The organism is Micromonospora pisi (assembly GCF_003633685.1).
Lineage (GTDB): Bacteria > Actinomycetota > Actinomycetes > Mycobacteriales > Micromonosporaceae > Micromonospora_G > Micromonospora_G pisi.
The window spans coordinates 3,394,819-3,452,211 of record NZ_RBKT01000001.1; the positions used below are offsets into that span (position 1 = coordinate 3,394,819).

56 protein-coding genes (2 of these 56 cut by a window edge) are annotated in these 57,393 nt (G+C 70.1%); 24 read left to right on the plus strand and 32 right to left on the minus strand.

Annotation, left to right across the window (positions count from 1 at the left end; genetic code table 11):
- Positions 1-2,683 carry the 3' portion of a S8 family serine peptidase gene (locus BDK92_RS14095; RefSeq protein WP_121157126.1) on the plus strand. 575 nt of this gene lie to the left of the window's left edge, so only the last 2,683 of its 3,258 coding nucleotides appear in the window; the start codon falls outside the window, past its left edge; the stop codon is at positions 2,681-2,683.
- Positions 2,684-2,761: 78 nt separating this feature from the next.
- Here the strand turns inward: BDK92_RS14095 and BDK92_RS14100 are convergent, their stop codons facing one another.
- Together BDK92_RS14100 and BDK92_RS14105 are read right to left on the minus strand one after the other, a co-directional pair.
- Positions 2,762-3,196 (minus strand): hypothetical protein, encoded by a 435-nt coding sequence (locus tag BDK92_RS14100; protein ID WP_121157127.1) that lies wholly within the window; start codon positions 3,194-3,196, stop codon positions 2,762-2,764.
- A gap of 125 nt (positions 3,197-3,321) precedes the next feature.
- Complete coding sequence (locus BDK92_RS14105; RefSeq protein ID WP_121157128.1) at positions 3,322-4,350, minus strand: 4-hydroxy-3-methylbut-2-enyl diphosphate reductase; 1,029 nt, start codon at positions 4,348-4,350, stop codon at positions 3,322-3,324.
- A 156-nt stretch (positions 4,351-4,506) separates the two neighbouring features.
- Here BDK92_RS14105 and xseA point away from each other — a divergent pair, with 156 nt between their 5' ends.
- On the plus strand, positions 4,507-5,727 hold the full coding sequence (xseA, locus tag BDK92_RS14110; RefSeq protein ID WP_121157129.1) for an exodeoxyribonuclease VII large subunit: 1,221 nt from the start codon (positions 4,507-4,509) through the stop codon (positions 5,725-5,727).
- A gap of 25 nt (positions 5,728-5,752) precedes the next feature.
- Positions 5,753-5,992: an exodeoxyribonuclease VII small subunit gene (locus BDK92_RS14115; RefSeq protein WP_121157130.1), complete on the plus strand. Its 240-nt coding sequence runs from the start codon at positions 5,753-5,755 to the stop codon at positions 5,990-5,992.
- 48 nt (positions 5,993-6,040) lie between these two features.
- Here BDK92_RS14115 and BDK92_RS14120 read toward each other — a convergent pair whose 3' ends face one another.
- Both BDK92_RS14120 and BDK92_RS14125 read right to left on the minus strand, forming a co-directional pair.
- Positions 6,041-6,838, minus strand: coding sequence for a hypothetical protein (locus tag BDK92_RS14120; RefSeq protein WP_121157131.1), 798 nt, complete (start codon positions 6,836-6,838; stop codon positions 6,041-6,043).
- 267 nt (positions 6,839-7,105) lie between these two features.
- Entirely contained in the window at positions 7,106-7,792 is a 687-nt protein-coding gene (locus BDK92_RS14125) for a DUF4245 domain-containing protein (protein ID WP_121157132.1), read from the minus strand.
- 158 nt (positions 7,793-7,950) lie between these two features.
- On the opposite strand from BDK92_RS14125, the gene glpX reads away from it, so the two are divergent.
- Positions 7,951-8,982 carry a class II fructose-bisphosphatase gene (gene glpX, locus BDK92_RS14130; RefSeq protein ID WP_121157133.1) on the plus strand — a complete coding sequence of 344 codons (1,032 nt, stop codon included), beginning with the start codon at positions 7,951-7,953 and terminating at the stop codon, positions 8,980-8,982.
- Positions 8,979-9,944 carry a DMT family transporter gene (locus BDK92_RS14135; RefSeq protein WP_121157134.1) on the plus strand — a complete coding sequence of 322 codons (966 nt, stop codon included), beginning with the start codon at positions 8,979-8,981 and terminating at the stop codon, positions 9,942-9,944. Before glpX ends, BDK92_RS14135 begins: the two co-directional genes overlap by 4 nt.
- 103 nt (positions 9,945-10,047) lie before the next feature.
- On the opposite strand, the gene BDK92_RS14140 is transcribed toward BDK92_RS14135, so the two are convergent.
- The 6 genes from BDK92_RS14140 to BDK92_RS14170 form a co-directional block, all read right to left on the minus strand.
- On the minus strand, positions 10,048-11,016 hold the full coding sequence (locus BDK92_RS14140) for an NAD(P)/FAD-dependent oxidoreductase (protein WP_121157135.1): 969 nt from the start codon (positions 11,014-11,016) through the stop codon (positions 10,048-10,050).
- Between the two features lie 135 nt (positions 11,017-11,151).
- Positions 11,152-11,802: a rhomboid family intramembrane serine protease gene (locus tag BDK92_RS14145; RefSeq protein WP_121157136.1), complete on the minus strand. Its 651-nt coding sequence runs from the start codon at positions 11,800-11,802 to the stop codon at positions 11,152-11,154.
- Positions 11,803-11,947: 145 nt separating this feature from the next.
- Complete coding sequence (locus tag BDK92_RS14150; RefSeq protein ID WP_121157137.1) at positions 11,948-12,622, minus strand: aggregation-promoting factor C-terminal-like domain-containing protein; 675 nt, start codon at positions 12,620-12,622, stop codon at positions 11,948-11,950.
- Positions 12,623-12,911: 289 nt separating this feature from the next.
- A complete protein-coding gene (gene phoH2, locus BDK92_RS14155) occupies positions 12,912-14,324 on the minus strand; it encodes an RNA 5'-3' helicase PhoH2 (protein ID WP_121157138.1) in 1,413 nt (470 codons plus the stop codon).
- A 480-nt stretch (positions 14,325-14,804) separates the two neighbouring features.
- Entirely contained in the window at positions 14,805-15,143 is a 339-nt protein-coding gene (locus tag BDK92_RS14165) for a hypothetical protein (RefSeq protein ID WP_121157140.1), read from the minus strand.
- 31 nt (positions 15,144-15,174) lie between these two features.
- Positions 15,175-15,519, minus strand: a complete 345-nt coding sequence (locus BDK92_RS14170; RefSeq protein WP_121157141.1) for a hypothetical protein — start codon at positions 15,517-15,519, stop codon at positions 15,175-15,177.
- A gap of 264 nt (positions 15,520-15,783) precedes the next feature.
- Between BDK92_RS14170 and BDK92_RS14175 the strand changes: the two genes are divergently transcribed.
- The 3 genes from BDK92_RS14175 (at position 15,784) to otsB (ending at position 17,629) form a co-directional block, all read left to right on the plus strand.
- Positions 15,784-16,224, plus strand: coding sequence for an XRE family transcriptional regulator (locus BDK92_RS14175; RefSeq protein WP_121157142.1), 441 nt, complete (start codon positions 15,784-15,786; stop codon positions 16,222-16,224).
- 161 nt (positions 16,225-16,385) lie between these two features.
- On the plus strand, positions 16,386-16,751 hold the full coding sequence (locus BDK92_RS14180; protein WP_121157143.1) for a hypothetical protein: 366 nt from the start codon (positions 16,386-16,388) through the stop codon (positions 16,749-16,751).
- Between the two features lie 53 nt (positions 16,752-16,804).
- Positions 16,805-17,629, plus strand: a complete 825-nt coding sequence (otsB, locus tag BDK92_RS14185; RefSeq protein WP_121157144.1) for a trehalose-phosphatase — start codon at positions 16,805-16,807, stop codon at positions 17,627-17,629.
- Between the two features lie 42 nt (positions 17,630-17,671).
- Here otsB and BDK92_RS14190 read toward each other — a convergent pair whose 3' ends face one another.
- From BDK92_RS14190 to BDK92_RS14205, 4 genes are all read right to left on the minus strand, one after another.
- Positions 17,672-18,811, minus strand: coding sequence for a peptidoglycan recognition protein family protein (locus BDK92_RS14190; protein WP_147457004.1), 1,140 nt, complete (start codon positions 18,809-18,811; stop codon positions 17,672-17,674).
- A 184-nt stretch (positions 18,812-18,995) separates the two neighbouring features.
- Positions 18,996-19,766, minus strand: a complete 771-nt coding sequence (locus BDK92_RS14195; protein ID WP_121157146.1) for an isoprenyl transferase — start codon at positions 19,764-19,766, stop codon at positions 18,996-18,998.
- An 18-nt stretch (positions 19,767-19,784) separates the two neighbouring features.
- Positions 19,785-20,942, minus strand: coding sequence for a geranylgeranyl reductase family protein (locus BDK92_RS14200; protein WP_246017030.1), 1,158 nt, complete (start codon positions 20,940-20,942; stop codon positions 19,785-19,787).
- A gap of 242 nt (positions 20,943-21,184) precedes the next feature.
- Entirely contained in the window at positions 21,185-23,026 is a 1,842-nt protein-coding gene (locus BDK92_RS14205) for a phosphoenolpyruvate carboxykinase (GTP) (protein ID WP_121157148.1), read from the minus strand.
- Positions 23,027-23,559: 533 nt separating this feature from the next.
- Between BDK92_RS14205 and BDK92_RS14210 the strand changes: the two genes are divergently transcribed.
- The 3 genes from BDK92_RS14210 to BDK92_RS14220 all read left to right on the plus strand — a co-directional run bounded on the left by BDK92_RS14210 (position 23,560) and on the right by BDK92_RS14220 (position 25,445).
- Positions 23,560-24,099 carry a GtrA family protein gene (locus BDK92_RS14210; RefSeq protein ID WP_121157149.1) on the plus strand — a complete coding sequence of 180 codons (540 nt, stop codon included), beginning with the start codon at positions 23,560-23,562 and terminating at the stop codon, positions 24,097-24,099.
- 70 nt (positions 24,100-24,169) lie between these two features.
- Complete coding sequence (locus BDK92_RS14215; protein WP_121157150.1) at positions 24,170-24,847, plus strand: GtrA family protein; 678 nt, start codon at positions 24,170-24,172, stop codon at positions 24,845-24,847.
- Between the two features lie 10 nt (positions 24,848-24,857).
- Positions 24,858-25,445: a MaoC/PaaZ C-terminal domain-containing protein gene (locus BDK92_RS14220; RefSeq protein ID WP_211349218.1), complete on the plus strand. Its 588-nt coding sequence runs from the start codon at positions 24,858-24,860 to the stop codon at positions 25,443-25,445.
- Here BDK92_RS14220 and BDK92_RS14225 read toward each other — a convergent pair.
- Both BDK92_RS14225 and BDK92_RS14230 read right to left on the minus strand, forming a co-directional pair.
- Positions 25,442-26,011 (minus strand): PH domain-containing protein, encoded by a 570-nt coding sequence (locus BDK92_RS14225; protein ID WP_121157151.1) that lies wholly within the window; start codon positions 26,009-26,011, stop codon positions 25,442-25,444. The genes BDK92_RS14220 and BDK92_RS14225 overlap by 4 nt on opposite strands.
- A 134-nt stretch (positions 26,012-26,145) precedes the next feature.
- A complete protein-coding gene (locus BDK92_RS14230; protein ID WP_121157152.1) occupies positions 26,146-27,039 on the minus strand; it encodes a biotin--[acetyl-CoA-carboxylase] ligase in 894 nt (297 codons plus the stop codon).
- 246 nt (positions 27,040-27,285) lie between these two features.
- Here BDK92_RS14230 and BDK92_RS14235 point away from each other — a divergent pair, with 246 nt between their 5' ends.
- Positions 27,286-28,875: an acyl-CoA carboxylase subunit beta gene (locus BDK92_RS14235; RefSeq protein ID WP_121157153.1), complete on the plus strand. Its 1,590-nt coding sequence runs from the start codon at positions 27,286-27,288 to the stop codon at positions 28,873-28,875.
- Positions 28,876-28,905: 30 nt separating this feature from the next.
- Here BDK92_RS14235 and BDK92_RS14240 read toward each other — a convergent pair whose 3' ends face one another.
- From BDK92_RS14240 to BDK92_RS14255, 4 genes are all read right to left on the minus strand, one after another.
- Positions 28,906-30,198: a hypothetical protein gene (locus tag BDK92_RS14240; RefSeq protein ID WP_147457005.1), complete on the minus strand. Its 1,293-nt coding sequence runs from the start codon at positions 30,196-30,198 to the stop codon at positions 28,906-28,908.
- Positions 30,191-30,694: a sigma factor-like helix-turn-helix DNA-binding protein gene (locus BDK92_RS14245; RefSeq protein WP_121157155.1), complete on the minus strand. Its 504-nt coding sequence runs from the start codon at positions 30,692-30,694 to the stop codon at positions 30,191-30,193. The genes BDK92_RS14240 and BDK92_RS14245 overlap by 8 nt, the downstream gene beginning before the upstream one ends.
- A gap of 117 nt (positions 30,695-30,811) precedes the next feature.
- On the minus strand, positions 30,812-31,786 hold the full coding sequence (locus tag BDK92_RS14250; RefSeq protein ID WP_121157156.1) for a ketopantoate reductase family protein: 975 nt from the start codon (positions 31,784-31,786) through the stop codon (positions 30,812-30,814).
- A 44-nt stretch (positions 31,787-31,830) separates the two neighbouring features.
- A complete protein-coding gene (locus tag BDK92_RS14255; protein ID WP_121157157.1) occupies positions 31,831-32,571 on the minus strand; it encodes a M50 family metallopeptidase in 741 nt (246 codons plus the stop codon).
- Positions 32,572-32,763: 192 nt separating this feature from the next.
- On the opposite strand from BDK92_RS14255, the gene BDK92_RS14260 reads away from it, so the two are divergent.
- Positions 32,764-33,408 carry an RlpA-like double-psi beta-barrel domain-containing protein gene (locus BDK92_RS14260; RefSeq protein WP_121157158.1) on the plus strand — a complete coding sequence of 215 codons (645 nt, stop codon included), beginning with the start codon at positions 32,764-32,766 and terminating at the stop codon, positions 33,406-33,408.
- Between the two features lie 130 nt (positions 33,409-33,538).
- Here BDK92_RS14260 and BDK92_RS14265 read toward each other — a convergent pair whose 3' ends face one another.
- Both BDK92_RS14265 and BDK92_RS14270 read right to left on the minus strand, forming a co-directional pair.
- Positions 33,539-33,766 carry a hypothetical protein gene (locus BDK92_RS14265; RefSeq protein ID WP_121157159.1) on the minus strand — a complete coding sequence of 76 codons (228 nt, stop codon included), beginning with the start codon at positions 33,764-33,766 and terminating at the stop codon, positions 33,539-33,541.
- A gap of 59 nt (positions 33,767-33,825) precedes the next feature.
- Positions 33,826-35,952 (minus strand): serine/threonine-protein kinase, encoded by a 2,127-nt coding sequence (locus BDK92_RS14270; protein ID WP_121157160.1) that lies wholly within the window; start codon positions 35,950-35,952, stop codon positions 33,826-33,828.
- Between the two features lie 193 nt (positions 35,953-36,145).
- On the opposite strand from BDK92_RS14270, the gene BDK92_RS14275 reads away from it, so the two are divergent.
- From BDK92_RS14275 to BDK92_RS14300, 6 genes are all read left to right on the plus strand, one after another.
- Positions 36,146-36,373 carry an acyl-CoA carboxylase subunit epsilon gene (locus tag BDK92_RS14275; RefSeq protein ID WP_121157161.1) on the plus strand — a complete coding sequence of 76 codons (228 nt, stop codon included), beginning with the start codon at positions 36,146-36,148 and terminating at the stop codon, positions 36,371-36,373.
- An 83-nt stretch (positions 36,374-36,456) separates the two neighbouring features.
- Positions 36,457-36,906: a hypothetical protein gene (locus tag BDK92_RS14280; protein WP_121157162.1), complete on the plus strand. Its 450-nt coding sequence runs from the start codon at positions 36,457-36,459 to the stop codon at positions 36,904-36,906.
- On the plus strand, positions 36,906-38,267 hold the full coding sequence (locus tag BDK92_RS14285; RefSeq protein WP_121157163.1) for a coiled-coil domain-containing protein: 1,362 nt from the start codon (positions 36,906-36,908) through the stop codon (positions 38,265-38,267). The genes BDK92_RS14280 and BDK92_RS14285 overlap by 1 nt, the downstream gene beginning before the upstream one ends.
- Positions 38,264-39,427, plus strand: a complete 1,164-nt coding sequence (locus BDK92_RS14290) for a S8 family serine peptidase (RefSeq protein ID WP_246017032.1) — start codon at positions 38,264-38,266, stop codon at positions 39,425-39,427. Before BDK92_RS14285 ends, BDK92_RS14290 begins: the two co-directional genes overlap by 4 nt.
- A 37-nt stretch (positions 39,428-39,464) precedes the next feature.
- A complete protein-coding gene (locus tag BDK92_RS14295) occupies positions 39,465-40,094 on the plus strand; it encodes a Maf family protein (RefSeq protein WP_121162117.1) in 630 nt (209 codons plus the stop codon).
- A gap of 49 nt (positions 40,095-40,143) precedes the next feature.
- Complete coding sequence (locus BDK92_RS14300; RefSeq protein ID WP_121157164.1) at positions 40,144-40,797, plus strand: O-methyltransferase; 654 nt, start codon at positions 40,144-40,146, stop codon at positions 40,795-40,797.
- 55 nt (positions 40,798-40,852) lie between these two features.
- On the opposite strand, the gene BDK92_RS14305 is transcribed toward BDK92_RS14300, so the two are convergent.
- From BDK92_RS14305 to BDK92_RS14320, 4 genes are all read right to left on the minus strand, one after another.
- The gene (locus BDK92_RS14305; RefSeq protein ID WP_121157165.1) at positions 40,853-42,052 is read right to left on the minus strand and encodes an MFS transporter; all 1,200 of its coding nucleotides are present in this window, start codon (positions 42,050-42,052) and stop codon (positions 40,853-40,855) included.
- A 66-nt stretch (positions 42,053-42,118) separates the two neighbouring features.
- A complete protein-coding gene (locus BDK92_RS14310; protein WP_121157166.1) occupies positions 42,119-42,874 on the minus strand; it encodes an ABC transporter permease in 756 nt (251 codons plus the stop codon).
- A gap of 26 nt (positions 42,875-42,900) precedes the next feature.
- On the minus strand, positions 42,901-43,860 hold the full coding sequence (locus BDK92_RS14315) for an ATP-binding cassette domain-containing protein (RefSeq protein ID WP_121157167.1): 960 nt from the start codon (positions 43,858-43,860) through the stop codon (positions 42,901-42,903).
- Positions 43,861-43,989: 129 nt separating this feature from the next.
- The gene (locus BDK92_RS14320; protein ID WP_121157168.1) at positions 43,990-44,619 is read right to left on the minus strand and encodes a PadR family transcriptional regulator; all 630 of its coding nucleotides are present in this window, start codon (positions 44,617-44,619) and stop codon (positions 43,990-43,992) included.
- 266 nt (positions 44,620-44,885) lie between these two features.
- Here BDK92_RS14320 and BDK92_RS14325 point away from each other — a divergent pair, with 266 nt between their 5' ends.
- Complete coding sequence (locus BDK92_RS14325; protein WP_121157169.1) at positions 44,886-46,646, plus strand: acetyl/propionyl/methylcrotonyl-CoA carboxylase subunit alpha; 1,761 nt, start codon at positions 44,886-44,888, stop codon at positions 46,644-46,646.
- A gap of 112 nt (positions 46,647-46,758) precedes the next feature.
- Positions 46,759-48,198, plus strand: a complete 1,440-nt coding sequence (locus BDK92_RS14330) for a GuaB1 family IMP dehydrogenase-related protein (protein WP_121157170.1) — start codon at positions 46,759-46,761, stop codon at positions 48,196-48,198.
- A 106-nt stretch (positions 48,199-48,304) separates the two neighbouring features.
- Here BDK92_RS14330 and BDK92_RS14335 read toward each other — a convergent pair whose 3' ends face one another.
- The 5 genes from BDK92_RS14335 to BDK92_RS14355 all read right to left on the minus strand — a co-directional run bounded on the left by BDK92_RS14335 (position 48,305) and on the right by BDK92_RS14355 (position 54,040).
- Entirely contained in the window at positions 48,305-48,883 is a 579-nt protein-coding gene (locus tag BDK92_RS14335) for a TetR/AcrR family transcriptional regulator (protein ID WP_121162119.1), read from the minus strand.
- Positions 48,884-49,035: 152 nt separating this feature from the next.
- On the minus strand, positions 49,036-50,259 hold the full coding sequence (gene thrS / locus BDK92_RS14340) for a threonine--tRNA ligase (protein ID WP_121157171.1): 1,224 nt from the start codon (positions 50,257-50,259) through the stop codon (positions 49,036-49,038).
- Between the two features lie 316 nt (positions 50,260-50,575).
- Positions 50,576-51,439: a transglutaminase family protein gene (locus BDK92_RS14345; protein ID WP_246017034.1), complete on the minus strand. Its 864-nt coding sequence runs from the start codon at positions 51,437-51,439 to the stop codon at positions 50,576-50,578.
- Between the two features lie 22 nt (positions 51,440-51,461).
- Positions 51,462-52,415: an alpha-E domain-containing protein gene (locus BDK92_RS14350; protein WP_121157172.1), complete on the minus strand. Its 954-nt coding sequence runs from the start codon at positions 52,413-52,415 to the stop codon at positions 51,462-51,464.
- Positions 52,409-54,040: a circularly permuted type 2 ATP-grasp protein gene (locus tag BDK92_RS14355; RefSeq protein WP_121157173.1), complete on the minus strand. Its 1,632-nt coding sequence runs from the start codon at positions 54,038-54,040 to the stop codon at positions 52,409-52,411. Before BDK92_RS14355 ends, BDK92_RS14350 begins: the two co-directional genes overlap by 7 nt.
- Positions 54,041-54,252: 212 nt before the next feature.
- On the opposite strand from BDK92_RS14355, the gene BDK92_RS14360 reads away from it, so the two are divergent.
- Both BDK92_RS14360 and BDK92_RS14365 read left to right on the plus strand, forming a co-directional pair.
- Positions 54,253-54,516 (plus strand): hypothetical protein, encoded by a 264-nt coding sequence (locus BDK92_RS14360; protein WP_121157174.1) that lies wholly within the window; start codon positions 54,253-54,255, stop codon positions 54,514-54,516.
- 340 nt (positions 54,517-54,856) lie between these two features.
- Complete coding sequence (locus tag BDK92_RS14365; protein ID WP_121162121.1) at positions 54,857-55,645, plus strand: DedA family protein; 789 nt, start codon at positions 54,857-54,859, stop codon at positions 55,643-55,645.
- Here BDK92_RS14365 and BDK92_RS14370 read toward each other — a convergent pair.
- Positions 55,602-57,005 (minus strand): NAD(P)H-quinone dehydrogenase, encoded by a 1,404-nt coding sequence (locus BDK92_RS14370; RefSeq protein ID WP_121157175.1) that lies wholly within the window; start codon positions 57,003-57,005, stop codon positions 55,602-55,604. The two genes, BDK92_RS14365 and BDK92_RS14370, sit on opposite strands and share 44 nt — an antisense overlap.
- A 106-nt stretch (positions 57,006-57,111) precedes the next feature.
- Here BDK92_RS14370 and BDK92_RS14375 point away from each other — a divergent pair, with 106 nt between their 5' ends.
- Positions 57,112-57,393 carry the 5' portion of a gamma-glutamylcyclotransferase gene (locus BDK92_RS14375; protein ID WP_121157176.1) on the plus strand. It continues 174 nt past the right edge of the window, so the window shows 282 of its 456 coding nt (coding positions 1-282); its start codon is at positions 57,112-57,114; the stop codon falls past the right edge of the window.

Genomic DNA, 57,393 nt, shown 5'->3' on the forward strand with positions numbered 1-57,393 from the left:
CATGGACTCCGGCGTCGACCTGGACAACCCGGCGCTGCAGACCACCACCACCGGCGAACGCAAGATCGTCGACTGGTTCACCGCCACCGACCCGCTGTTCGACAGTGACGGCACCTGGCGGGCCATGCTCACCGACGTCACCGGCCCGGCCTTCAACTACGGCGGCACGAGCTGGACCGCCCCGGCGGGCACGTACAAGATCAACCGGTTCTCGGAGAACATCACCACCGCGAGTTCCCCGGGCGGTGACGTCAACCGTGACGGCGACACCACCGACGCGTTCGGTGTCCTCTACGACCCGGTGAGCCACGACATCAGGGTCGACGCCAACCAGAACCGCGACTTCAACGACGACCCGGTGATGCGCCCGTACGGCGAGCGCTACGACATCGGACACTTCGGCACCGACAACCCGGCCACCGCCGTACGGGACCAGATACCGTTCGTGGTCGAGTACCGCGAGGACGTCGACACCACCCCCGCCGGCCTGCCCGGCGTCGCCGACTTCGTCAACATCGGCATCATCGAGGACGAGCACGGCTCGCACGTCGCCGGCATCACCGCAGCCAACGACATGCTGGGCAACGCCAACTTCGACGGCGCCGCCCCCGGCGCCAAGCTGGTCTCCGCCCGCGCCTGCTCCTGGGGCGGTGGCTGCACCGCCGCCGCACTCAGCGACGGCATGGTCGAACTGGTCGTCAACCGTGGCGTCGACGTGGTCAACCTGTCGATCGGTGGCCTCCCGGCGCTGAACGACGGCAACAACGCCCGCGCCCGGCTCTACGACAACCTGATCCGCGACTACGGCGTCCAGCTGTTCATCTCGGCCGGCAACAGCGGCCCGGGTGTGAACACCCTCGGCGACCCGTCCACCGCGACCGACGCGGTCAGCGTCGCGGCCGGCATCAGCCAGGAGACCTACCTGGCCAACTACGGCTCGGTCACCCGTACGCCGTACCAGCTGTTCAACTTCTCCTCCCGTGGCCCGCGTGAGGACGGTGCGTTCAAGCCGAGCATCACCGCACCGGGGTCGGCGCTGTCGACCACGCCGGTGTGGCAGCCGGGCATCCCGGTGGCCGAGGCCGGCTACCAGCTCCCGCCGGGCATCCAGATGATCAACGGCACCTCGATGTCCTCGCCGCAGGCGACCGGCGCCGCGGCGCTGCTGCTCTCGGCGGCAAAGGCCACCGGCAAGGACGCCGCCCCGGAGAAGCTCCGCAAGGCGATCTACTCGTCGGCCACCTGGATCGACGGAGTCGGCGCGGAGGGCCAGGGCAACGGCATGTTCAATGTGCCGGGCGCCTGGGACCTGCTCGCCGGCGGCTTCGAGGTGCGCGGCTACGAGACCGCCGCGCCGGTCTGCACCCCGTTCGCCGACTTCCTGGTGACGCCGGGCAAGGGTGCCGGCATCTACAACAGCTGCGCGGTGACCGAGGGCGGCCAGCGGCCGGACGTGGCCAAGAAGTACACGGTCAAGGTCACCCGGACCACCGGTGCCAAGAAGGACATCAAGCACACCGTCCGCTGGGTCGGCAACGACGGCACCTTCCGCAACGCCCCGAAGAACCTGATCCTGCCGCTGAACAAGACCGTGACCTTCACCGTCGAGGCACGGGCCGGCTACGGCTCGCACAGCGCGATCATGCAGGTGGACGACCCGGCCACCTCGATCGTCGACTTCGCGTTCCTCAACACGGTCGTCATCTCCAACGTGCCGACGAAGCCGAACTTCGACTTCACCACCAGCGGCACGGTCGACCGCAACCTCTCCAAGTCCTTCTTCGTCACCGTGCCGGAGGGCGCGGCGGCGTTGCAGGTCAACCTCACCGGGATCGCCCCGGGCTCGCAGACCCGCTTCATCGCGAACAGCCCGTACGGTGTTCCGGTCGAGAGCACCTCGAGCCTGAACTGCTTCACCAACTTCTCCGACCCGGCCGTCTGCAAGCCGGAGGAGCGGTCGTACGAGAACCCGGTCCCGGGTGTCTGGGAGATCGAGGTGGAGTCGCGGCGTACCTCCGGCCTGCTGGAGAACCCGTTCGCGCTGCAGGCCCGGATCCAGGGTGTCGCGGTGCAGCCGTCCGTGGTCGAACTGCCCAACGTCACCGCTGGTCAGCCGACCCCGGTCACCTGGTCGCTGAGCAACACCTACGGCCCGGTCACGGTCTCCGGTCAGGGCGGCGCGCTCGGTAGCGTCGTGTCGGAGCGTCCGACCATCGCCAACCACGAGGTGCAGACCTTCGAGGTGGCGGTACCGGCCGGTGCCACCCGTCTCGACGTCGCGATCGGCAACACCAGTGACCCGGCCGCCGACCTGGACCTCTTCGTGTACCGCAACGGCACGCTTGTCGGGCAGGCCGCCGACGGGGACTCGGAAGAGGCGGTGGCTCTGGTGAACCCGGCCGCGGGCGTCTACACGGTGGAGATCGACGGGTACGCCGTACCCACCGGCTCCACCGCGTACGACTACCGGGACGTGTTCTACTCGGCCGCGCTGGGCAACATCTCGTCGTCGGGCGCCTGGGTGAACCTGCCGAAGAACGGTTCCACCGGCAGTGTCACCGGCGCGGTCACGGTGCTGAGCGCACCGCCGGCCGGCCGGCAGCTCTTCGGTGAGCTCAAGATCGTGACCAACGAGGGCGCGGTCGTCGGCAGCGGCAACGTGGCGATCGGCTCGGTCAACTAACCACCAGTACGGCAAAAGCGTGGAGCCCGTCCCCGGTTGGGGGCGGGCTCCACGTTTCGATCCGGTGGTGCCGAGCGGTCAGGCTGGTTTGGCGCTCTCCACCACCAACGGTGTGCCCTGCTGGCAGGTGGTCATCAGACCGGGCTGGAGCCGCCCGGTCACGGTCACCCGGGCACCGGCGCGTAACTGCTCGCGCGGCCCGCCGATGAGCAGATAGTTGTCGATCAACATGCAGTTGGGCTCTACCCCCTGCGTGATCACGCCGGTGACGGTGAACGTGCCGGTCGGGGCCGATCCACCCGGCGACCAACCCGGGCTGGGGCGGCGCGGGCTGGCCGGGGCGGTCGAGTTGGCCGGCGGCAGCGGCGGTTCGGCGTTCGGGTCACTGGGCTTGACGGTAGACAACGACGGTCCTCCTGAGGGGTTGACCGAGGGTGGGGTCGCGGACTCGCCGCAGGCGCCGAGAACCACGCAGAGCGCCACCGCGGGGAGCCCGATCCGAATCGACTTCATACGTCCTCCGACGGCGGCACCGGCCCGTACGTTCCACCGCGCCGGTACGGGACCACGTGCGGCATCCCGCCCCGGGCGGGACGGGATCCGCTCGCCGTGCTCGCCGGGCGGCACCGGGTGCCCGCTCAGCCGTTGCCGGCGCTGGCGGCGAGCGCGGCGGCCTGCACGGACCGGGCCGCGGCCGCGGCCTTCATGTCGCGCTTGAGCTCCTGCGGCAGCGAGAAGGTGAGCCGCTCGTCGGCGGTGGTCACCTCGGCCACATCGGTGAAACCCCGCTCGGCGAGGTGGTCCAGGACCTGCATGACGAGCTCGTCCGGAACGCTGGCACCCGAGGTCAACCCGACGGTGGTGGCACCGGCCAGCCACTCGTCGGAGATCTCCGAGGCGTAGTCGACCAGGTAGCCGGCCCGGGCACCCGCGTCGACGGCGACCTCGACCAGACGGATCGAGTTGGACGAGTTGCGCGAGCCGACCACGATCACCACGTCGCAGTCGGCGGCGATCTGCTTGACCACGTGCTGACGGTTCGAGGTGGCGTAGCAGATGTCGTCGCTGGGCGGCGACTGGAGCAGTGGCAGCCGCTGCTTGAGTCGGGCCACCGTCTCCATCGTCTCGTCCACCGAGAGCGTCGTCTGGGAGAGCCAGACGACCTTCGACGGGTCCCGCACGGTCACCTGGTCGACGCTGTCCGGCCCGTCGACCAGCTGGATGTGCGCGGGCGCCTCGCCAGCGGTACCGATGACCTCCTCGTGGCCCTCGTGGCCGATGAGCAGGATGTCGTAGTCGTCGGCCGCGAACCGCCGCGCCTCGTGGTGCACCTTGGTGACCAACGGGCAGGTCGCGTCGATCGCGCGCAGCGACCGCTCCTTGGCCTGCACGTACACCTCGGGCGCGACGCCGTGCGCGGAGAAGATCACGGTGGCCCCCTCGGGGACCTCCTCGTTCTCCTCGACGAAGATCGCTCCCTGCTGCTCCAGGGTCGAGACGACATGCTTGTTGTGCACGATCTGCTTGCGTACGTAGATCGGCGCGCCATAGAGCTTGAGCGCCTCCTCGACGGTCTGCACCGCCCGGTCGACGCCGGCACAGTAACCGCGCGGCTTGGCCAGCAGCACACGCTTGCGGGTCTCGGGAGTCGCCTCAGCCTCGATCACACGGTCAGTCTACGTGCCGATCCGGGCCGGGGCAGCGGGCCGGCACAGTGGGTGGCGCAGCCGACCGGCGCAGCGGACCGGCGCAGCACCCGCCGGGCGCGTACGGGTGGGGCGGGGCGGACCGGCGGACCGCGCGGCCCACCGTAGGCTGACCGGATGACCGAGGCCGCCGCCGGGCGCAGCACCCCCGAAGAGCCGTGGCCGGTTCGGGTGGTCAGCCAGAAGGTGAGTGCCTGGATCGCCAAGCTCGGCTGGGTCTGGGTCGACGGCCAGGTTGCCCAGATCAGCCGCCGTCCGGGTGCGGCCACCGTCTTCCTCACCCTCCGTGACCCGTCGGCCGACCTCAGCCTCACCGTGACCGCCAGCCGGGACGTGCTCGACGCGGGCGCGCCCGAACTCGCCGAGGGCGCCCGGGTGGTGCTGCACGCGAAGCCCGAGTTCTACGCCGGGCGCGGCACCCTCAGCCTGCGGGCCGACGAGATCCGCCAGGTGGGGCTCGGCGAGCTGCTGGCCCGGCTGGAGAAGCTGAAGAAGCTGCTCGCCGCCGAGGGACTCTTCGACCGGGCCCGTAAGCGGCGGCTCCCGTTCCTGCCGAACCGGGTCGGGCTGATCACCGGCCGCGCCTCGGCCGCGGAACGGGACGTTCTGCTCAACACCCAGCGCCGCTGGCCCGCGGTGGACTTCCGGACCATCAACGTCGCCGTTCAGGGGCCGACGGCGGTGCCGCAGATCATCGACGCGCTGCGCGTACTCGACGCGGACGAGAGCGTGGACGTGATTGTGCTGGCCCGGGGCGGAGGCGGGGTGGAGGATCTGCTCCCCTTCTCCGACGAGGCGCTCTGCCGGGCCGTCTTCGGCTGCCGTACGCCGGTGGTCAGCGCGATCGGGCACGAGAGCGACGCGCCGCTGGTCGACTACGTCGCCGATCTGCGCGCCTCCACACCCACCGACGCGGCGAAACGGATCGTGCCGGATCTGGCCGAGGAACAGCGGCTGATCGGCCAGGCCCGGAACCGGCTCGACCGGGCCGTACGCGGACTGGTCGACCGGGAGTCGCACCGGCTCGACGGGCTGCGGTCCCGACCTGTGCTCGCCCGCCCGGAGGTCATGATCGACCAGCGGACGGCCGAGACCGGGGCGCTGCGGGACCGGGCCGGGCGCTGCCTCGACCACCGGCTGACCACCGCCGGCGGGGAACTGCGCCAGACGGTGGCCCGGCTCCGCGCGCTCTCCCCGGCCGCCACCCTCGAACGCGGGTACGCCATCGTGCAGCGCTCCGACGAGCAGGTGGTACGCGCGGCGGGCGAGGTGGGCGCGGGCGACCAGCTTCGGATCCGTCTCGCCGACGGTGAGCTGACCGCGACCGTGGACGCCTGATCCGTACGTACCGAGATGGGACACGATGACTGACGAGCAGAAGCGCACCGCCGGACCGGACGAGCGGCTCAGCTACGAGCAGGCCCGGGCCGAACTGGCCTCGGTGGTGGAGCGGTTGGAGACCGGCGGGACGTCGCTGGAGGAGTCCCTGGCGCTCTGGGAGCGCGGCGAACGGCTGGCTGAGATCTGCCAGCGCTGGTTGGACGGCGCCCGGGACCGGATCGACGCGGCCCGGCGGGCCCGGGAGGGCGGGACACCCGCCTGATCTCCCGGGTCCGGGGTCGATCACTGCCTGCCTGAGCGGTTCGTAGTCCTACTTGAGCAGTTCGTACAGTTCGGCCGGCGCCTCGACGACCTGGTCGGCCGGCGGCGCCTTCGGAGCCGGGGCTGCGCCGTAGTCGGAGTAGCTGACCTGGAGTTCCTGGGCGGCGGTCGCCCCGGCCGCGGGCACCTTGATGGTCAACTGGGTGAGCCGGCCCTGGGCGTCGACCTTCGCCTCGAACGGCAGCTTGGCCGCGGCGGGGCCGAGATCCTTCACGATCGAGCCGCCGACCAGGCTCGCATCGGTCGCCTTGGTCAGGTCGATGTTGCCGGTGAAGACATCGTCGGTGGTCTCGCGTACGTCGACGACGGCCTGGGTGAGCGCGGCGGCTCCGGCCGGGTCGACGTCCTCGAAGTCGAAGTCCAGCAGCGCGAGGCCCTCGATCCTGCTCTTGTCGAGGTGGTGGTACTTCCCGGTGGCGAGCAGCCCGAGTCCGGGCACCGCCTCCAGTCCGTCCCCCTCGATCTTGGCCCAGCCGTCGGTGCCGATGTAGATCATGTCCATCGCCATTGAGCTGCCGGCAGCACCGAAGGTCATCTTCATTCGGGCACTCCGGCTCGGCAGGTGGACCACACCCTCGCCACGGGTGCTGTCGCTGGAGATGGCGAAGCTGAAGTTGCCCTTGGCGATCTCCAGGGTGGAGGCGAGCAGGGCCGCCTTCGCGTCGGTGGAGGTGGCCGGACCCTGCGACGCGACGGGTTTGGCGCCCCCTGGCTCGCACGCGGCGATTCCGGGGACGAGCAAAGCTGCGCTGACGAGAACGGTGACGCTCGAGCGCCGAATTCTCACGTGGAATCCCCTTCAGGATGTCTCCGGCGTCAATACGCCGCTGACTGAAGGCCGTAGCCTAACGCCTGGACATCCCTCGCAGATAACCCTTAAGTATTACATAAAACTCGCGGATATCTGCCATAAGTTCGACGGCAGCCGACGGGTCGGTCGGGGCACCAACGACCGTCGTGAGCACCCAGCTCATTGATGACCGCCTCTGGGTCACCCGTCAGGCCCACCCTCGCCCCGATCCAGGCCCGCCCTTGCCCGATCCGGCCTCGTTCGCTAGCCGAGCGCCCCGGCGAGGTCACGCAGCTCGCTCTCCCGGGCCGAACCGACCACGATCACTGTTCGCCCCGGCTCCATCAGCACCAGGGCCCGTTCGCTCGCCCGCGCGGTGTAGCGCTGCCAGTTCCGCCCGTCGACCTCGGTCGCGCCCTGCGGTTGCCCCTTGGGGGTCAGTTCGGTCGGCAACAGCCGCTCGGCCGGCAGGTTGCTCTGCACCACCTGTACGGCCCCGCCATTCGGGCTCAGGTATCCCAGACGCAGGGTTACGGCCCCCTCTGGGCGCTGGAGATTGGCGGTCACGCTCTGCCAACCGTCGGCCAGGCCGACCGGCTCGCTCACCGGGAAGGCGTTGATCGACCGGGCCTGGGCCACGGTCGGCGCCGGATCGATCTCGGCCGGCTGGTCACCGCCGAGGAAGACCCGATAGAACCCGACCAACAGCGCGATCGGGATCAGGAGCACCAGCAGGGAGATCGCCATGTCCTTCGGCGAGCGCTCCGAGCGGGTCGCGGCGGCTACCACCTCCGCCGTCGCAGCCGCCTCGCTGGCGTCGGAGTCAGCCGGGTCACGGTCACCCGGAGTGAGGTCAGTTGCCCCGAGGGCGCACGGTCCAGGGTCACTCTGGGTACGGTCGTTTCGGGTGCCGTCGTTCGAATCGCGGTCAACAGGCGCAGCGGAGTCCACGTAACCAGTTTGACAGCCGTTCCGACTGCTGCGACCTGGACCACCCGCGACCGAACCTGATCTACGTTCGCAAGCGTGTCAGGATCTAATGACATGGCCGGTGGCAGGCTTGGCCTTCCGCCGGTTCACCCCGCACCGTCGCGAGGAGGAGCCCCGCCATGACCATCACCAGGACCCGCATCCCCCAGGATCTTGACCGCAACCTCGCTCTCGACCTGGTCCGGGTGACCGAGGCGGCGGCCATGGCCGCCGGTCGCTGGGTCGGCCGAGGCGACAAGGAGGGCGGGGACGGCGCAGCCGTCGACGCCATGCGCAAGCTGATCAACTCGATTCCGATGCGCGGGGTCGTGGTGATCGGCGAGGGCGAGAAGGACAACGCGCCGATGCTCTTCAACGGCGAGGTGGTCGGCGACGGGACCGGCCCCGAGGTCGACGTGGCGGTCGACCCGGTGGACGGCACCACTCTGATGAGCAAGGGCATGCCGAACGCGCTCGCCGTACTCGCGGTCGCCGAACGCGGCGCGATGTTCGACCCGAGCGCTGTCTTCTACATGGAGAAGATCGCGGTCGGCCCGGCGTACGCGGACGCGATCGACATCAACGCCGGAGTGGCCGACAACCTGCGCCGGATCGCCGAGGTGAAGGACACCGACATCTCCGATGTCACCGTCTGCGTCCTCGACCGACCCCGGCACGAAAGACTGGTCAAGGACATTCGCCGGACCGGCGCCGGCATCAGGTTCATCTCCGACGGCGACATCGCCGGTGCCATCGCGGCGGCCCGGGGCGAGTCCGGAGTCGACGTGCTGATGGGAATCGGCGGCACCCCCGAGGGCATCATCGCCGCCTGCGCGCTCAAGTGCATGGGCGGGGCGATGCAGGCGAAGCTCTGGCCCCAGGACGCCGACGAACGGGCGAAGGCGCTGGCCGCCGGACACGACCTCGACCGGGTGCTGCACACCGACGACCTGGTCACCGGGGACAACTGCTTCTTCGTCGCCACCGGCGTCACCTCGGGCGACCTGCTGCGCGGCGTGAGCTACCGCTCCGGCGGCGCGTACACGCAGTCGATCGTGATGCGCTCCAAGAGCGGCACGATCCGCGTGATCGACTCCTACCACCGGTTGGAGAAGCTCAACCTCTACTCGGCCGTCGACTACGACGGTCGTCCCCTGGCCGAGCAGGAATGAGCCTGCTCGACACGGGTACCACCGCGAAAATCACCCCGACCGCGCGCCGGGCCGGGGCCGTCGGCCTCGCCGTCGTCTCCGGCAGCGCGGTCGCGGTGCAGTCCCGGATCAACGGCGAACTCGGCGTACGCCTGCACGACGGCATCGCCGCAGCGGTGATCTCCTTCGGCATCGGGCTGGTCGCGCTCGTCGCGCTGGCCTTCGGCAGCTCCACCGGGCGGCGCCACCTCGGGGTGTTCCGCTCCGCCCTGCGAGACGGGTCGTTGCGCCCCTGGCAGTGTTTCGGCGGCGCCTGCGGCGCGTTCATGGTGGCCAACCAGGGGCTGACCGTCGGCCGGCTCGGCGTGGCGATCTTCACCGTCGCCGTGGTCGCCGGGCAGTCGGCGAGCAGCCTGGTGGTCGACCGGGCCGGTATCGGTCCGGGCGGCCGGCAACGCGTCACCGCCACCCGACTCGCCGGCGCGGCGCTCACCGTACCGGCGGTCTTCCTCGCTGTCGGCGACGGTCCGAACGACCCGGCCGGACTCGCCCTGGCCCTGCTGCCGCTCCTGGCCGGCTTGGGCCTGGCCTGGCAGCAGGCGGTCAACGGGCGGGTACGGGCAGCCTCCGGCAGCGTGCTGACCGCCACCCTGGTCAACTTCGCGGTCGGTCTGGCGGCGCTGCTCGTCGCGTTCGCCGTGAGCCTGGCGGTACGCGGCTGGCCGACCGGCGCGCTCCCCACCGAGCCCTGGCTCTATCTCGGCGGCCCGATCGGCATCCTGTTCATCGCGATCGCGGCCGCCCTGGTCCGCTTCACCGGCGTACTCCTGCTCGGTCTGGCGACGATCGCCGGCCAGGTGGTCGGCGCGGTGGTGATCGACGTGGCCGCTCCCGGTGGCGCCAGCGGGCCGGGCCCGTTCACCCTGCTCGGCGCGGCCCTCACCCTGGCCGCCGTCCTCGTCGCCGCCCGACAGAAGAGTTGAGGAAGGGCCCCTTCCTATCGTTTCCGGTGGTGGAAGGGGCCCTTCCTAACCAGGCGGCGGCGCGGGTGGCGGCGGGTGCGGCGGCAGGGCGCGGCGGCGATGGTCAGCCGGCGTCGGAAGAGTGTCCGGGAAAGAGGTGGGCGGCGGGGTCGATGACCACCGCCGCGTTGTTCACGGCGGTCGCCGCCTCACCGAAGCCGGTCGCGATCAGCCGGACCTTGCCCTTGTACTCGGTGATGTCACCGGCGGCGAAGACCCGGGGCAGGTTGGTGGCCATCGTGCTGTCGACCAGGATGTGCCGCTTGTCGAGGTTCAGTCCCCACTCGGCGAGCGGCCCGAGGTCAGCGGTGAAGCCGAGTGCGGCGACCACGGTGTCGACCGGCACCGTCTCGGCGCTCCCACCCTTGACCACGATCTCCGCGCCGGTGACCGCACCGTCGCCGTGGATCCTGGTCACCTCGGCGTTGACGACGACGCGTACGGGCAGCTTGCGGACCCGCTCCACGGTCGCGGCGTGCGCCCGGAACTTCTCCCGTCGGTGCACCAGCGTGATCGAGGCTGCCAGTGGAGCCAGTGCCTGCGCCCAGTCGAAGGCCGAGTCCCCACCTCCGATGATCAGCACATCCTGACCGGCCAGGTCGGCCAGGTGCGGTACGAAGAAGACGATGCCGCTGCCGACGAAGCTGTCCGCCGCCGGGAGCGGACGGGGGGTGAAACTGCCGAGGCCGCCGGTGATCAGCACCGAGCCGCAGGCCAGTTCGGTGCCCCCGGTGAGACTCAGCACCGGCTTGCCGGACTGGTACGAGAGCTTCTCGGCGCGGACGCCGAGCAGATATTCGGGGTTGAACGTGGCGGCCTGGACCACCAGGTTCGCGACCAGGTCCCGGCCTTTGATCGACGGGAACCCGGCCACGTCGTAGATGACCTTCTCCGGATACATGGCGGTCACCTGGCCACCGGGCTCGGGAAGCGCATCGATGACGGCGACGGAGAGGCCCCGGAACCCGGCGTAGTAGGCGGCGAAGAGTCCGGTCGGGCCGGCTCCGATTATGGCGACATCGACCTCACGCATGTGCTCACCGTCGCCTTCCGCCTACGGATCAACATCTGCTGATTCCGACCGTAGGCGGCGCGACGTTGTGGAGGCAAGACACGTCCCATGCCGGATTCGCCAGCCGACCTCGGCGGCGCTGCCGGGGTCCGGCCGTCAGGGCAGCGTGAGGGTCGGGGCGGAGGAGTACGCGTCGCGTTGTGGGCGGCGCCGGAACAGGATCGCCGCCACCAGCCCTCCGATCAGCCCGAACAGGTGCCCCTGCCAGGAGATCGGCTCGTCGGTGGGGAGCACCCCGAACAGCTGCCCGCCGTAGAGCAGACCGACCAGCAGCACCACCGCGAAGTTCCACCAGCTCCGCTCGACGATGCCGCGCATGAGCAGCAGGCCCAGGTAGCCGAAGATGATCCCGCTGGCTCCCACCACGACCGAGTTCGCCGAGCCGGTGAACCAGACCCCCAGCCCACTCACGAACATGATCACCAGGGTGGAGTAGAGGAAGCGCCGGGCGCCAGCCGCCAGCACGAACGTGCCGAGCAGGATCAACGGCACGCTGTTGCTGTAGAGGTGGTTGAAGCCGTGGTGGAGGAAGGGCGCGAAGAAGATCCCGTCCAGCCCGTCGATCCGGTGCGGGATGATCCCGGCCGTGCCGTCCAGCCCCGCGTCCAGCCAGTAGTCGAACCCCTCGATGGCGAAGAGCACCGGCACGACCGCGCACATGGCCACGAACGCGCGGCCGAGGGCGGCGTAGAAGGCGTCGCTGCCGAACCGGTACGGGTCGCCGCCGCTACGGGAATCGAATGTCACCCCTCAAGTAGCTATCAGCTATCGCCCGTAACCGCCACCCGACTCGTCACACCGGTCGCCGCCACGCCGGCCGCGCGCCGGACAAAAAAGACCGAGGGGTACGGACCCTCGTCCGTCCCCCTCGGTCGGCGAGGCCGGTCGAGCCTCAGTAGTAGCCGTTGTTCTGGAAGTAGGTCCACGCCCCACAGGGCGTCTTGTACCGCCCCTTGATGTAGCTCAGGCCCCACTTGATCTGGGTGGCCGCACTGTTCTGCCAGTCCGCGCCGTACGCGCTCATCTTGCTGCCGGGCTTGGCCTGCGGGATGCCGTACGCACCAGAGGGATTGCTCGCCTTGGGGTTCCAGCCGCTCTCCTTGGTCCAGAGCTTCTCCAGGCAGGGCATCTCGGCAATCGGGAAGCCGGCTTCGAGCATGAGCGCACAGCCGACCGCGCGGTTGCCGCTGTACTCGTTGCACGAATCCGGGATCGGACCGTCGTACGGCTTGGCCGGCGCGTTGGCCGCCCGCTGCTCACGCTTCTTCCGATCCGCCGCCGCGTCGGCCTTGCGGGCCCGCTCAGCGGCCGCCTTGGCGGTCTCGGCGGCCTTACGGGTGGCTTCCTGCTCGGCGGCCACCTGTGCCGCCATCGCCTGCTTGTGCGCGGCGTTGCGCTCACGCAGCAATTGGAACTCGGCGCGCTCGGCGTCAGCGACGAGTTGGGCGTCGATTCCGCTCTGTTGGGTTTCCCGGTCTTCACCCAGGAAATAGCCACCAGCAACACCCACCAGCAGCATTGAGACCGCGAGCGTCCGGACGCCGTAGCGGCTCCACAGCCGACTCACGAAGTGTTCCCTTCGTCGGGGACAAGGACCGGCGCGAACCAACCCGTGCGGGGCCGGTGCTTTCCGCGCCGCGAGCACTCGGTCCGACCGGACCGCTGTTACGGACGACTCGTGATCGTCCGCACCATTTGCCCTTGGAAACCGATCTTCGACGATGTCCGTGAGGCAGCAGTTGCTCGAAGCACACCATCGCGCACAGTGAGTCGGCTGGGAAACCAACGACGGCGATTGTGACTTGTGCCACTCAAAATACCGGCACAAACCAGTCGAATAGCCCCAGTAGGTGCTACTACAGCGGGATGTCCTCCAGGAGATCGGTGACCACTTCCGCGATCGGCGACCGCTCCGAACGGGTCAGGGTCACGTGCGCGAAGAGCGGATGACCCTTGAGTGCCTCGATCACCGCCGTGACGCCGTCATGCCGGCCGACCCGCAGGTTGTCGCGCTGGGCGACATCGTGGGTGAGCACCACCCGCGATCCCTGTCCCACCCGGGACAACACGGTGAGCAGCACCCCGCGCTCCAGCGACTGCGCCTCGTCCACGATGACAAAGGCGTCGTGCAGGCTCCGGCCACGGATGTGGGTGAGCGGCAGCACCTCCAGCATCCCGCGCGCCAGCACCTCGTCCATGACGTTCTCGTGCACCACCGCGCCGAGGGTGTCGAAGACCGCCTGCGCCCAGGGCGACATCTTCTCCGACTCGGACCCGGGCAGGTAGCCCAACTCCTGGCCACCGACCGCGTAGAGCGGCCGGAACACGATCACCTTCTTGTGCCGACGGCGTTCCATCACCGCCTCCAGCCCGGCACAGAGCGCCAGGGCGGACTTTCCGGTTCCGGCCCGACCCCCCAGCGAGACGATCCCGATCGACTCGTCCAGCAGGAGATCCAGCGCGATCCGCTGCTCCGCCGAGCGGCCCCGCAGCCCGAACGCCTCCCGATCGCCACGGACCAGCCGTACGGACTTGTCCGGCCCGACCCGGCCGAGCGCCGAGCCACGGGGCGAGTGCAGCACCAACCCGGTGTGGCACGGCATACCGGCCGCCTCGTCGAGATCCAGCGGCTCGCCCCCGTACAGCTGCTTGATCTGTTCCTCGCCCAGCTCCAACTCGGCCATTCCGGTCCAGGTCGGGTCGCTGGCCTGGCCATGCCGGTACTCGTCCGCGGTGAGGCCGACGGAAGCGGCCTTGACCCGCAGCGGCATGTCCTTGCTGACCAGGATGACCTCGCGGCCCTCGGCCGCCAGGTTGAGGGCGACGGAGAGGATCCGGGTGTCGTTGGACTCGTTCCGGAACCCGGGTGGGAGCACCGAGTCGTCGGCGTGGTTCAGCTCGACCCGCAGCGTGCCGCCGAGATCGTTGGTGGGCACCGGCTGATCCAGCCGGCCATGCTTGATCCGCAGTTCGTCGAGCATGCGCAGGGCTTGGCGGGCGAACCAGCCGAGCTCCGGATGGTGTCGCTTCCCTTCGAGTTCGGAGATCACCACCAGCGGGAGCACCACCTCGTGCTCGGCGAACCGGTGGAAAGCGGCTGGGTCGGAGAGCAACACCGAGGTGTCCAGCACGTAGGCACGGCCGGCTGGTGCGGGCTCCGGACCGGCGGACGGGGCCGTGCTGGCCCTCCGTCCGCCTCTGGCACGCCCGGTCGCGGGAGTCGCGCCCGGGTCCTGGTCGGCCCTGGAGTTGGTACGGCGAGTCGTCACAGGCTGCTCCGGCGGGCGTGCACCCGGTCCGCCCGCGTTCCGCCTCGTCCGGTGCCCGGAACCACGGGGTCGGATGCGGGCCCCATGGATCAGTACGCGAAAGCTCCAGGCCGTCCGGCTGGCGTGGGATGACCCCTCGCCATGTCTAGACGCTAGCTGTCGGATGCTCACGCGGCTAGGGCATACCGAATGCATCTCGCCACCATCCGGCTGCCGTTCCCCGACGCCCGTTACACCTGGCTACGACGCTTCGGGTGGGTCGGGCGGCCCGTGATCACCGAGCGCATCCGGCCCGCCGGGCCGGAGGTCTCGACCGACCCCCGGCCCGGCGGCACGGAGACCGGCCGGGATGCATGCCCCCTGCGCGCACCCCGGCCGGTGGGATCACCGTCACCGGTCTGACGTGATCCCGACGGTGCGTGTCCGCCGCGGACGACGCACCGTGATCGCAGGAGACCGCTCACTCCACCGCGTCACCGGCTAAACGTTCCGGCCGGCGTACGCGTCGGTGGAATGCCGTCCGCCGTTGGTCGCGGTCCCCGCGAAAGAAGCACCCGTGTAGGTCGTGCCCTGGTCCGTCCCGGACGGGTCAGGGCCGGTGGCGGAGGGGCCGGTCGGCGGTCCCGCCAGCACCGAGGCGATGGCGGCCTGGGCTTCACGCCGACGGCGGTTCCACGCCCCCCGGTCACCGTCGAAGTAGCCCTGCCGGTAGCCGAAGCGGTAACCGATCCGGTAGCTGAGCTGTCCGTGCAGCCGGCCGGCGGCGTAGCTGGACGAGCCCAGCAGGAGTACCAGGAAGACCGCGAAGAAGGGACTCATCGGATCACTCCGACCTGTGTGCCTGGCCCGTTCATGAGTCCTCCGACTCGGTCGGGGTGGGATCCGTGATGAGCAGCCGGTCCAGATCGTCGGTGCTCACCTCTTCGACCAGCTCGACGCTGATCCGGCAGCCGTCGAGCACGACCTCGGCGACGGAGGCCCGGCGGATCTCGCCGCCGGCGTCGTACACCCGCACACTCAACTCGGGACACCCGAGATGCGTACGCCACGAGTTCCATTCGGCCCGGTCACCGACGTTGAGCGAGAGATAGCGGCACCCGCGCGCCAGATACAGCCGCCACGGGGCGCTGAGTCCGGCCGCCACCCCGTCGGCGATCAGACCGAACGCCTGGGCACGGGTCGCGAGTTCGGTCACCGAATCCCTCCTGTCACGAGGAAGTGACCCACGTGAGCACAGATGGTCTCAAGCACGTGACACACGTTAGATCGTCCCACGTACGTGACAGTATCATCTTTTCGTCTGATTACCCCCAGACCTGCGTACCACTAGTCTGACCACGTGATACCCCTCAACACGAGCAGTAAGTCGTTTACCGGAATACCCGCCCAGTTGTCACGTGCGCGGCACACAGAGGCACCACCCCCGACAGAATCGGCCGACTGGCCGTACCGTCACCGCGTGCCGGACAGTGCCCACGGGCGCAAGATTGCCTTCGCCGCCTTCGTACGCAAGGCCCTCGACGACGCCCGCGCCAACCGCGCCTGGACCGGCACGGAGGTTTCCCGGCGGACCGGCGTCTCCCGCCAGACCATCAACAGGTGGGTACGCGGCGAGTGGGCCAGCGACCCCGAGGCGGAACGGGTCGTCGCGTTCTGTGAGGGGCTCGGCCTCAATCCGACCACCGCCTTCGGGGTGCTCGGCTGGGACCGCGCCACCTCGACGCGAACCGCGCCACCCACTCCGCCGATGGACCCGGACGTCGAGGCGCTGCTCCGCCGACTGGTGGATCCAAACGTCTCCGAGGCGGAGAAATTTCACATCAGGGAGACAATCAGATATCTGGCCTACCGGCCCACCTTGCCAGTAGATGTCCGAAAAGGGGGCAAACGAGCAGGCTAGTTCCTCATATGGCGCAAGAATCACCATGCTTCTCATGCGTACCGCACCAGCACCTGAATACGCGCGCTAACGTGCCTTTTCGTACTGCTTGGGCTCGTCGTCGGCGGGGGGACGGGACAAAGCCGAACCCAGCCCTGCGGGACAGAAGGAGGGGTCTAGCCATGACCCTGAAATGGATGGCAGTCATGGTCGCGGCCGTGTCAGTGACACTGTGCGTGACCGCCAACGTCGTGCTCGGCACGGTCAATGGCGCAGAACTTCCGGTCGTGGTGAACATGATCGCCCTCACCGCCACCGGCGTCGCGACCGTACTTGCCGTGGTCGCAGACCTGCACGAGCGCCTCAACGAGCGCGTCACCGCGCTCACCGAATTCCTCATCGCCCGCCTGAACGAACTAGACAGCCACACCGGCGACCGCAACACCGGATTCGTCGAGGGTTACCTGCTCAGCCACCCCGACCCTTCGGTGGTGCCGATCGGGCCCCGGCTACACAGCCGCCGAGCCATGCTCGGGGGCGACGACTGAAGGTTCAGACAGACGCCATCTAGAACGGTAACGACCGGGGTACGCTGACGCCCGTGCGGCCGATCAACACGGGTAATCAGCGCCCGCCCCGTCCCCTGACAGCGGAACAGGCCTGGCAGGCCACCACCGGCCGGGCCGGGCAGTGTGTGCTGTTCTTCGACTTCGACGGCACACTGGCGCCGGTCCACGACGACCCGACCGCCGTGCAACCGGCGCCGAAGGTGCTCGCGGCCCTCGACGCCCTGGCCAGCGTGGTCCAACGGGTAGCCATCGTGTCGGCCCGACCGGTCGAGTTCCTCCGCGACCACTTCGTCGGGCTGACCGACGTCGACCTTTACGGGCTCTACGGGCTGGAACACAGCCACGGCTCCGGTGAGACCGTCACCGAAGAGGCGGCGCTGCCCTGGGTGCCGACCATGGCCGAGCTCGCCCAGCAGGCCCGCGACGAACTACCGGCCGGCGCCCTGGTCGAGTACAAGCGCCTCTCCGTCGCCCTGCACTACCGCACCGCGCCCCAACTCGCCCAGGCCGTCGAGACCTGGGGCCGGGAACAGGCCGAACGGCGGGGTCTACGGGTTCAGATCGGACGGATGGTCATCGAGATCAAGCCGCCCGTCGACCGGGACAAGGGCATGGTGATCGGCGAAGCCGTCCAGGGCGCCGGCTGCGCCTGGTATTTCGGCGACGACGTCTCCGACATCAAGGCCTTCGCGGCCCTGCGGGCCCGCGAGGAGACCCACCCCGACTTCTTCGGGGTCTGCGTCGCCGTCGCCAACCCCGAGACCGGCGCCGAGGTCTCCACCGCCGCCGACCTCACCATCGACTCCCCCGAAGCTCTCGGCGACTTCCTCACCGAGGCCGTGCACAGGTTCAGCTGACCTGGTGCACGGCGCTCGGCGAGCCGGGCCGCGCTCGTCCGCTCAGCGGTAGAGCGCGGCGACCTCCCTGCGCAGTTTGCCGAGGTAGGGATAGAACGCGTCACCGGGACACTCGGTGGGGTCCGCGCCGATGCTGGCCCAGTCCCGGTGACCCGAAATCACGTTCACCTCACCGCTGACCCCGCTCAGCGGATTGACATAGGTGGTCCGGGCGGTCGGGTTCAGCCGACCCAGAGCGCTCAACGCCGCCAGGACGAGCACCAGCGACCGGTGCGCCGCCGCGGTGGGCTGCCCGGTGGAGAAGCGGCCGAGCAGGCAGACACCGACGTTGCCCGCGTTGAACCCGCCGACGTGCGCCGCGTTGACCATGAGCGGTCGACGATCGTCACCGAGTGCCGACCCGTACACCGGGATGGCGTCCGACCCGGAGTACCGGCCCTCGTAGACCCGTCCCTGCTCATCGATCAACAGGTGGTAACCGATGTCTCCCCACCCCTGCAGGACACACTGGTCGTAGTAGATCGCGCGTACGGTGGCCGCCGGGTCGGGGTCACCGTTGTGCTCGGTCAGTCCGGTGTGGTGCACGGTGAGAGTCTGTACGGGGATGAACTGGCCCGGCCACACCTCGCTGCCGTCGGCGGCGAAACGCAGCGACTCGTCGGCATCCCAGGTGCCCCGGGAGAGATAGAACGGCAACGTTGCGCCCGACGGCAGCGGCAGAGCGTTGCGCACCGGCGCGGCGACCGTCCGGAGCGGGCCGTCGACGGTGTTCAGTTCCACCGTGGAGACGGTCGAGCCGTCCTTCGCCTGCACCTCGTAGGCGGTGGCACCGGCCGCCACCACCACGCTGGAACGGTAACCGGCGGCCGGGGAGCCGTCCCGCCCACCGGCACATCCGCCCAGTTCCCGCCACTGCCCCCAGCCGGCGGCGGTACGCAGTCGGACCGCGGCCGACTCGCCGGTGTGCGCCACCGACAGATGGGTCAGCGGCAGCTTCGGCGCCGTCACGACCGTACGACTGGCCAACCGACCCCGGTTCGCGGCGAGAGTGGTCGGCACCGCACGCGGGCCGGCCGAGGCGGCGCTGGCCGAGGTCGCGCCCGACCCCGCCGCCACGATCCCGGCCGCCATCGCCACCGCTGTACTCGCAGAACCGCGCAGCACCGCACGTCGAGAGATCACTTCATTGCCTCCCCGAAAGGCCAGTTGACCGGCTCGACGGACGAACCGGCCCATTTGGCGTCGTGGTGCCCAGTCAACCCGAGACCGCCCAGGAGCGCCAGGGAGTGCACTTTCCTGCAACGGCGACATGATCCGGGCAAAGCACCAGCGGCCGAGCGGGGCGATCGCCGGCAGCCGGAACTGCCTAGACCCCGTAGCGGCGTTGGCGGCTGGCGTACGAGCGGAGTGCGCGGAGGAAGTCGACGTGGCGGAAATCGGGCCAGTTGGCGTCGCAGAAGTAGAACTCGGAGTGGGCCGACTGCCAGAGCAGGAAGCCGGAGAGGCGCTGCTCGCCGCTGGTTCGGATGACCAGGTCAGGGTCGGGTTGGCCACGGGTGTAGAGGTGCTCGGAGATGTGCTCGACGTCGAGCACCTCGGCGAGTTCCTCGATGGTGCCGCCAGCGGCGGCGTGCTCGTAGAGGAGCGACCGTACGGCGTCGGCGATCTCACGCCGGCCGCCGTACCCGACCGCGATGTTGACCTGGGCGCCCCCGGCGCGTTCCTGGGTACGTTCCTCCGCCGCCTTGAGCGCGGTGGCGGTCTGTGCCGGTAGCAGGTCGAGTGCGCCGACCATCCGCAGTCGCCAGGGGTTGCCCTCCTCGGCGAGCTCGATCACCAGGTCCTCGATGATCTGGAGCAGGGGGTCCAGTTCACTCGCGGGCCGGCGCAGATTGTCGGTGGCGAGGAGGTAGAGGGTGACGTGCCCGATGTTGGCCTGGTCGCACCATTCGAGGACGTGTTTGATCTTGGCTGCACCGACCCGGTGACCGTCGTTCGGGTCGACGTAGCCCATCTCGCGGGCCCATCTCCGGTTGCCGTCGCACATCACGCCGACATGGCGTGGCACGGGCTTACCGGCGAGCTTCGCCGCCAACCGCCGTTCGTACGCTGAGTACACCAGGTCCCGCAGAGTCATCCCCTGCAGACTAGCGACCTAAATCGCAGGGCGAGCCGGGGGCGCCCATCCGTGGACGGCGAGTCCGCGTCCGATCCGGCGTACCGTGCGCAGGTCCAGCAGCCCGTCACCGAGCCCCAGCTCGACCATCACCCCGAAGACCCGCTGGTCCTGTTCGGCGGCGCGTACGGCGGCGTCGACGACCCGACGGTGCCGGGCCAGTCGGGCCACCGCCGAACTGTGGCGCAGATGACGGCCGAGCCGGCGGCGCAGAGTGTCGGCGTACCGGTCGGCGGCGTCGCCGGGGGACCGGGCCGCTGCGGCACCGGCGAGGGCACCGGAGAGCACGGCGTAGAAGATGCCCTCACCGGTGAACGGGTTGATCAGGGAGAGCGCGTCACCGGCGAGCAGGATCCGGCCCCGGCCGGACGGCGGACGGCGGGTGGAGAGCGGCAGATGGTGGGCGCGCAGTTCGGTGACCGTGTCGACCGCCAGGTCGGGCAGGAGGGCGCGCAGACCGTCGAGGAGGCGGCTCCTGGTGACCGGCGCACCCCGCAGCACCTCGCCGTACCCGACGTTGGCCCGGCCGTCGCCGATCGGGAACGACCAGGCGTAAGCCGGCCATCCGGTGCCAGAGGTGACGATCTGCTGCTCGACCGGTCCGGGGGCGGCCGGCGCGTAGCCCCGGATGGCGATCGCGAGGTGTCCGTCGGGGTTGTTCGGATGGCCGAGCGCGCGGCGGACGGTCGACCCGGCGCCGTCAGCGCCGACCACGGCCCGCGCCGCCACGGCGCCGTCGAGCACGACCCGGTCCTCGTGGGCGTCAATTCGGCGTACGGTGTGCTGCCGTAGCCGCGCGCCGGCCGCCACCGCCGCGTCCACCAGGCGCGCGTCGAAGATCCGCCGAGGCACCGTGTACGCGGGCCGGGGCAGGGACCGGGCGACCTGCGCACCGCCCGGCGCGACCAGCCGTAGCGCCGGCACCGCCGCGAACCCGGCCGCCGCGTCCGGTACGCCCAGCTCGGCGAGGACGTCGAGGGTGTGCGCGGCGATGCCGTCTCCGCATGCCTTGTCCCGGGGAAACTCGGCCCGGTCCAGCAGCAGCACACTCGCACCGGCCCGGCGGGCGGCGAGCGCGGCGGCCGAGCCGGCCGGTCCGGCGCCGACCACGGCCACGTCGTAGCAGTCCATCCTCATCCCATCCGCTCGTCGGCACCGGGGCGGCCGGCGCGGTGGGCCGCGGCACTGCCGGGGTACGGGGCACAGCGGCGGACGGCCGCCGGGGAATGGATCCCGGCGGCCGTCGTCATGCTGCTGATGATGCCCGCTCGGAGGCGCGACGGACAGCTTGGAGCGTGTGGGGCGGGCGTGTCCTCCGGGCCCTGCCCGCCCTGCGGCGGTCGGCGCCGCCCCAGGTCACAGCGGTGGTTGCGGGTCGGTCAGCTGGGCTGCTCGGCGTCCAGCCGGGCCCGCAGCGCGTCGAGTTCGGCCCAGAGCACGCCCGGCAGCTTGTCGCCGAACTTCTCGAACCACTCGTTGATCATCGGCAGTTCGTCGCGCCACTCGTCGACGTCGACCTTGAGGGCGACCCGGATGTCCTCCGGGGTGAGGTCGAGCCCTTCCACGTCGAGCGCGTCGGCGGCGGGCACCATTCCGATCGGCGTCTCGACCGCCGCCGCGCTTCCCTCCAGCCGTTCGACGATCCACTTGATCACCCTGGAGTTCTCGCCGAAGCCCGGCCAGAGGAAGTTGCCGTCCTTGTCCTTACGGAACCAGTTGACGTAGTAGACCCTGGGCAGCTTGGCCTCGTCGCCGTCGACGCCCTTGCCCATCTCGATCCAGTGTCCGAAGTAGTCACCCGCGTGGTAGCCGATGAAGGGCAGCATCGCCATCGGGTCCCGCCGCACCACACCGACCTGGCCGGCGGCGGCGGCGGTGGTCTCCGAGGAGAGCGTCGCTCCCATGTAGACACCGTGCACCCAGTCGCGGGCCTCGGTGATCAGCGGGATGGTGTCCTTGCGCCGGCCGCCGAAGAGGATGGCGTCGATCGGCACCCCGTTCGGGTCGTTGAACTCCTCGGCGAGAGTGGGGCACTGGGCCAGCGGGGTGCAGAACCGGGAGTTCGGGTGCGAACTCAGTTCGCCGCCCTCCGGTGTCCAGTCGTTGCCCTTCCAGTCGGTGAGGTGGGCCGGCGGCTCGCCCATTCCCTCCCACCAGACGTCACCGTCGTCGGTGAGTCCGACGTTGGTGAAGATGGAGTTGCCCCGGTCCAGCGTCCGCATGGCGTTCGGGTTGGTCTTCCAGTCGGTACCCGGCGCCACGCCGAACAGGCCGAACTCCGGGTTCACCGCGTAGAGCCGGCCGTCCTCGCCGAAGCGCATCCAGGCGATGTCGTCGCCGACGGTCTCGACCTTCCAACCCGGGATGGTCGGCTCCAGCATGGCCAGGTTCGTCTTGCCGCAGGCCGACGGGAACGCGCCGGCGATGTAGTGCACCTTCCCCTCGGGCGAGGTGACCTTCATGATCAGCATGTGTTCGGCGAGCCAGCCCTCGTCCCGGGCCATCACGCTGGCGATCCGCAGCGAGTAGCACTTCTTGCCGAGCAACGAGTTACCGCCGTAACCGGACCCGTACGACCAGATCTCCCGGGTCTCCGGGAAGTGGGAGATGTACTTGGTCTTGTTGCACGGCCAGAACGAGTCCTGCTCGCCGGGGGCGAGTGGGGCACCGAGCGAGTGCAGTGCCGGCACGAAGGAGGCGTTGTTCCCCATCGCCTCCAGTACCGTGGCACCCATCCGGGTCATGATGCGCATGGACGCGACCACGTACGCACTGTCGGTGATTTCCACGCCGTACATGGGTTCTTCCGCCTCCAACGGGCCCATGCAGAACGGGATGACGTACATCGTGCGACCGCGCATCGAACCGCGGTAGAGCTCTGTCATCGTCCGCTTCATCTCGGCCGGCGCCATCCAGTTGTTGGTGGGTCCGGCGTCGGCCTCGTCGACCGAACAGATGTAGGTGCGGTCTTCCACCCGGGCCACATCGGAGGGATCCGTACGGGCCCAGAAAGAGTTGGGTTTGCGCTCCGGATTCAGACGGACAAGTGTGCCTGCCTGTACCAGTTCGTCGGTGAGCCGTTGCCACTCCGCCTCGGAGCCGTCCACCCACACCACGCGTTCGGGCTGGGTTAGCTCGGCGACTTCTTTGACCCAGGCGAGCAACTTCGAGTGGGAGGTCGGAGCTTGATCGAGCCCCCGGATGGTTGCCGGAGCAGACATGACAGTTCTCCTTGTGGTCGACGCTGACCGATATGAGGGGTGGAGCAACGGCCGGCAGGCTGGAGATGCGCCGCCGGTGTGAAAGCCTGGGATTTCCACCAGCGTAAACCGAACGGCGGTCGGGGGCAGCGAGACCAGTTGTGAAGAACTGCACAAGATACGGGGGTTTTGCGGTAAGGCGAGCAATTTCCCGCTTCCCCGCGCAGTTTCACGCAAGTCTTTGCGTACACGCCGTGGGGCGGGACGGCCGGCTGCGCCGGACGCGTCGTACCGCGACGTTTTGCGGAAGGCGCCACAACTCATGCGCGTACCGACGCATGACCGCGCCCCGACCTGACGCCGCTGGCGGCCCGGAACCGGGACCTGCCAACGGGATGGGAACGTACCGTCCGTCGTCGTAAGGTGACAGTGGACGCATTGCCGGACAGCTTCCCTGGGACAGCCGGGGCGGCAGGACCCGTGATGCCGGCGCGCCGCGCTCCGACTCGCGGTAGCGGCGCGTGGCCGGGTGCCGCACCCGGTAGGCTCGACGTGTGTCTGCGACCGTTACCGGCGACCAGCCCTCTTCCTCGGGCACCCGGCAGGGCCTTTTCCGCACCATTCTCAACCGGTTCCGCCACCTGATCCGCGAGTTGGGCAAGTTCGGGCTCGTCGGTGGGGTCGCCTTCGGTGTCGACTTCGCGGTGTTCAACGTCGCCCGGCAGGTCTGGGAGATGGAGACGCTGAGCGCGAAGACGGTCTCCACCGTCATCGCGGCCACGATCGCGTTCGTCGGGAACCGGTTCTGGACCTGGCGGCACCGCGAGCGGACCGGTATGGCCCGCGAGTACCTGCTCTATTTCTTCTTCAACACCGTCGGCCTGGCCATCGCCCTGGCCTGCCTGTGGATCAGCCACTACGGCCTGGGCAGCATCTGGCCGGGGGTGTTCAAGTCGTGGCTCGCCGACAACATCTCCGCGAATCTGATTGGTGCTGCTTTGGGCACACTGTTCCGATTCTGGTCATATCGGCGATTCGTCTTCGTCGGTCCGGCCGCACAGGATGCACCGCCTGTGATCACGAAGAGTGACTAGACGGCGTGACCTGCGGCCCACCTCCCTACCGCCGCTGCCGCCCGGCGTCGCCCTGCCCTAAGGTGACCAAATGCGTCTTGTCCGGCAGCTCCCCGACCGTTGGCAGAAGTTCGCCCGCGAGGCCGTGACGTTCGGCATCGTGGGCGGCGTGAACACCGTCATCAACTACGCGGTGTTCAACGCGCTGGCGCTGACGATCTTCGAAAACGGGCAGCTCAAGGCAACGGTCATCGCGACCATCGTCGCGGCGATCAGCTCATACCTGATGAACCGGTACTGGACCTACCGGGACCGCCCCAAGTCGGCGATGCGGCGCGAATACGTGCTGTTCTTCGTGTTCAACGCGACCGGGCTCGCGATCGAGCTGGGCGTGCTCGCCGCCGCCAAGTACGGCCTGAACATCCACGGGCTGCTCGCCCTCAACGTGGCGAAGACCGTCGGGGTGGGACTCGCGACCATCTTCCGGTTCTGGTCGTACCGCACCTTCGTCTTCCAGCCCGTACCGGACAAGCCCGGCACACACGACCACAGCACCGACGGGATCGTCGAACTCGACCCGGTAGCGGAGCTGGCCGAGGCGGTGACCGAACTGGAGGAGGCCGCACACCGTACGCCGGTCGGCACCTCGACCCCGGACGGCCCGGGCACCGAATCGAACGGCTTCCCGGCGGTCGAAGAGGATCTGAGCGCCGAATTCGCCGCCGATCTGGAGCTACGCGCGGCTGCCCACCGTCCCGCCGCCCACTGACAACCCACCGTTGACCACGCCGTCGCCGACCGACCGTCGCGCCGACGTGCCCGTTGCGTCGCCCCGGTCCGGCACCGGCGCCGAGGCCGACCTCTTCTTCGAGGACCTGACCCCGGGACGCTCCTTCGACCTCGGCGTGACCACGGTCGACGGGCCGGAGATGCTGGCCTTCGCCCGACGGTTCGATCCGCAGTGGTACCACGTCGACCCCGAGGTGGCCGCCGCGAGCCATCACGGTGGGCTGATCGCCAGCGGCTTCTACACCGTCAGTCTCTTCATGCGCGCGTACGTCGACCACGTGCTGTCCCGCGCCGCCGCCGACGCCTCCCCCGGACTGGAGGAACTGCGCTGGCTGGCCCCGGTCCGGGCCGGTGACCGGCTCGCCGTCCGGCTCGACGTGATCGGACGCAAGCCCTCCACCGCCCGGCCCGGCCTCGGCACGGTCACCCTCGGCGCCACCATGGTCCGGCTGGGCGCGGACGACCAGCCGGAACAGGAAGTGCTTCGGACCAGGTTCCGCGGCTGGTTCGTCCTACGCGACCCAGCCGCGACCCCGTCGACCGACACCGGGCCGGCAGACCAGTACCCGGATTCCTAAGCCTTCTCGCGCAGCGGCTTGCCCTCTTGGACGTCCGCGAGCGCCTCACGCAGCTCGCCCTCACCGAGCGAGTGCTTGTCGTGGTCGGCCTCGACCAGCTCGTAGAGCTTGGTCTGTACGTGACCGACCTCGGGGATGTCGGTGAGCACCGTCTGGCCCCGCTCACCCGCTGACTCGATGGTCAACGTGCCGCAGCCGAGCAGCCGCTCAAGGAAGTGCTGGTTCATCGTGTGGTCGTTCACCCGGCCGAGCGGAATGTCCCGACGGTCGAGGTGGAAAACGCCCTTCTGGAGCACGACCCGCTCGTTGGTGAACAGGTAGTGGGTGGTGCGCCAGACGAGGAACGGCCAGAGGCTGAGCCAGAGCACCAGCAGCAGGCCAAGGCCGGCGATCACGTACAGGCCGATGGTTCCGCCATCGCCTTCGGGCAGCAGCACGGCACCGGCCACCACCGCCGCGATCGCCAGGACCAGCACCAGGACCGGCCGGATCAGGGCCTTCCAGTGCGGGTGCAGATGCAGCACGACATGCTCGTCCGAGCTGAGCACATCTTCGGGGAAAGGCACGCGAACCTCCTGTGATACGTCATTGTTCGCGCTGACCGTAGCGGCTCATGGTTACCGAGCGGGTCAACTGATGGTCGACACTCCCCGGAAGTGACGTTGCACCCGGTTCCGCACTCCGTGCCGGAATTTCGCGGTCACTCTCCGCGTAGATGCAGTACGTCGCCAGCAGCCACCCGATGCTCACCGTCGGCTGCCGAGACCACCAAACGGCCCTCCGGATCAACCGTCACCGCCGACCCGACCAGATCGTCACCGGCCGGCAGCAGCACCCGTACCGCCCGGCCGACCGTCGCACTGTGCCGCAGATAAGCCGCCCGAAGGCCGGATGCCTCGACATCGCCACCGGCGGCCCGCCAACGCCCGTACCAGTCCGCGAGTGCGCGCAGCAGGGCCCGCAGCAACGGATCCCGGTCGGCCACGGCCGCGCCGGCGAGCCGCAACGAGGTGGCGGCCAGCCCGGTCGGGTTGGTCGGCAGCTCGTCGGCGCGCAGGGTCACGTTCAGCCCGATCCCGAGCACGATCGCCGGTGGGCCACCGACGACCTCCGCCGGCACCGCCTCGGCCAGGATGCCGGCGCCCTTGGCCGCACCGAGCAACAGGTCGTTCGGCCACTTCAGCCCCGCCGCCACCGAGTCCGGCAGCTCGGCCACCCGGTTCACCGCCTCGACCAGGGCCACCCCGGCCAGCAGCGGCAACCAGCCGTACGTCGCCGGGGGTGCGCCGGGCCAGTCGTGCTCGACGACCGGCACCCCCGGCCGGAGCAGGACGCTGGTCGCGATACCGGCCCTGGCCGGCGACTGCCAGCTACGGCCCCGGCGGCCCCGCCCGGCGGTCTGCCGCTCGGCGACCACCACCAGCCCCTCCGGCTCACCCGCCGAAGCCGCCGCGACCACGTCGGCGTTGGTCGAGCCGGTCTCGGCGCGCAGGTCCAGCCGGGTCCAGAGCCCGCCCGGGACAACCAGCGACCGCCGCAGCCCACGGACGTCGAGCGGGGGGCGGTCCAGATCGGTGTACGGCGAATCCGGCATCAGGCCAGCCTACGACGCCCGCCTCCGCCGGCCCCGACAGCCGGCGACACGCCTCCGGACTGGTTGGTGAGGCCAAGCCCACGTCGGCGGGCGGCGACGCCGGGCGGGCGCATCGTTACGATCCAGGACTGGGCACGCGCGCGGAGCGGATGCCGTCCGTGCCCGACCCGTCGGAGCACGGATTCCGCGAGCGCGAGCAGGAGCGAGGCGGGCCCCCGCGGTCGCGAGGAAAGGCAGACTACTGACGTGAGCGCCAGCAGCGAGGTCGAGATCAACATCCACAGCACCGCCGGCAAGCTGGCGGACCTGCAGCGGCGGGTGGACGAGGCGGTGCACGCCGGCTCCGCCCGCGCGGTGGAGAAGCAGCACGCCCGGGGCAAGAAGACCGCCCGTGAGCGGATCGAGATGCTGCTCGACCCCGGTTCCTTCGTCGAACTGGACGAACTGGCCCGGCACCGGTCCACCAACTTCGGGCTGGAACGGACCCGCCCGTACGGGGACGGTGTGGTCACCGGCTACGGCACGGTCGAGGGCCGGCAGGTCTGCGTATTCGCCCAGGACTTCACCGTCTTCGGCGGCTCGCTCGGCGAGGTCTTCGGTCAGAAGATCGTCAAGTTGATGGACCTGGCGATGAAGTCCGGCTGCCCGGTGGTGGGGATCAACGACTCGGGCGGCGCCCGGATCCAGGAGGGCGTGGTCAGCCTCGGCCTCTACGGCGAGATCTTCTTCCGTAACGTCCGCGCCTCCGGGGTGATCCCGCAGATCTCACTGGTGATGGGGCCGTGCGCGGGCGGTGCGGTCTACTCCCCCGCGGTCACCGACTTCACCGTGATGGTCGACCAGACCTCGCACATGTTCATCACCGGGCCGGACGTGATCAAGACGGTGACCGGCGAGGACGTGGGGATGGAGGAACTGGGCGGGGCCCGTACGCACAACACCCGCAGCGGCAACGCGCACTACCTCGCCACCGACGAGGACGACGCGATCGACTACGTCAAGGCGCTGCTGTCGTACCTGCCGGCGAACAACATGGACGAGCCGCCGACGTACGCCGCCGAGGCGGAACTGGCGATCACCGACGCGGACCGGGAACTCGACACTCTGATCCCGGACTCGGCGAACCAGCCGTACGACATCCACCGGGTGATCGAGCACGTCCTCGACGACGGCGAGTTCCTCGAGGTGCACCCGCTCTTCGCCCAGAACATCGTGGTCGGCTTCGGTCGGGTCGAGGGTCGCCCGGTCGGTGTGGTGGCGAACCAGCCGATGCACTTCGCCGGCACCCTGGACATCGCCGCCTCGGAGAAGGCGGCCCGCTTCGTCCGCACCTGCGACGCCTTCAACATCCCCGTGCTGACCTTTGTGGACGTACCCGGGTTCCTGCCCGGAACCGGTCAGGAGTGGGACGGCATCATCCGGCGCGGCGCGAAGCTCATCTACGCGTACGCCGAGGCGACCGTACCGAAGGTCACGGTGATCACCCGGAAGGCGTACGGCGGCGCGTACGACGTGATGGGTTCGAAGCACCTCGGCGCGGACCTCAACTTCGCCTGGCCGACCGCCCAGATCGCGGTGATGGGCGCGCAGGGGGCGGTGAACATCCTCTACCGTTCCGAACTCGGCGCCGCCGAGGATCCGGCCGCGTTCCGCGCCGCGAAGATCGCCGAGTACGAGGAGACCCTGGCGAACCCGTACGTGGCCGCCGAGCGCGGTTACATCGACTCGGTGATCGCACCGGCCGAGACCCGCACCCAGATCGTCCGCGCGCTACGGATGCTCCGCACCAAGCGGGAGACGCTGCCGCCGAAGAAGCACGGCAACATCCCGCTGTAACCGCACCGGCGAACGGGCCGCGGCCGGCGCTCAGCAACGCGGGTTCGCGAACGGGCAGAGCCAGGCCGCGGCCCGGCCGGCGAGCTGGCGCATGCGGGCGTCGTCGTAGTCGTACGACTCCAGCACGGCGACCAGGTCGCCGACCCGTACCACGGCGTAGAGGGTGACCGTGCCGGCCTCCGGGGTGCCGGCGGGCGCGGTCACCTCCTGGCGTACCAGCAGTGACTGGGACCCGGCGAAGCCGTCACCGAGCACCCGCAGGGTGTGCCGCCCCCCGGTCCTGGCACCGGGATCGACCATCGGGACGGTGGCGCCCGGCTCGGCCGAGGACGACGGAACAGCCGGAGCGGACGGGCTGGCCGAGGACGACGACCATGACGGGGCGGCCGACGAGGGCGGGTCGGCCGAGGACGACGGCGTGGCCGAGGAGGGCGGAGCGGAAGGGTCGACGTTCGGGCGCGGATCGGCGGAGGCGGTGTGACCGGTCAGTACCGCCGGCGGAACCTCGTACGCCGCACACGCGTCCACGACCCGGCGCGCCTCGTCGACGACGGTCCGGGCGGCGGGGTCGTCGGCGTACCGGGTCACCTGCTGGCTGAGCATCCGTACCCGCCCGTCCGGCCCGTCCCCGCCGACGCTGTTGCCCCGGCTGAACAGGTAGTCGCGGTACGTCGCGACGCGCAGCCCGGCGTAGGCCGGGCAGTAGTCGGCGAGGTGGAACGGCCAGAGGTCGGCACCGACCGAACCGCTGGTGTCGTAGCTGATCCGGAAGTTGAGCCCGAGGTCGGCCGGCTGGAGCAGCGCGACCGCCGGGAACCAGCCCGCACCGCCCGGCTGGACCGGCTGGCGGGAGGGGTCCGGCGAACTCCGCGTCACGGTCGGGTCGGAACCCGGCGCAGCGGGTGGTCCGGCGACCGTCACCGGTCCCGTACCGGTACCGGGTAACCCGCCGACCAGTCCCCAGATGGCCGCGAAGACCAGCACGACGGCCGCCGGCACGCCCACCGCGACCCGTCGACGCCGACGCCGGCCCAGGGCCCGAATCCGCTCCGGTGCCGGCCAGGTCACGCCGCCAAGCTCGGCGGCGAGTTGCTCGGCGAGCATCCGGGACTGCTCGGTCAGCAGTTCCGGCGGGACCGGCTCGTCGTCGGACGGTGCCGTCGGCTCCGGCATCAACGCCGCCAGGGACTCCGGCAGTTCGTCCCGGGGCGGCTCCGCCGCCAGGTCCAGCACCGGTTCACCCGGCTGGCCGGCAGCCGGGCCGACCGTCAGCTCCATCGTCAGTTCCGGGTCCGGCACCCGCTCCGCCCGACGCTCAGGCATCAGCGGCCTCCTCCAACTCGACGACGGCCAACAAACCCGCCAGGGCCACCCGCCCCCGGGAGAGCCGGGCCTTGACGGTGCCGACCGGGGCGCCGGTCTCCCGAGCCACCTCCGCCACCGGTAGACCGACCAGGTAGTAGAGAGCCAGCGCGGTGCGCTGTTCCTCTGGCAGGCGGCGCAGCGCCGCCACCACGTCGACCGTCTCGGTGCCCGGTCCCGGCGTGACGTTCTCCACCGCGCCATGGCGCAGGTACGCGCGGGCCCGGCTGCGCAGGCTACGCCACCGGCTGACCGCGACCCGGGCGGCGACCACCCGTACCCACGACTCCGGGTCCTCGTACCCGCTCACCGTGGACCAGCGCTGCCAGGCCCGGATGTACGCCTCCTGTACCGCGTCCTGTGCCTCGGACAGGTCACCGGTGAGCAGGTACACGTAGCCGAGCAGCCGTTGCCGGCTTCCCCGGTAGAACTCGTCGAACCCGCCGACGTCGGGCACCAGTTACCTCCCCTGGGCGTCGGAGGCTATACGCGCGGGACGAGCCGGTCGGTTGCCGGAGCGGGCCGACTTTCACTCAGGCTGGTGTGAGCCGGCCTCGCGGCGGTGGTGGTTCGCTCAGGCCAACAGCTGGTCCGGCGGGAAGCCGCCGGCCGGAATCCGCTCTCGTACGGCGCGGCGGACCGCGCGCTGCACCGCCGCGTTCACCGGGGTCGGCACCCCGTGCAGGCGTCCCAACAGGACGATCTCCCCGTTGAGATAGTCGGTCTCGGTCGAACCCGTGCCCCGAGCCAGACTCTGCCAGGTCGAACTCCCCGCCCGGGTACGGCCGGCAACCGGGCGTGCCCGTACGTTGTCCGCCCGGTCGGCCGCCTCCTCCTCGCGCGAGGTGTGCGCGATGCCGGCCGCCGCCAGCGCGGCGACCCCCTCGGCGCGCAGCAGGTCGATCAGCCCCGGGTCGGCGTCCCGGCCGAGGAGCGCGTCCACCCCGTTACCGAGGTTGGCCAGCAGCTTGCCGTACTTCCAGCGCATCACGTCGTCCCGTACCCGGGTGACGAATCCGCTCTTGGTGAGCTCGTCCGCGATCTGCCGTACGCACTCGTCGGCCCCGCCCGGGTAGGCGCCGAGCTGCAACATGCCGGAGTGCGGGTGCCCCTCGGCGGCGATCACACCCGGTTCGAGGAAGGTGGCGGGCAACCAGAGGCAGATCCCGTAGACGCGGTCGAAGCGGCGCAGCGCGGCGCGCTCGTTCGCCACCCCGTTCTGCGCGGTCAGCAGCGGTAGCCGTTCGGCCGCCGTACCGCCACCGGTCACCGGCGCGCCCGCCCACTCGCCGAGGGCCGCCTGGGTGTCCTGGGACTTGACCGTGAGCACCAGCGCGGTGTCCGGCGTCAGCTCCAACTCGTCGGCGCCGGCCACCGCTGGCAGTGGGACGTTCCGCTCGTCTTCGGGGGTGGCCAGGGTCAGCCCTCGGGCGCGGATCGCGTCCAACTGGGCGCCACGGGCCACCAGGGTCACGTCGTGGCCGGCCAGGGCCAGCCGCGCGCCGATGGTGCCGCCGACCGCCCCCGCACCGATGATCACATACCGCACGCCCCCATTCTGCCCCTGACCAGCCGGGGCGGTGGCGGGCGGGCTCAGAACGGCAGGTCGAGGTCGGCCAGGTGGGCGCCGGCCAGCAGGCTCGTACCGATGCCCAACGCGAGCAGGTTGACCACGCCGAACAGGCCGACCCAGAAGATCGCCGGCAGGAAGGTGACCCCGGCGAGCTGGTCGGCGTCGGAGGCGGGCATCCGTCCCCTGCGTCGCAGCGTCTGCAACTCGCCCACCGGCCGGATTCCACCGATCAGCAGGAACCAGACCCCGGTGTACGCGAACACCGCCTGCACCTGCGGGCCGGCGAACCAGGAGACACCGAAGACCACGGCGGTGGTGACCATGATCGAGACGATGCCGAAGGCGTTGCGGATCATGACGAGCATGGCGAGCAGCAGCACCACCGCGACCCAGAGCAGCAGGGTGATCCGGTTGCCGCCGAGCAGCCAGGCTCCGCCGAGTCCGATCAGGGACGGTGCGACGTAGCCGGCGAGCAGGGTGAAGACCATGCCGGGACCGGAGGGACGTCCGGCCGACAGGGTCAGCCCGGAGGTGTCCGAGTGCAGCCTGACCCCGTGCAGCCGTCGGCCGGTCAGCAGCGCGGCCAGCGCGTGCCCACCCTCGTGGGCGATCGTGATGGCGTTGCGCCCGATCCGCCAGGGCAGCCGGGTCAGCACCACCGCGAGCGCGACCAGCCCGGTGAGCAGTACGAGTAACGGCGGTGGATCCGGTTGGGCATCGAACAGCCGGTTCCAGACGTCGGTAAAGCCGTCGATCGACACAGCCGGGGAGCCTAGCCCACCTGCGCGAGGCCACCGCCTGGCGACGGAGTGACCGGACCCTCGGTCCACACGCGCTCACGCAACGCAACGGCGCTTGAAGAACATTTAAGCGAAACGATCTGATCCGTCCGGCCCTGACATCCGTACCCAACGATGCTGCAACCGGGCAGCCGACGATCAAGGGAGCGGTGCATGTACAGGAGAAGCGGGACGACCGGCCGGGCGCGGAAGCTGCTCATCGGGGCGGCCGCGACGGCCCTGCTCGGCACCGCACTGGCGGTCGGTACGGGAATGAGCAACGCCGGCGAGAACTGCAACGGCCTGGACACCGCGTTGCGCAACAACCTGAACTTCATCGCCGACCAGCGGGCCAACCCGGACGCGCTCGCCGAGGCCCGGATCGCGAACCGGCAGGCCGTTGTCGACCTCATCCAGCAGCGCCGGGTCACCGCTGGCTGCACCGCGCAGGTGCACGCGGACCGGCCGGCCGCACCCGCACCCGTCAACCCGCCCGCCGCACCCGCGAACCCGCCCGCCGCGCCCGCGAACCCCGGTGGCGGCGATGTTCCCGCCGGCGCCCCGGCCAACGGGGAGGTCGTCTGCAAGGGGTCGACGGTGACCCTCTTCAACGAGGACGCCGCACCCGCCGCGTCCAGCGGTACGTTCCCGATCGGCACCACCCTGCGGGTCACGAACCTGGACAACAACAAGAGCACCACGGTCAAGGTGACCAGCCCGTCCGGCAGCTGCGTACTGCTCAACAACGCGGCGTTCGAGCAGGTCCGCGAGCCGGGCAAGTTCCTGATCCGGCGGGCGGTGATCGAGCGGGTCGGCTGAGCCGGCCCGACCGGACCACGAACAGCGGCAGCCGGATCGGACATCCCCGCCCGGGGATCACCGGTCCGGCTGCCATTGCGTTCCGAACACCGCCCCCGGGGGGCTGGTCCGTGCGTCTCCAGCGGGGCGCTCAGGCCCTCCGCCGGGCAGTCATCGGGGACCGTGCCACTTCCCCGGCCGGCACCGTGGGACGCATCAGTCGCCAGGCACCGACCACCCCGACGGCCATGGTCACGACGCTCGCGAGCGCGATCAGCGTCACCACGCCGAAGCTCGCCAGGATCAGCGCGATGTCGCCCACCGCGATCAGCATCCAGAGGGCCACGCTCGGCTTGGTCGTGCGTTGTCGGAAACTCATGTCGTACCTCCTTCCGTCGTCGACTCAGCAGTACCCAGACGGAGCGGAGGTCATGCGGATCAGTTCGGCGCGGGCAGGAATCCGTCCGAGATGAGCTTCAGTTCGTCCAGGTTGTCCTGCCAGGCCCCGGCGGGCGTCGACCAGTAGATCGCGTACCCGTGCCTCGGCCCGGTGACAAAGCCCCGGTTGACCACGTGCAGCGGATTTCCGGAGTCCGAGGTGTACGTCCACTCCCAGTCGGCGGCTTCGAGGAAGTAGTCGATCTTCTCGATCTTGACCCGCTTGTAGTCCCGGTAGCGACCGGCACGGGTCCGTGCGTCCTCCTGCCGGGTCCAGTCCGCGACCGCGTCCTTCTGCGGGCTGGACGTCTGGTCGATCATGAGCAGCCGGGCGTTGTTGGGCTCGATGAACCTGACCGCGGTCGAGGTACGTTCCATCCTCCAACCGCTCGGCACCGGCACCGTGAAGCCGGTCGAATCCTTGTGCCAGGTCCACCCGGCCGGCAACGGGCCCTGGCCGCGCGTCATCGCCGGCTCCGAGGCGGGCACGTCGCTCGGCGCCACCGCCGGACTGGACGGCTCACCCGCCGGTGGCGCGGCCGGTGCCGTGGTGGACGCCGGGGCGCCCGTACCGGTCGCCGACGCCTGGGCGGACGGCTGACCGCCGGGCTGGTCGGAGGACTTCGTGTCCGGATCCCGCAGGGCCAGCGGCACGACCACCGCCAGTGCGAGCAGGAGCACCACAACCAGGCCGCCGAGCAGCCACACCTGTCGTCCGGCGAAGAAGGAACCCTTGTTTTCGGCTCCGGCGACAACCGGGCGCCCGAACGTACGGCCACGGTTCGGCGAGGCGACTGTCTCGGTCGCTCCGGCGGCGGCCGGGGCCGGCGAGGTCGGAGCCGGTGTCGGAGCCGGTGCTGGTGTCGGTGTCACCGGGGCCGGCGTACCGCTGCCGACCGAGGCGGCCCCGATCGCGTACGAGGGCGGGGCCGGGGAGATCGGCGCGCTGAGCTTCGCCGTCTTCTCCACCGACGCGGTCGGTGGCTCGGTCCGGTCCGTCTCCGTCGACTCCACCTCTGTCGACTCCGCCGTCACGGCGGGCTGGTCGGCGGCGTCATCGACCGTGGCGCCGGGCTCATCCCGGGTAACGGGCGTGCCCGGGGCAGTGGGCTCAGTGGCACCGGCACCGGCCGTACCGATGAAGTCGGCGATCATGGAGGAGGAAGCCGAGTCCGCCGCGGCGGCCGGCTGATCCGACGCGGGCCGCGGCGCTGGCAGCGGCACCACCTTGGTCCGCGCCTCACGGGGCCCGAAGGGACTCGGACGGCGTACGCCGTCGAGCAGCGAAATGGTGCTGCGCGGGGGGCGCTTGTCCGTAGCCCGCCGCAACAACCGCTCCGCCACGTCGGCGGTGATCCGCTGCGCCGGGTCCTTGCGCAGCAACCCGTTGAGCACCGCCTTCAGCGGGCCGGCCCGCTTCGCCGGTGGTGGCGGTTCCGTCGCCAGCGCGGCCAGCGTCGCGATCGCCGAAGAACGGGCGTACGGCGACTGCCCCTCCACGGCGGCGTACAGCGTCGCGCCCAGCGACCAGAGATCCGCCTCCGGACCGGCCGTACCGTCGCGCGCCCGTTCCGGCGCGATGTACGCCGGTGAGCCGAGCACCAGCCCGGTACGCGTCACGTTCGGGTCCCCCGGCACGGTCGCGAGACCGAAGTCGGTCAGCACCACCCGGCCGTCCTCGCCGAGCAGCACGTTGCCCGGCTTGATGTCCCGGTGCATCACGCCGGCCTTGTGCGCCGCCTTCAACGCGCCGAGCACGCCCAGGCCGATCTCGGCGGCCTTTCCCGGTGACACCGGACCGTCGGAGGCGAGCGTGTCCTGCAACGAGCGGGACCGGACGTACTCCATCACGATCCACGGGTCGGCGTCGGTACGCAGCACGTCGAAGATGCGGACCACGTTGATGTTGTTCAGCCGGGCGATGGCGCGGGCCTCGCGCAACGACCGCTCCCGCATCTCGCGGCGCTCATCCGTGGTCAGCCCCGGTGGCGGAACCAACTCCTTGATGGCCACATCCCGGTGCAGCACCTCGTCGCGGGCGAGCCATACGCGCCCCATGCCTCCCTGACCGAGCGGCTCCACGAGCCGGTAACGGTCAGCTATCAATTGGGGGGGCGCCTCGGACATCCCGTGGACGGTACCCGGAGTGGAGCAAAGTCACACCAGCGGCACGCTCATGTGAGACGTACCCGGCCGTGTGAGACGTACCTCGGTCGTCCGGTGCAACCTAACGGCACGGTCGATCCGTACGCCCACGCGTACGCCGTCGGCCCGGCTCAGGTTGGCGTCGTACCCTCGTCACATGTCTGACCCTCGTCCCGTGCCCGACCAGGAGCCGGCGTTCCGGGTGGTGCGGGGCACCCCCACCGCCGAGGAACTCGCCGCGCTGGTGGGCGCCATCATGCTGCGGCCCCGCCCGGCCGCGCCGGATCGCCCCGACACCGGATCGGCCTGGGTACGTCGGTCCCGCCCCGGTGCGGTCTCCGCCTCCGGCCTGCCGGCCCGCCCCGGCGTCGATGCGTGGCGCTGGTCCGGGCTTCCCCGCTGAACGTACGGACGGGGCTGCTGAGAGCCGCCCGCTCCGACTAGCCTCATACGGGCATTGCGTCGTGACACCTGGGGGAGGGACACATGGCGATTCCCGAGGAGGACCTTCCGCCGGCCTGGCTGCGTGACTACGGCGACATCGAAGCCGACATCAGCAAGATGGAGGAGTTCGCCGCCAACCTCGATGCCGAGGTCCGGCAGAACTACGCCCCGCACCTGGACTACCTGCGCGAGGACGTGACCGCTCCCGTACCGGACCCCGCGGCCGAATTCGTCGAGCTGTTCACGTTCCTGGAGACACATCGGGCGATCCAGCAGGACAGCACGAACGTCGTCTTCCACTACCGGGACGCGACGGGTGGCTTCGCCCAGGCGGCCAAGGAGGTCAGCGAGAACTACGGCAAGGCCGACGCGTTCGCCCTGGCCCGGGTGAAGGAGGTCGAATCCGCACTGGACAAGACCTCCGCCGCCCAACTCCCCGAACCTGGCACCACCACCCCGGCACCGGTCACGGACAACTCGGGAGTCTCCTGATGCTCATCGCCGACGCGGGTGGCGACTACTCCGGCAGCACCAACTGGTTCAACTACGACGTCAAGCAGATGTGGAAGACGTTGGAGAACCAGGAGACCGACGGCCACTGGCAACGTGTCGCCGGCTGGCGCCGTACGCACGAACTGGCGGGCACGCACCTGTCGCGCCTGCGGGCGTACCGGGAAGGTCTGATCCAGGCCTGGCCGCCGGAGAAGAGCGCGGCGTCGAAGGCGTACGTCGAACGGCTGGACTACCTGATCGACAGCGTGGAGCAGTCGTTCGAGGCGGCCGTCGCCAACCGTGACGCCCTTTCCGGCGCGACCGGTGCGATCAGCGACGCCCGCCGGCAGCTCAAGAGCATCCACGAGGAGTACGTCCGCAAGCTCGCCGCGCAAGAGGAGTACGAGCGGAAACTGCCGAGCGCGTCCGCGACGCCCTCGCCGACACCGACTCCGTCGCCCTCGCCGGGGCCCGCCCCTACGCCACCGGTCTCGCAGGCCGAACTGGACCGACTCAACAACCGCGCCCGTTCGATCATGTACGGCCTCAGCAGCGAACTCGTCCAGGCCCAGGCCCAACTGAGGCAGCCTCCGCCGTACCAGGGCAGACCCCAGCGAGATGATTACGATCCTGACGTCTACGGCGGCGGCTCACCGCCGACGATTCCACCGGTGGTGCCGGTGCCGACCACCACCGGTACGGGCCCGTCGATGCCCGCTGGTGCGGGTTCGGTCCAGCACGTCGTGCCGGCGCCCACCGCGCCGTCCGTCGGGCCGGTCCTCGGCGGCAACGGCCCGACGCTCGGCAGCGCCGCACCTGTCGCTCCCACCGCGCCAACCCCCTCCATCACACCGCCCGTGATCACCCCTACCCCGTCCCCCACTCCCGGTATCGGCACGGGTTTCCCGCCCGCGTTGCCCCCCACGCCGGGCGGATTCGGCACCCCCTACCCGGGTGCGCTCGGAACCACTCCGATGACCGGCGGTCTCACCAAGCCTGCCGTCGGCGGAGTAGCGAACGTTCCACGGGCAATGGCTCCGGGCGGGATGATCGGCGGTATGCCAACGGTGGGCCAACCCGGAGTCGGCGTTTCACCGGTCCGACAGATCAACCCGGTCGGCGGGATGATCGGTGGCGGCGGTGGCATGGCAGGCGGCACAACCCAGATGGGCGGCGCGGGCCAACGTTCCGTCGTGCCACCCGGAGGCCGGGCGGGCCAACATCGCGGCGAAGAAGCCAGCAGTCAGCACTGGGATCCGGACAACCCGTGGGCGACCGACGAAGGCGTAGCTCCTGTCATGCGAGCGCCCAGAGATGCTGGTCGGATCGATCCCGGGCCAGCTATCGGATTCGATCGGTGACCCCTCGCACGATTCGCGGAGTCACGGCCGTTCTCTGCGCCACAGCCATCGCGGTGTTACCCGCAGGCCCCGCCCAGGCCGACCGCATCCGCGACGACCAGTGGCATCTTCGGTACCTGAAGGTCACCGAGGCTCATAAGCTGAGCCAGGGTGCCGGCGTCACGGTCGCCGTCATCGACACCGGCGTTGATCCCCACGCAGACCTCCGCAACAACCTGCTACCAGGCACCGAAACCTTTCCTGGCGGTACGGGCGATGGTCGAGTGGACATCGACAGCCATGGAACGGGGATGGCTGGGTTGATAGCGGCCCATGGACAATCAGCCACCAACGGCGCCTTGGGCATAGCACCCAAAGCAAAGATTCTTCCGATCCGTTACGTCCGTAAGCCAGGAGAGCCGGACAGCGATAACGTCGCCAAGGGAATCGAATGGGCGATAGCCCAGAAGACCCAAGTCATTAGCGTGTCAATCGGTGGCGGAACATCACCCCGAGAGGCTCGCGCTGTCCGTGCAGCACTTGCCGCCAATATCGTGATCATTGCCGCCGCAGGGAATGCCCCACAAGATTACGGAATCGGATTTCCGGCTTCTTACGAAGGCGTGGTGGCGGTCGGAGCGAGCGATCGAACCGGAAACCGGGCGGACGTATCTGTCATGGGTGACAAGATGGGAATCCTCGCCCCAGGCGTGGACATCTACAGCACCAGCATGGATAACAAGTACCGAAAGGGCACTGGGACGTCCGATTCCACTGCCATTGTGGCTGGGGCTGCTGCGCTGATTCGGAGTCGGTACCCGGACCTGTCGGCCGAGGAAGTGGTGCACCGGTTGACCGCGACAGCGGTGGACAAAGGGGCGCCGGGGCACGACGAGGAATACGGCGACGGCGTACTCGATCTGATGGCGGCGCTGACGGCAGACGTACCCCCGCTGGCGGCCAGTGCGACGCCGAGTGCGACCGCGTCCGCCAGCCCGAGCCCGACGGCGAGCGCGGACGACGCGTTGCCCGGCGACGCTCCCGAAGGCATGAGCACGAACACCCTGCTCGTCACCTTCGCTGTCTTCCTGCTCCTGGCCGTCGTCATCGCGCTGCTGGTCGTACGGTCGCATCGCCGTGCGGCCGGGCGGGGCGGGGCACCGCCGATCGACCCTGCCTGAGCCGGCGGCGGGGTCGGGCAGGGTAGCGTACGGCGTCGTGCGTACGACGAATCCCCTGCGCTTTGTACTCGCCTCCGCCAGTCCGGCCCGGCGCAAGAGTCTGCTGGCCGCCGGCATCCAGCCGGAGGTGCTGGTCAGCGGTGTCGACGAGTCGACCGCGAATGCCGAACGGGCCGAAATGCTCTGCCTCGACCTCGCGCGGCTGAAGGCGGAGGCGGTCACCGAGCGGATCCGGGCGACCAGCGGACCGGGGACGCTGGTGCTCGGCTGCGACTCCGTACTGGCCTTCGACGGCGAGATCCTGGGCAAGCCGGTCGACGCCGACGACGCCACTCGGCGGTGGAAGCAGATGCGCGGTCGCTCGGGGGTGCTGCACAGCGGTCACTGCCTGATCGACGTCACCGCAGATCGCCGGGCCGAGGCGGTTGCCTCCACCACGGTGCACTTCGCCGACATCAGCGACGAGGAGATCGCCGCGTACGTGGCGACCGGCGAGCCGTTGCAGGTGGCGGGCGCCTTCACGATCGACGGTCTCGGCGGCCCCTTCGTCGAGCGGGTGGAGGGCGACCCGGGCACCGTGGTCGGACTCTCCCTGCCGCTGCTCCGCAACCTCCTCGGCGAGTTGGATGTGCGGATCACCGACCTGTGGCAGGGCCGACCGTACTGACCGGCTCCGGTTCTACCGCAGCCGGTCCGGACTGGTCTAGCGTCGGGGCATGACCACCAAGTCGCTGCCGCTGACCGAGGAACTGCACTCGTACCTCATCGCGCACGGTTCCCCGCCGGACGACATCGCCCGTGAATTGATCGACGAGACGGTCGACGCGCTGCCCAACGACGCCCAGATGCAGGTCGCGCCGGAGCAGGCGGCCCTGCTCACCTTCCTCACCCAGCTTGTCAACGCGCGGCAGGCGGTGGAGGTCGGCACCTTCACCGGCATGTCGTCGCTGGCGATCGCCCGTGGTCTGCCCGCCGACGGCCGGCTGACCTGCTTCGACATCTCCTCGGAGTTCACCTCGGTGGCTCGGCGCTACTGGGCCCGGGCGGGGGTCGACGACCGGATCGAACTGCGCATCGGGCCGGCGGCCGAGGGGCTGCGGTCACTGCCGAACGAGCCGTACCTGGACCTGGCGTTCATCGACGCGGACAAGGTCAGCTACCCGATCTACTGGGACGAGTTGGTGCCCCGGATGCGACCGGGCGGGTTGATCGTGGTGGACAACGTCCTGCGTGGTGGCCGGGTGCTCGCCCCACAGGACGAAGCCGACCGGGCGATCGTGGCGTTCAACGCGGACGTACGTGCCGATGTCCGGGTGGACGTGGTGATGCTGCCGATCGCCGACGGTCTGACCCTGGCCCGCCGCCGCTGACCCTCACTCCCACCGGCCGCCGCACCGGTGCGGCGGCGTTAACAAGGGGCCCTTCCTATACCGAAGGCGATAACAAGGGGCCCTTCCTTACCCCGGGTGGGGTGTGGGTGGTTCGGGTGAGGGAGAGCGCCAGCAGGGCGGCGGTCGCGATGAAGAGCGGGAGCAGCAGGAAGGCCAGGTGCGGGCCGACGGAGTCGGCCACCCAGCCGAGTACGACCGGGGCGACGCCGAAGCCGACCGCGACCGAGTACGACGAGTAGGCCGCCGCCCGGTCGGCCTGTCCGGGTGCGGTGGCCAGTGCCATCGAGATGCCGAGCGGGTAGTGCATGGCGTTGCCCAGCCCGACGACGACCAGCCCGCTCACCGCCAGCCAGCCGATCGGCGCGGCCCAGAAGATGGCGAAGCCGACGAACGAGACGGCGAGGGCGGCGAGCAGGAACGGGATCGGGGCGACCCGGAGGGCGATCCACCCGCCGGCGAACCGACCGAGGAACATTCCGGTGACGATGGCGGCGAGCGCGGCCGAGGCGGCTCCGGCGGACATGCCGGCGTTGCCCCGGAGCACGTCGGCGGCCCAGAGGGAGAGGCAGACCTCGATCGAGCCGGTGACACCGAGCAGCAGCCACGCGATCCAGTACGAGCGGGGTAGTCGCCGTGGTGGGCCGTCGGCAGCGGCGGTGGCGGGGATGTTGGCGGGTAGGCGTACCCGGAAGACCAGGGCCGCGACGGCGACGGCGACGATCAGGGCGACCTCGACGGCGATCGCGGGCCGCCAGCCGAGTCCGGCGCCGACGGTGAGTCCGATGACGATCGGGGCGAGGATGCCCATGCCGGCGCAGGCGGCGTTCGCCTCGCTGATCGCCGCTGGGGAGTTGACCGGGTGATGCTCGGCGAGTGTGGTGTTGACGCCGTTGACCAGCATGAAGCCGAAGGTGGCGGCGACGAGCGCGGCGGTGAGCGTGGCCGGCAGGCTGTGGAAGAGGGTGAGTACGGCCACCGCGGCGACGATGCCGGCGAGCCCGAGCCAGTTGGTCCGTCCTCGGCCGAGCCGGGTGGCGAGGTACGGGAAGGCGAGGCCGCCGAGCAGGGCTCCGGCCGCGAGTGCGGTGCTGTGCAGGCCAGCGACGGCGGTGGTGGTGCCCTGCTCGTCGCGGAGCAGCGGTACGACCGGTCCGAACCCGTAGAGGAAGAATCCCCAGACACCGAGTTGGGCGTAGGTCAGCCAGGTGATCCTGTCACGTGTGAGGCGGGGCACTCGCCTTACGCTACAAGCGTTTGGCGCGTACCCCGCCGACCAGGTGAAACGATTTCGGAGAGCTGGTTACCGTACGCTGCGGGCGAATTCGCGGGCGGCCCAGGCGACCGCGGCCGCGGTCAGTACGGCGACGATGCTCAGGCCCTGCCATACCCGGTCGTTGCCGAGGTCGCCGGCGAAGAGGGCGCGGGTGCCCTCGACGGCCCAGGAGAACGGGTTCCAGTCGGCGACGCCCTGAAGCCAGCCGGGGGCGAAGGTGAGCGGCAGCAGGATGCCGGAGAGCAGCAGCACCGGTTGGGCGATGGTGTTCATCAGGGGGGCGAGGGCGTCCTCGCTCTTGACCATGAGCGCGATGCCGTACGAGACGGCTGAGGTCATCAGCGCGATGAGGGCGAGCATCAGGTACGCCAGCAGCAGGTCGCCGATGAAGACGGTGAGCCCGAACAGCAGCGCGAGCAGGGTGATGATGACGGCTTGGACGATCAGTGACACGACGTCGCGCAGTGAGCGGCCGAGCAGCAGCGCGAGCCGGCTGATCGGGGTGACCCGGGAGCGTTCGATCACGCCCGCGCGGAGTTCGGCGATGAGTCCGAAGCCCTGGAACAGGCCGCCGAAGATGGCCAGCAGCACCAGCAGGCCGGGTACGAAGATGCGGTAGGCGTCGGCCTGCGTGGGCGCGTTCAACGCGGGCTTGAGCAGGGGGGCGAAGAGCAGCAGGTACATCACCGGCTGGAAGACGCCGACGAAGACCCAGATGGGTTGCCGTACGAGGAGCAGCATCTGCCGCTCGAAGATCAGCCAGGTGTCCCGGGCGAATTTCATCACAGTCTCCTGTAGCGGGGGCGGGCTCAGGACTCGCGCAGCGAGCGGCCGGTCTTGGTGAGGAACACGTCGTCGAGGCTGGGCCGGTGCAGTTCGATGGCGCGCAACGGAATGCCGGCGGTGTCGAGTGCGCGCAGGATCTGCGGGATGGCGGTGGCGCCCTCGTCGACGTAGAGCCGCAGCCCGCCCTCGTCGAGGGTTTCGAGCTTGAGTACGAAGGACTGGGTGTCGAGCACCTCGGCGGCCTGCGGGGTGACGCCCGGGTCGATGCCGACCTGCACGACCTCGCCGGAGATCTCGCGTTTGAGTTCGGCCGGTGTGCCCTCGGCGACGAGTTCGCCGTGGTCCATGATGGCGATCCGGTCGCAGAGCGCGTCGGCCTCGTCGAGGTAGTGCGTGGTGATGAAGACGGTCATGCCGTCGGCGCGGAGCCGTCGGATCTCGTCCCACATGTGGGCGCGGCTCTGCGGGTCGAGGCCGGTCGTCGGCTCGTCCAGGAAGACGATCTTCGGCTCGTGGATGATGCCGAGCGCGATGTCGACCCGGCGTCGTTGGCCGCCGGAGTAGGTTTTGCACTTGCGGTCGGCGTACTCGGTGAGTTCGAACGCGGCCAGGGCGTCGACGGCGCGACGCTGGGCCTCGGCCCTGCCGATGCCGTACATCCGGGCCTGGAGGACAAGTTCCTCGCGGGCGGTTGACTCGTCCCAGGTGCTGCCGCCCTGGGCGACGTAGCCGATCCGGCGGCGCACCTCGCCCGGGTTGGTGAGCAGGTCGGCGCCGGCCACCACCGCTTCGCCCCCGTCCGGTTCGATGAGCGTGGCGAGCATGCGCAGGGTGGTGGTCTTGCCGGCGCCGTTCGGGCCGAGGAAGCCGAAAATCTCCCCCTCGCGCACCATCAGGTCGACGCCGCGCACGGCGTCGACCGTTTTGGTCTGTCGACCCTGCCGGGAGCGGAACGACTTCCGCAGCCCTCTGGTTTCGATCATTTTCCGCTCCTGGTTGGTCGGGCCGGCGCGACCGCCGACCGCACTCCCCCGGGGACCAACGCCGCAGGCGCCCACCCCAACACCAGGCCGAGGCTAACGCGATATAACTTATCTAGTCAAGCTTGATTATTACTCGTTCCCGGGAACCTCCCGGTCCACCCCGGCCAACCTCTCGGTCTGCTCCCGCATCGCCTCCCAGCCTGGCGCCTCGCTCAGCTCCTCGGGGAGATACGACACACCGGACTCGATCCGCTCAGCGATCCGCTCACACCAGCCGGCCTCGGCCTCCGCGCGGGCGAGCCAGAGTTCGAACATCCAGCCCACGTGCACCGGCTTGGACTTACGCACCCAGTCCGAGTCGAGTGACGCCCGCATCGACTCGTGCGCCGCCCGGAGCAACTGGGCCCGGTTGCGCAGCGCCGCCGAGGCCTCCTCCCGAGGCAGCGCCGGCAGGAACGAGAAGGCCGCCGCGAACGGGTCGACCGGCGTACGCAAGCGCCACCACATGTCCCGCAGCAGCGTCTCGAACTCGTCCTCCCCCTTCTCGGTGACCTCGTACGTCGTCCGGGCCGGACGGGCGCCGACCTGCTCGGTCGCCACCTCGCGCAGCAGCCCCTCCTCGGTCAGCTTGCGTAATGCGTGGTAGATCGAACCGGGCTGGACGTTGGCCCACTCGTCCGCACTCCAGCTCAGCAGCTCACGGCGTACGTCGTAGCCGTGCACGGGCTGCATCCAACGGACCAGACCAAGGATCATCATTCGGGTGCTTGACACCCCACAAGCGTAATAAACAAATTTGACTAAACCGCAGCGGTCGCGCTTCGGGCAGGCCGGAAGCCGGGTGCCGCAGGACACACGACGGCCCGGAGAACTTGATCAAAGTGCCCGATAAACTCCCCGCAGTGCCCACCAGCGGGGGTGGACGCGGGAACGACGGACCATGGACAACGAGGACAGGGGCCGGCCGGTTACGCACGGCCCGTCGGACATCGTCGTGGAACGCGGATAGCCAGGAGAGGACGAGCGTGCGCAAGGTACTCATCGCCAACCGGGGCGAGATCGCCGTCCGGGTCGTCCGCGCCTGCCAGGACGCCGGTCTGGGCAGTGTCGCGGTCTACGCCGACTCCGACCGGGACGCCCTGCACGCCACCCTCGCGGACGAGGCGTACGCCCTCGGCGGCGACACGGCCGGCGAGACGTACCTACGGATCGACAAGCTGCTGGACGTGGCGAAGCGCTCCGGCGCCGACGCCGTACACCCGGGTTACGGGTTTCTCTCGGAGAACGCGGACTTCGCCGCCGCCGTCATCGACGCCGGCCTGACCTGGATCGGGCCGACCCCGCAGGCGATCCGCGACCTCGGCGACAAGGTCACCGCCCGGCACATCGCCCAGCGGGCCGGTGCCCCCCTGGTCCCCGGCACCCCGGACCCGGTCGGCGGCCCGGACGAGGTGATCGCCTTCGCCGTCGACCACGGCCTGCCGGTGGCGATCAAGGCGGCGTTCGGCGGCGGCGGACGCGGGCTCAAGGTGGCCCGGACCATGGAGGAGATCCCGGCGCTCTTCGAGTCGGCGACCCGGGAGGCGATCGCCGCCTTCGGACGTGGCGAGTGCTTCGTCGAGCGCTACCTGGACCGCCCCCGGCACGTGGAGGCACAGATCCTGGCCGACCAGCACGGCAACGTCGTGGTGGTCGGCACCCGTGACTGCTCGTTGCAGCGTCGGCACCAGAAGCTGGTAGAGGAGGCACCGGCGCCGTTCCTCACCGACGCCCAACGCGACGAGATCCACTCCAGCGCCAAGGCGATCTGCCGGGAGGCCGGCTACCACGGTGCCGGCACCGTGGAGTACCTGGTCGGCGTCGACGGCACCATCTCCTTCCTGGAGGTCAACACCCGGCTCCAGGTGGAACACCCGGTGACCGAGGAGACCGCCGGCATCGACCTGGTCCGCGAACAGTTCCGGATCGCGGCCGGTGAGAAGCTGCGGCTGACCCAGGACCCGACGCCACGCGGGCACTCGATCGAGTTCCGGATCAACGGCGAGGACCCCGGCCGGAACTTCCTCCCCGCGCCCGGCACGGTGACCGCGCTGCGGCTCCCGACCGGTCCCGGCGTACGCGTCGACGCCGGCATCTCGGCCGGTGACGTGATCGGCGGCAACTTCGACTCACTGCTGGCCAAGGTGATCATCACCGGCGAGACCCGGACCGAGGCACTGGAACGGGCCCGCCGGGCACTGGACGAGATGACTCTCGAGGGGATGGCGACCGCGCTGCCGTTCCACCGGCTGGTCGTCCGTGACCCGGCCTTCACGGCCGAGCCGTTCGCCGTACACACCCGGTGGATCGAGACCGAGTTCGACAACACCGTGCCGGCGTTCACCGCCACCGCCCCGGCCGCCGAGGCGGCCGGCCCCCGCGAGACCGTCGTGGTCGAGGTGGGTGGCAAGCGGCTCGAGGTCAGCCTGCCCGCCGGCTTCGGCGGCGGTACGGGCGCCAGCCCCGTCCCCGGCCCGGCCGCCCGTCGGGGCGCCGGCCGCGGTGCCGCGGCCCGGAGCGGGCCCGGCGCCGGCGGTGACGCGTTGACGTCGCCGATGCAGGGCACCATCGTCAAGATCGCGGTGGCCGACGGTGACACCGTGGCCGAGGGCGACCTGGTGGTGGTCCTGGAGGCGATGAAGATGGAGCAGCCGCTGTACGCCCACAAGGCCGGCGTGGTCAACGGCCTCACCGCCGAACCCGGTGCGGTCATCAGCGCCGGTGCCGCCGTCTGCACCATCGCCTGACGTCCCCTCCTGCCCAGACGGAACCCGCCAACCCTGGCGGGTCCCGCTGAGCAGGAGTGACAGGTCCCGCTGACCAGGAGTGGCGGGTCGCGATCGCGGGCATGATGATCGGGTGCGGTTTCTCTCCGGCGCGGCACCCGCGCACGACCTGACGTACAACGACGTCTTCATGGCCCCGGTCCGGTCGGACCTGGCGTCCCGGCTCGACGTCGACCTGGCGACCACCGACGGCACCGGCACCACGATCCCGATCGTGGTGTCGAACATGACCGCGGTGGCCGGCCGGCGGATGGCCGAGACCGTCGCCCGTCGCGGCGCGATCACCGTACTGCCGCAGGACATCCCGATCGACGTGGTGACCGAGGTGGTCGGCTGGGTGAAGCAGCGGCACCTGGTGCACGACACCGCGATCACGCTCGGACCGACCGACACCGTCGGCGACGCGATCCACCTGCTGCCCAAACGCTCGCACGGCGGGCTGGTGGTGGTCGACGACGAGTTCCGGCCGCTCGGCGTGGTCACCGAGGCGGACACCGAGGGCGTGGACCGGTTCGCACAGGTACGCCACGTGATGTCCACCGAGCTGCACACGGTACCGGCCGAGGCCGATCCGCGTACCGGCTTCGAACTGTTGTCCCGGGGACGACGCCGACTCGCCCCCGTGGTCGACGTCGAGGGACGACTCGTCGGGGTGCTCACCCGGCAGGGCGCGCTCCGGGCCACCCTGTACCGCCCCGCGCTGGACGCGAAGGGTCGGCTGCGGGTCGCCGCCGCCATCGGGATCAACGGCGACGTCGCCGGCAAGGCGGCGGCACTGCTCGACGCGGGCGTGGACACACTGGTGGTCGACACCGCACACGGCCACCAGGAGCGGATGATCTCGGCGCTGCGGGCGGTCCGGGCACTGAACCCACCGGTCCCGCTCGTCGCCGGGAACGTGGTCACCGCCGACGGCGTACGTGACCTGGTCGAGGCGGGCGCGGACATCATCAAGGTCGGTGTCGGACCCGGCGCGATGTGCACCACCCGGATGATGACCGGGGTCGGCCGACCACAGTTCTCGGCCGTACTCGACTGTGCCCGCGCCGCCGCCGAACTCGACCGGCACGTCTGGGCTGACGGCGGCGTACGCCACCCGCGCGATGTCGCCCTGGCACTCGCCGCGGGCGCGTCGAACGTCATGATCGGCACCTGGTTCGCCGGCACCTACGAATCCCCCGGTGACCTGTACGCCGACCCGGGCGGCCGGCGTTACAAAGAGAGCTTCGGCATGGCGTCGGCGCGCGCGGTCAGCGCCCGTACCGCCGAGGACAGCCCCTTCGACCGGGCCCGGAAGGCGGTGTTCGAAGAGGGCATCTCGAGCGCGCGGATGTTCCTCGACCCGTCCCGCCCAGGTGTCGAGGACCTGATCGACGAGATCATCGCCGGGGTACGGAGCGCCTGCACGTACGCCGGTGCGGCGAACCTGGCGGAGTTCTCCGCGAAGGCGCTGATCGGCGTGCAGAGCACCGCCGGCTACACCGAGGGAATGCCCCTACCCACCAACTGGTGAGGTGTAAGGAAGGGCCCCTTGTTAACGCTTCCGGTAGAGGAAGGGCCCCTTGTTAACACCGGACGCGGCGGTGACCGCCGACGCGACGTCGTCCCCTGGTGGTCGTTCAGCTGCTCTCGAACAGTCGGCCGATGATCGTCCGGCTGGCCGACGTCGGATCGTCACCCACGTCGGGCGGCAGCGCGCCGCTGAGCCAGAGCGTGGCGAAGCCGTGCACGATCGACCAGGCGGCCAGTCCGGCACGGCGGGCGTCCTGTCCCTCCTCGGGTGGCTCGGCGAGAGTGGCCACACCTGCCTGGAGTTCGTCGGTTGCACGCTTCTTCGCGGCGAGCAGCAGCGGATCGTCCCGGCGGTACAACTCGGGGCGGAACATCACCTCGAAGTGCGCCCGGTGCTCAACGGCGAACCGGACGTAGCCCACACCGATTTCGAGCAGGCTGCCGGTCTCCTTCCGTACCCGGGCCAAGTCGTCGGCGAGCAGGTGGAAGCCGTGAGTGGCGAGCACGGTGAGCAGCCCGGCCTTGTCGCCGAAGTGGTGGGTCGGCGCGGCGTGCGAGACCCCGGCGCGGCGGGCAAGGTCGCGCAGGCTCAGCGCGGTCGGCCCGGACTCACCGATGGCCTCGACCGCCGCCGCCAGCAACGCGCGTTGCAGGTCCCCGTGGTGGTACGGCCGCCCCGCCGCAATCTCCTCGCTCACGCCCACCACCCTATTTTGTTACTGACAAGATTGCCGCACCCGCCACCCCATCGCGCCCCACCGCCACCCCATCGCGCGCGCCGTCGCCCCGTTAGGAAGGGCCCCTTCTACAACGGAAAACGATAAGAAGGGGCCCTTCCTTACACAGCAGGGAGGAGTTGGACGGAGTGGGCCGCCACCGATTCGGTGAGCAGGGCCAACGCACTGGGGGCGGGCATCGGGTCCAGGGCTCGCCCGTCCCGCAGGCGCAGCGACACCTGTCCCTCGGCCGCCTCCCGGGCCCCGATCACCGCCGCGTACGGCACCCGGCGGCGGGCCGCCGCGCGTACCCGGGCGCCCAGTGACCCGTCCGGGGCGAGTTCGGCCCGCAGCCCGGCCTCGACGGCGGTCCGGGCGAACGCCGCCGCGACGTCGTGCTGCTCCGGGCCGACCGGCAGCACCTCCAGTTGCACGGGGGCGTACCAGAGTGGGAACCCCCCCTCGTGCACCTCGATCAGGTACGCGAAGAGCCGTTCCATGCTGCCGACCAGGCTCCGGTGCACGATCACCGGGCGGCGGGCCTGCCCGTTGGAGTCCATGTACGAAAGGTCGAACCTGGCGGCCTTGTCGAAGTCGAGCTGGATGGTGGAGATGGTGGACTCGCGACCGGCCGGGTCCTGGGTCTGAATGTCGATTTTCGGCCCGTAGAAGGCCGCCTCGCCGGCCGCCTCGACGTACGGTTGCCCAGCCGCGTCGAGCGCCTCCCGGAGCAGGTTCTCGGCCCGGTTCCACTCTTGTTCGTCGCCGACGTACTTCTCTCCCGGTCCGCGTAGGGAGAGCCGGAACCCGGCTGGCCGTACGCCGAGCGCGGCGTGCGCGGTCCGGATCAGCTCGAGTATTTCGGCCACCTCCGCACCGACCTGTTCCAGGGTGCAGAAGTTGTGCGCGTCGTTGAGCCAGATCGCGCGTACCCGGCTGAGCCCGCCGAGCACCCCGGAGCGCTCCGACCGGTACATCCCGCCGAGTTCGCCGATGCGCAGCGGCAGTTCCCGGTAGGACCGGCCCCGCGCTCCGAAGACCAGGCAGTGGTGTGGGCAGAGCGCTGGCCGGAGCACGAACTCGTCGTCTTCGGAGATTTTCATCGGCGGGAACATGTCGTCGGCGAAGTAGGGAAGATGTCCCGATCGTTCGAACAGCTCCCGTTTGCCCAGCGGCGGGGAGTAGACGTGCTGGTATCCGGCGCGCCGCTCCAGTTCCCGGACGTACTCCTCGATCGCGTGCCGGGCGGCGGCGCCGGCCGGCAGCCAGATCGGCAGGCCCGCGCCGGAGAGGGGGTCGGCGTGGAACAGCTCCAGTTCGCGGCCCAACCTGCGGTGGTCGACCATGTCACGCTCCTTGCTCGGGTACGACCCTGAGCCCGGCCCGCGTCGTGTCAGATGCGGTTCCGGTCGGGGCGGCCGATCCGGGGTGACACGAAGCAGCCCCGGAGCGGTTCGCCCCGGGGCCGTTGGTTGACGGTGAAGATTCGCGTCAGCGCGGCACGCCGGGGTATCCCGGCGTCGTCGTCAGTACCGCGCAGCGCTGCATGCCACGCAGGTTACACCGCCACTTCCGCCCGCCGCACCCGCGAATCCCCTCGATGCAGGTAAGGAAGGGCCCCTTCTTAACGCATAGCGTTAAGAAGGGGCCCTTCCTTACACCTCAGCGGAGGCGGGTGATGGTGACCTCTACGCCCTGGCCGGTGTTTTCCGGGCCGGAGTAGACACCTTTGAGCGGGGGTACGTCGCCGTACTCGCGTCCTCGGCCGACCACCACGTGCCGCTCGCCGACCGGAATGCCGTTGGTGGGGTCGAAGCCCGTCCAGCGGCCCACCCACCACTCCACCCAGGCGTGGCTCTGGCCGGTGACGGCCTCGCCGATGCTGGCCGAGGGCGACGGGTGCAGATAGCCGGAGACGTAGCGGGCGGGTATGCCGGCGGCCCGGAGCAGCCCTACCAGGAGGTGGCTGTGGTCCTGGCAGACACCTTTGCGCTGGCGCCAGGCCTGCACCGCGTCGGTTTGTACGCCGGTGGCGCCGGCCGTGTACGCAACCTCCTCGCGGATCTGCTCGCAGAGCGCGAGCGCGGTCGCGTGCGGGGTGGAGTGGCCGGCGCGGGCGATCTCGGCCAGTGCGGTCAGCTCCTCGTCCAGCGCCGTACGCGGGGTCGGCAGCAGCAGTTCGTGCCACCGGTCGACGTGTTCGGGCCGGCCCAGGTCGGCCCAGGTCGCGCCGCCGCCGGGTGGGAGCAGGTCGCCGGCGGGCAGGGTCTCCACGGTCGACGCGGCGGTGACCTGGAGTGCCTCGTGCGGACTGTGTACGTCGAAGGCGGTGACCGAGGTGCCCCAGTAGTCCTCGTAACGGTAGGTGCGGGCGGAGGGCCACACCTCCACCCGGGCGTCCAGCACCGCCTGGCGGGTTTCGTTCCGGGGCGACATCCGGGCCTCGTTGTACGAGGACGCGACCTTGCCGGCGTAGCTGAACCCGGTCCGGTGGATGATCTTCAACCGCCAGCTGTCGACGCTCACGCCGGCACCCCGATCGCCGCGCTCACGCCACTGCCTCCGGCATCCAGGCGACCGCCGAGGTCTGCCGGAAGTAGCGGCCGGAGACCGCCTCGTTCACCTGGGAACAGGTGCGTTCCAGGCTGGCCAGCACCGCGGGGAAGTCGGTCAGGAGTTCGTCGGCTCCTCGGAACTCGAGATTGGTCCGGGCCCGGCCGACGATCCGCTGTGCCTCGGTGCTGACCCCGACACGGCCCGGCTGCCCTGGTCCGCCGGCCGGTTCGAGCTCGGTGAGACATGCCTCGGCGGCGGAGAGCGCGGCAAAGACCGACCGGGGAAAGAGCCGGTCGAGCAGGAGGAACTCGGCGGCGTACCGGTCGTCGAGCGAGCCCCGATAGGTGCGCAGGAAGGTCTCCCAGGCACCGCACGAGCGCAACAGGGTCAGCCAGGACGGAATGCTGCCGCCGGCCCGTACGTGGGTGGAGAGCAGCCGGGCGGTCATGTCGACCCGTTCCACACTGCGGCCGAGGACCATGAAGAGCCAGCCCTCGTCCCGACTCATGGTGGCGTCGGCGAGTCCGGCGAGGACCGCGCAACGCTCGCGTACCCAGCGGAAGAAGGCGTGCACACCCTGCTGCTCGACCCGCCGACGGGCGTCCGGCAGGCCGTGCCAGGTGGCGTTGAGCCCCTCCCACATGTCTGCGGAGATGGTCTCCCTGGCTCCCCGCGCGTTCTCCCGCGCGGCGGCGAGCGCGCCCACCACCGAACTGTGGCTCCCCTCGTCGAGGCCGAGCAGGCCGACCACCCGGGCCGCGGAGACGGGCTGCTCCGGTGGTGGTACGCCCATCACGGCGAGCAGTGAGCGGCAGGCGGTCTCCTCGTCGGACCAGGGGTCGGCGAGCATCCGGTGCAGGTGTACGTCGAGGATGCGGGCGGTGTCCTCGGCTCGCTCGACGTACCGGCCGATCCAGTAGAGCGATTCCGCGATCCGGCTCAGCACGACGGCCCCCGGTCGAGCGGCCCGTCGATCCGGCTGGACTGCTGTTGCTGTTGCTGCTGGACGGCGACCGGCCCGGAGTCGGGACCCGGATCGGGGCTGCGCGGCGCAGGGGCGCTGGTCCCGGGCGGGAGGTTCACGAGCCGGGGTGCCTCGGGCGGCGCCGGTGGGTCGGTGACGGTGATCGCGGCGGCCGGCGCGTCGGCAAGTATCCAGGTGTCCTTCGAACCGCCTCCCTGACTGGAGTTGACCACCAGGGCGCCTTCCGGCAGTGCGACCCGGGTCAGCCCGCCGGGCAGCACCGAGACCCGTTCGCCGTCGTTGACCGCGAACGGCCGCAGGTCGACGTGCCGGGCCCGAAGCCGGTTGCCGACCAGCGTCGGCACCATGGAGAGGGCGACCTCCCGCTGGGCGATCCAGCCGCGCGGGTCGTGGCGTATCCGCTCCGCCAGTTGGGCCAGTTCCTCGTCACCGGCCTGGGAGCCGATCACGATGCCCGCACCGCCGGAACCGTCGACCGGTTTCAGCACCAGTTGGTCGAGCCGTTCCAGCACGTGGGCCAGGACGTCGGGGTCCTCCAGCCGGTAGGTCTCCACGTTCGGCAGGATCGGCTCCTCGTCCAGGTAGTAGCGGATCAGTTCCGGGACGTACGTGTAGAGCAGCTTGTCGTCGGCGACGCCGTTGCCGACCGCGTTGGCGATGGTGACCCGACCGGCCCGTGCGGCGTTGAGTAGCCCGGCCACACCGATCACCGAGTCGGCCCGGAAGTGCACCGGGTCGAGGAACTCGTCGTCGATCCGCCGGTAGATCACGTCCACCCGCTGTTCGCCCGCGGTGGTCCGCATCGCCACTTCGTTGCCCACGCAGACCAGGTCCCGGCCCTCGACCAGCTCGACGCCCATCTCCCGGGCGAGCAGGGCGTGCTCGAAGTAGGCGGAGTTGTGCACCCCGGGGGTGAGCACCACCACCGTCGGGTCGCTGACCCCGACCGGTGCGGCGGCGCGCAGGGCGCGCAGCAACTGCCCCGGGTACGACTCGACCGGCAGGATCCTGGTGGCGGCGAAGACCTCGGGCAGTACGTGCGCCATCGCCCGGCGGTTCTCCATCACGTAGCTCACTCCGGAAGGGACCCGTACGTTGTCCTCCAGCACCCGGAAGGTGCCCTGCTCGTCGCGGATCAGGTCGACCCCGGCGACGTGGATCCGTACGCCGTTGTGCGGGTTGACCCCGGCCGCCTCGCGGTGGAAGTGCGCGCTGGTGACGACGATCCGGCGCGGTACCACCCCGTCGGCGAGCACCTGGCCGGCGCCGTAGATGTCGGCGAGGAACGCCTCCAGGGTGCGGACCCGCTGGGCCACTCCGGCCTCGACCACCCGCCACTGGTCGGCGGCGATGATCCGCGGCACGATGTCGAGCGGGAACGGCCGTTCGATGCCCTTGAGCGCGAACGTGATCCCCTGGTCGAGGAAGGCCCTGGCGAGAACTTCGGCCCGGATTCCCAGTTCGACACTGGACAGTGGTTGCAGGGTGGCATGCAGCGCTTCGTACGTCTCCCGCGGCATGCCCGGCTCGCCGAACATCTCGTCCCACCCGGGGCCGAGGCGGTAGTCCTCGAACAAGTCCGCCATGTCCTGACGCTACGCCGATCTCGTTGCGCCCACGTAACGGCGAAACTCGACTCCTTGCCGTTACCAGTCGACGGGGCCGGGCATTCCGGACGCCCACCCGCCATTGATTGTCATCTTTACGACATAGGCGCATCCGTCCAGGTTCGTGGAGGTTGAGCAGGGTGTCCACCCTGATCAACCGACCGCTCCCTCGTCACCCCGGGAGGCACCCCATGACCCCCACCACCACCCAGACCCGGCACCCCTGGCGGGCCACCGCCCGGACCATTCTCGCCGCGCTCGTCGGCGCCCTGTCCCTGGTCCCCACCGTGGCGGCGACCACCGGACTCGACACCGTGCCGGCGGTCGCCCAGCTCATCGTCGTCGCCGGTGCGATCACCCGGATACTGGCGATCCCCGGCGTGGATCTGTGGCTGCGCCGATTCCTGCCCTGGCTCTCCTCGGCACCGGGCAACGACGTACAGCCGGGCATCTGAACAACGCGACGGCGCCTGCCCGCCCCCATGGTGGGGCCGCCGACGCGGGACCCGTCGGCGGCCCGTCGGCTAGCCGTAACCGTCAGGAACGGGGGGACCTGAGGTGGCGGGTCGCGTACCCCAACGGTACGCCGATCGCCCCGTCCACCGGGTCCCGTCGACCCCGACCCCCGACAACCCCCACCGACTGGCGCGACACCACCGGTATCGCCCGGTCATCGCCGTTCGTTAGCCGTAGCGTGGCCGGTATCACCACTGGTCGGGCCTGTGTCGGTCGACGGACACCGGCAGTTCAGGCTCGACCAAGACCATGTCGGCCGAACGCGTCGAGGTGAACCGCGTGCCCGAGCTACTCACCAACGTCGCGTCACCCGCGTCGGCGTACCTGGCGCTCTTCGTCCTCCTGGTCGTGGACGCCTTCGTGCCGGTGGTGCCGACCCAGGTCATCATGATCACCGGCGGGGCGCTGACCATCTACGGCAACCTGAACCTGCCGCTCACCATCGCCGTCGGCGCGCTCGGGGTGTTCTGCGGGGACACCGCCTGCTACCTGCTCGGCCGGGTCGGGGCGGGACGACTGCTCAACGGCTGGCGCCTGCTGCGCGGCCGGTACGGGCCGGCGACAAGCGACACCCGGACAGCCACCGGGCCCGGCGGGAGTCGACCTGCCGGGCTCCTCACGGAGCCGGACGAGAGCGCCCCGGACGGCACCGGCGGCTCCCGCTCCCGCCAGGCCGCCACTCGGTTCACCCGGGCACTGCGGCAACCCGGACCGCTGGTCATCCTGCTCTGCCGCTTCGTCCCCGGGGGACGGATGATCGCCTGCTTCAACGCGGGTCGGGTTCGCTACCCGTACCGGCGCTTCCTCGCGTACGACGCCCTGGCGGCGCTCGGCTGGGCCGCGTACGGCGCACTGGTCGGCCACCTCGGCGGCGCCGCGCTGACCGACTCGGTGTGGCGACTCGCCACGGTGGCGGTACTCGCCGCCGCCGGCTTCGCCGCCGCCGGTTGGGCGTTGACCCTGACCAACGGACGGGCCGCCGGGAAGCTGCCAACGCCGGAACCGGCGCTGGCAGCTTCCGGGATCACTGCAACTCGTGCAGCATCAGCTGACGGGCCGCCTCGGTGACCGACCCGGAGAGCGACGGATAGATCGTGATCGTGTGGGCCAGCTGGTCCACGGTCAGGTTGTTCTCCACCGCCAGGGTGATCGGCAGGATCAGCTCGCTGGCCTTCGGCGCCACCACCACGCCACCGATCACCTGACCGCTGGCCGGCCGACAGAAGAGCTTGACGAAGCCGTCGGAGAGATCCGCCATCTTGGCCCGCGCGTTGCCGTTCAGCGGCAGCATCACCTGCCGGGCCGGCGTACGCCCGGAATCCACCTCGTCCTGCGACACCCCGACGGTGGCCAGTTCGGGGTCGGTGAAGACGTTCGCCGCGACGGTCCGCAACCGGAGTGGCTGGACCGCCTCGCCGAGCGCGTGCCACATCGCGATCCGGCCCTGCATCGCCGCGACACTGGCCAACGGGAGCACCCCGGTGCAGTCACCGGCGGCGTAGATGCCCGGCACGTTGGTGCGGGAGACCCGGTCGGTGGTGACGTAGCCGCCCGGGGAGACCGCCACGCCGTACTCGGTCAGGCCCAGGCTGGCGGTGTCGGGGATCGAACCGACCGCCATCAGGGCGTGCGAGCCGGTCAGCGTACGACCGTCGGAGAGCTCCACCTCGACCCCGTCGGCGGTACGGCGTACCCCGTTGGCCCGGGAGTTGTTCAGGATGGTCATGCCGCGGGCGCGGAACACCTGCTCGATCGCGGCGGCCGCGTCGGCGTCCTCGTGCGGCATCACCCGGTCACGGCTGGAGACCAGGGTGACCCGTACCCCCATGGCCAGGTAGGCGCTGGCGAACTCGGCGCCGGTGACCCCGGACCCGATCACGATCAGATCCTCCGGCAGTTCCGGCAGGTCGTACACCTGGCGCCAGGTCAGGATCCGCTCCCCGTCCGGTACGGCACTGGGCAGCACCCGGGGTGTGGCGCCGGTGGCGATCAGGACAACTGAGGCGTCGAGCGGATACTCGGAGTCACCATCGGTCGGGGTGACCAGCACCCGGTGGGTGTGACCGAGAGTGTCCTCGCCGAGCCGGGCCCGGCCGGCCACGAAGGTGACACCCGCTTTGATGAGTTTGGCGTGGATATCCGCCGACTGGGCCAGGGCGAGCCGCTTCACCCGGGCGTACACCGCCCCGGCGTCGACCGTGACCGCCTCCAGCCCGTCCGAGTGGACCCCGAACTCCTCCGTGTCCCGGTAGCCGGTAACCACGTCGGAACTGGCGATGAAGGTCTTGGACGGGACGCAGTCGGAAAGTACGCAGGCGCCACCGGCCCCGTCCGCCTCGATGACGGTGACGTCGGCATCCAACTGGGCCGCGACCAGGGCGGCCTCGTAACCGGCCGGCCCCCCGCCGATGATCACGATACGACTCACAGCACTTGCCCTTCGTTGGCGCTCACAGTGACTTTCTTCTCCCCAACCCGTCCGACACGCACGGTCGTATTCTCCACCACCCGTCCTCCGGGCTATCGTCATCGCCGTGCGTCATTACGCCGCGTACGGCTCAAACCTCGATCCCGCCCGGATGCGTGCCTACTGTCCGCATTCGCCCATGATCGGCACCGGCTGGCTGGAAGGCTGGCGCCTCACCTTCGCCGGGGAGGGGGTGATCGGCTGGGAGGGCTCGGTGACCACTGTCGTGGAGTCTCCGGGCGATCGCGTCTTCGTGGCGATCTACGACGTACACCCCTGGGACGCCGCGCAACTCGACGAGGTCGAGGGGGTGAACGCGGAGACCTACCGCAAGCTGCACGTACGGGTG

Bases quoted from the DNA above. Each gene is read 5' to 3' on its own strand.
- BDK92_RS14100 (WP_121157127.1), bottom strand. From the start codon at position 3,196: ATGAAGTCGATTCGGATCGGGCTCCCCGCGGTGGCGCTCTGCGTGGTT.
- xseA (WP_121157129.1), top strand. From the start codon at position 4,507: ATGACCGAGGCCGCCGCCGGGCGCAGCACCCCCGAAGAGCCGTGGCCG.
- BDK92_RS14115 (WP_121157130.1), top strand. From the start codon at position 5,753: ATGACTGACGAGCAGAAGCGCACCGCCGGACCGGACGAGCGGCTCAGC.
- glpX (WP_121157133.1), top strand. From the start codon at position 7,951: ATGACCATCACCAGGACCCGCATCCCCCAGGATCTTGACCGCAACCTC.
- BDK92_RS14135 (WP_121157134.1), top strand. From the start codon at position 8,979: ATGAGCCTGCTCGACACGGGTACCACCGCGAAAATCACCCCGACCGCG.
- BDK92_RS14140 (WP_121157135.1), bottom strand. From the start codon at position 11,016: ATGCGTGAGGTCGATGTCGCCATAATCGGAGCCGGCCCGACCGGACTC.
- BDK92_RS14165 (WP_121157140.1), bottom strand. From the start codon at position 15,143: ATGAGTCCCTTCTTCGCGGTCTTCCTGGTACTCCTGCTGGGCTCGTCC.
- BDK92_RS14180 (WP_121157143.1), top strand. From the start codon at position 16,386: ATGACCCTGAAATGGATGGCAGTCATGGTCGCGGCCGTGTCAGTGACA.
- BDK92_RS14195 (WP_121157146.1), bottom strand. From the start codon at position 19,766: ATGACTCTGCGGGACCTGGTGTACTCAGCGTACGAACGGCGGTTGGCG.
- BDK92_RS14200 (WP_246017030.1), bottom strand. From the start codon at position 20,942: ATGAGGATGGACTGCTACGACGTGGCCGTGGTCGGCGCCGGACCGGCC.
- BDK92_RS14205 (WP_121157148.1), bottom strand. From the start codon at position 23,026: ATGTCTGCTCCGGCAACCATCCGGGGGCTCGATCAAGCTCCGACCTCC.
- BDK92_RS14215 (WP_121157150.1), top strand. From the start codon at position 24,170: ATGCGTCTTGTCCGGCAGCTCCCCGACCGTTGGCAGAAGTTCGCCCGC.
- BDK92_RS14230 (WP_121157152.1), bottom strand. From the start codon at position 27,039: ATGCCGGATTCGCCGTACACCGATCTGGACCGCCCCCCGCTCGACGTC.
- BDK92_RS14240 (WP_147457005.1), bottom strand. From the start codon at position 30,198: ATGCCTGAGCGTCGGGCGGAGCGGGTGCCGGACCCGGAACTGACGATG.
- BDK92_RS14260 (WP_121157158.1), top strand. From the start codon at position 32,764: ATGTACAGGAGAAGCGGGACGACCGGCCGGGCGCGGAAGCTGCTCATC.
- BDK92_RS14265 (WP_121157159.1), bottom strand. From the start codon at position 33,766: ATGAGTTTCCGACAACGCACGACCAAGCCGAGCGTGGCCCTCTGGATG.
- BDK92_RS14270 (WP_121157160.1), bottom strand. From the start codon at position 35,952: ATGTCCGAGGCGCCCCCCCAATTGATAGCTGACCGTTACCGGCTCGTG.
- BDK92_RS14280 (WP_121157162.1), top strand. From the start codon at position 36,457: ATGGCGATTCCCGAGGAGGACCTTCCGCCGGCCTGGCTGCGTGACTAC.
- BDK92_RS14285 (WP_121157163.1), top strand. From the start codon at position 36,906: ATGCTCATCGCCGACGCGGGTGGCGACTACTCCGGCAGCACCAACTGG.
- BDK92_RS14300 (WP_121157164.1), top strand. From the start codon at position 40,144: ATGACCACCAAGTCGCTGCCGCTGACCGAGGAACTGCACTCGTACCTC.
- BDK92_RS14310 (WP_121157166.1), bottom strand. From the start codon at position 42,874: ATGAAATTCGCCCGGGACACCTGGCTGATCTTCGAGCGGCAGATGCTG.
- BDK92_RS14315 (WP_121157167.1), bottom strand. From the start codon at position 43,860: ATGATCGAAACCAGAGGGCTGCGGAAGTCGTTCCGCTCCCGGCAGGGT.
- BDK92_RS14320 (WP_121157168.1), bottom strand. From the start codon at position 44,619: ATGATGATCCTTGGTCTGGTCCGTTGGATGCAGCCCGTGCACGGCTAC.
- thrS (WP_121157171.1), bottom strand. From the start codon at position 50,259: ATGGTCGACCACCGCAGGTTGGGCCGCGAACTGGAGCTGTTCCACGCC.
- BDK92_RS14355 (WP_121157173.1), bottom strand. From the start codon at position 54,040: ATGGCGGACTTGTTCGAGGACTACCGCCTCGGCCCCGGGTGGGACGAG.
- BDK92_RS14360 (WP_121157174.1), top strand. From the start codon at position 54,253: ATGACCCCCACCACCACCCAGACCCGGCACCCCTGGCGGGCCACCGCC.